54 protein-coding genes (1 of these 54 only partly in view) are annotated in these 55,730 nt (G+C 71.6%); 17 read left to right on the top strand and 37 right to left on the bottom strand.

What is annotated here, in order from left to right:
• Nucleotides 1-105: 105 nt before the first annotated feature.
• On the bottom strand, nucleotides 106-2,631 hold the full coding sequence (locus NMK44_RS07680; protein ID WP_254739734.1) for an ATP-dependent Clp protease ATP-binding subunit: 2,526 nt from the start codon (nucleotides 2,629-2,631) through the stop codon (nucleotides 106-108).
• 462 nt (nucleotides 2,632-3,093) lie between these two features.
• Between NMK44_RS07680 and NMK44_RS07685 the strand changes: the two genes are divergently transcribed.
• Complete coding sequence (locus NMK44_RS07685) at nucleotides 3,094-3,708, top strand: SCO3374 family protein (protein WP_254739736.1); 615 nt, start codon at nucleotides 3,094-3,096, stop codon at nucleotides 3,706-3,708.
• Between the two features lie 5 nt (nucleotides 3,709-3,713).
• On the opposite strand, the gene NMK44_RS07690 is transcribed toward NMK44_RS07685, so the two are convergent.
• From NMK44_RS07690 to NMK44_RS07735, 10 genes are all read right to left on the bottom strand, one after another.
• Nucleotides 3,714-4,049, bottom strand: a complete 336-nt coding sequence (locus tag NMK44_RS07690; RefSeq protein ID WP_254739738.1) for a histone-like nucleoid-structuring protein Lsr2 — start codon at nucleotides 4,047-4,049, stop codon at nucleotides 3,714-3,716.
• A 216-nt stretch (nucleotides 4,050-4,265) separates the two neighbouring features.
• Nucleotides 4,266-4,787, bottom strand: a complete 522-nt coding sequence (locus NMK44_RS07695) for an amino-acid N-acetyltransferase (protein WP_254739740.1) — start codon at nucleotides 4,785-4,787, stop codon at nucleotides 4,266-4,268.
• A 22-nt stretch (nucleotides 4,788-4,809) separates the two neighbouring features.
• Nucleotides 4,810-5,205, bottom strand: coding sequence for a BlaI/MecI/CopY family transcriptional regulator (locus NMK44_RS07700; RefSeq protein ID WP_176182186.1), 396 nt, complete (start codon nucleotides 5,203-5,205; stop codon nucleotides 4,810-4,812).
• Nucleotides 5,206-5,331: 126 nt separating this feature from the next.
• Entirely contained in the window at nucleotides 5,332-5,511 is a 180-nt protein-coding gene (locus tag NMK44_RS07705) for a hypothetical protein (RefSeq protein WP_254739742.1), read from the bottom strand.
• A 64-nt stretch (nucleotides 5,512-5,575) separates the two neighbouring features.
• The gene (locus tag NMK44_RS07710) at nucleotides 5,576-6,349 is read right to left on the bottom strand and encodes a hypothetical protein (protein ID WP_254739744.1); all 774 of its coding nucleotides are present in this window, start codon (nucleotides 6,347-6,349) and stop codon (nucleotides 5,576-5,578) included.
• A gap of 451 nt (nucleotides 6,350-6,800) precedes the next feature.
• Nucleotides 6,801-7,598 (bottom strand): type III pantothenate kinase, encoded by a 798-nt coding sequence (locus NMK44_RS07715; protein ID WP_254739746.1) that lies wholly within the window; start codon nucleotides 7,596-7,598, stop codon nucleotides 6,801-6,803.
• Nucleotides 7,599-7,601: 3 nt separating this feature from the next.
• A complete protein-coding gene (gene nadC / locus NMK44_RS07720; protein ID WP_374215248.1) occupies nucleotides 7,602-8,645 on the bottom strand; it encodes a carboxylating nicotinate-nucleotide diphosphorylase in 1,044 nt (347 codons plus the stop codon).
• Entirely contained in the window at nucleotides 8,642-10,438 is a 1,797-nt protein-coding gene (locus NMK44_RS07725; protein WP_254739748.1) for an L-aspartate oxidase, read from the bottom strand. The genes nadC and NMK44_RS07725 overlap by 4 nt, the downstream gene beginning before the upstream one ends.
• Nucleotides 10,439-10,574: 136 nt before the next feature.
• Entirely contained in the window at nucleotides 10,575-11,579 is a 1,005-nt protein-coding gene (gene panC / locus NMK44_RS07730) for a pantoate--beta-alanine ligase (RefSeq protein WP_254739750.1), read from the bottom strand.
• Nucleotides 11,576-12,517: a Rossmann-like and DUF2520 domain-containing protein gene (locus tag NMK44_RS07735; RefSeq protein ID WP_254739752.1), complete on the bottom strand. Its 942-nt coding sequence runs from the start codon at nucleotides 12,515-12,517 to the stop codon at nucleotides 11,576-11,578. The genes panC and NMK44_RS07735 overlap by 4 nt, the downstream gene beginning before the upstream one ends.
• Before the next feature lie 147 nt (nucleotides 12,518-12,664).
• Between NMK44_RS07735 and NMK44_RS07740 the strand changes: the two genes are divergently transcribed.
• A complete protein-coding gene (locus NMK44_RS07740; RefSeq protein ID WP_254739754.1) occupies nucleotides 12,665-13,873 on the top strand; it encodes a threonine aldolase family protein in 1,209 nt (402 codons plus the stop codon).
• Here the strand turns inward: NMK44_RS07740 and NMK44_RS07745 are convergent.
• Complete coding sequence (locus NMK44_RS07745) at nucleotides 13,781-14,065, bottom strand: hypothetical protein (RefSeq protein WP_254739756.1); 285 nt, start codon at nucleotides 14,063-14,065, stop codon at nucleotides 13,781-13,783. The genes NMK44_RS07740 and NMK44_RS07745 overlap by 93 nt on opposite strands.
• Nucleotides 14,066-14,163: 98 nt before the next feature.
• Here NMK44_RS07745 and NMK44_RS07750 point away from each other — a divergent pair, with 98 nt between their 5' ends.
• The gene (locus tag NMK44_RS07750) at nucleotides 14,164-15,246 is read left to right on the top strand and encodes a DUF5937 family protein (protein ID WP_254739758.1); all 1,083 of its coding nucleotides are present in this window, start codon (nucleotides 14,164-14,166) and stop codon (nucleotides 15,244-15,246) included.
• 189 nt (nucleotides 15,247-15,435) lie between these two features.
• Here NMK44_RS07750 and NMK44_RS07755 read toward each other — a convergent pair whose 3' ends face one another.
• The gene (locus NMK44_RS07755) at nucleotides 15,436-16,416 is read right to left on the bottom strand and encodes a quinone oxidoreductase family protein (protein ID WP_254739760.1); all 981 of its coding nucleotides are present in this window, start codon (nucleotides 16,414-16,416) and stop codon (nucleotides 15,436-15,438) included.
• Between the two features lie 125 nt (nucleotides 16,417-16,541).
• Here NMK44_RS07755 and NMK44_RS07760 point away from each other — a divergent pair, with 125 nt between their 5' ends.
• Nucleotides 16,542-16,925 (top strand): ArsR/SmtB family transcription factor, encoded by a 384-nt coding sequence (locus tag NMK44_RS07760; RefSeq protein WP_254739762.1) that lies wholly within the window; start codon nucleotides 16,542-16,544, stop codon nucleotides 16,923-16,925.
• A gap of 30 nt (nucleotides 16,926-16,955) precedes the next feature.
• Here the strand turns inward: NMK44_RS07760 and NMK44_RS07765 are convergent, their stop codons facing one another.
• Together NMK44_RS07765 and NMK44_RS07770 are read right to left on the bottom strand one after the other, a co-directional pair.
• Nucleotides 16,956-17,654, bottom strand: a complete 699-nt coding sequence (locus tag NMK44_RS07765; protein WP_254739764.1) for a response regulator transcription factor — start codon at nucleotides 17,652-17,654, stop codon at nucleotides 16,956-16,958.
• 78 nt (nucleotides 17,655-17,732) lie between these two features.
• A complete protein-coding gene (locus tag NMK44_RS07770; protein ID WP_254739766.1) occupies nucleotides 17,733-18,929 on the bottom strand; it encodes a sensor histidine kinase in 1,197 nt (398 codons plus the stop codon).
• A 133-nt stretch (nucleotides 18,930-19,062) separates the two neighbouring features.
• Between NMK44_RS07770 and NMK44_RS07775 the strand changes: the two genes are divergently transcribed.
• Together NMK44_RS07775 and NMK44_RS07780 are read left to right on the top strand one after the other, a co-directional pair.
• Entirely contained in the window at nucleotides 19,063-20,079 is a 1,017-nt protein-coding gene (locus NMK44_RS07775) for an SAM-dependent methyltransferase (protein WP_254740158.1), read from the top strand.
• Between the two features lie 79 nt (nucleotides 20,080-20,158).
• A complete protein-coding gene (locus NMK44_RS07780) occupies nucleotides 20,159-21,301 on the top strand; it encodes an NADH-quinone oxidoreductase subunit D (RefSeq protein WP_254739768.1) in 1,143 nt (380 codons plus the stop codon).
• A 98-nt stretch (nucleotides 21,302-21,399) separates the two neighbouring features.
• Here NMK44_RS07780 and NMK44_RS07785 read toward each other — a convergent pair whose 3' ends face one another.
• From NMK44_RS07785 to NMK44_RS07800, 4 genes are all read right to left on the bottom strand, one after another.
• Nucleotides 21,400-22,545 (bottom strand): hypothetical protein, encoded by a 1,146-nt coding sequence (locus tag NMK44_RS07785; RefSeq protein ID WP_254739769.1) that lies wholly within the window; start codon nucleotides 22,543-22,545, stop codon nucleotides 21,400-21,402.
• Between the two features lie 130 nt (nucleotides 22,546-22,675).
• On the bottom strand, nucleotides 22,676-23,635 hold the full coding sequence (locus NMK44_RS07790; protein ID WP_254739771.1) for an ABC transporter substrate-binding protein: 960 nt from the start codon (nucleotides 23,633-23,635) through the stop codon (nucleotides 22,676-22,678).
• An 86-nt stretch (nucleotides 23,636-23,721) separates the two neighbouring features.
• Complete coding sequence (locus tag NMK44_RS07795; protein WP_254739772.1) at nucleotides 23,722-24,462, bottom strand: ABC transporter permease; 741 nt, start codon at nucleotides 24,460-24,462, stop codon at nucleotides 23,722-23,724.
• The gene (locus NMK44_RS07800) at nucleotides 24,462-25,142 is read right to left on the bottom strand and encodes an ABC transporter permease (protein WP_254739774.1); all 681 of its coding nucleotides are present in this window, start codon (nucleotides 25,140-25,142) and stop codon (nucleotides 24,462-24,464) included. The genes NMK44_RS07795 and NMK44_RS07800 overlap by 1 nt, the downstream gene beginning before the upstream one ends.
• 139 nt (nucleotides 25,143-25,281) lie before the next feature.
• On the opposite strand from NMK44_RS07800, the gene NMK44_RS07805 reads away from it, so the two are divergent.
• A complete protein-coding gene (locus NMK44_RS07805) occupies nucleotides 25,282-26,439 on the top strand; it encodes an ABC transporter ATP-binding protein (RefSeq protein ID WP_254739776.1) in 1,158 nt (385 codons plus the stop codon).
• A gap of 24 nt (nucleotides 26,440-26,463) precedes the next feature.
• On the opposite strand, the gene NMK44_RS07810 is transcribed toward NMK44_RS07805, so the two are convergent.
• Complete coding sequence (locus NMK44_RS07810) at nucleotides 26,464-27,594, bottom strand: alpha/beta hydrolase (protein WP_254739779.1); 1,131 nt, start codon at nucleotides 27,592-27,594, stop codon at nucleotides 26,464-26,466.
• A 166-nt stretch (nucleotides 27,595-27,760) separates the two neighbouring features.
• Between NMK44_RS07810 and NMK44_RS07815 the strand changes: the two genes are divergently transcribed.
• The 6 genes from NMK44_RS07815 (at nucleotide 27,761) to NMK44_RS07840 (ending at nucleotide 32,783) form a co-directional block, all read left to right on the top strand.
• Nucleotides 27,761-29,593 carry a phosphatidylglycerol lysyltransferase domain-containing protein gene (locus NMK44_RS07815; protein WP_254739781.1) on the top strand — a complete coding sequence of 611 codons (1,833 nt, stop codon included), beginning with the start codon at nucleotides 27,761-27,763 and terminating at the stop codon, nucleotides 29,591-29,593.
• A gap of 103 nt (nucleotides 29,594-29,696) precedes the next feature.
• Nucleotides 29,697-30,575 carry a dihydropteroate synthase gene (folP, locus tag NMK44_RS07820; protein ID WP_254739783.1) on the top strand — a complete coding sequence of 293 codons (879 nt, stop codon included), beginning with the start codon at nucleotides 29,697-29,699 and terminating at the stop codon, nucleotides 30,573-30,575.
• Nucleotides 30,572-31,060, top strand: coding sequence for a nuclear transport factor 2 family protein (locus NMK44_RS07825; protein WP_254739785.1), 489 nt, complete (start codon nucleotides 30,572-30,574; stop codon nucleotides 31,058-31,060). The genes folP and NMK44_RS07825 overlap by 4 nt, the downstream gene beginning before the upstream one ends.
• Before the next feature lie 207 nt (nucleotides 31,061-31,267).
• The gene (gene folB, locus NMK44_RS07830; protein WP_254739787.1) at nucleotides 31,268-31,627 is read left to right on the top strand and encodes a dihydroneopterin aldolase; all 360 of its coding nucleotides are present in this window, start codon (nucleotides 31,268-31,270) and stop codon (nucleotides 31,625-31,627) included.
• Nucleotides 31,624-32,217 (top strand): 2-amino-4-hydroxy-6-hydroxymethyldihydropteridine diphosphokinase, encoded by a 594-nt coding sequence (gene folK, locus NMK44_RS07835; RefSeq protein WP_254739789.1) that lies wholly within the window; start codon nucleotides 31,624-31,626, stop codon nucleotides 32,215-32,217. Before folB ends, folK begins: the two co-directional genes overlap by 4 nt.
• A gap of 62 nt (nucleotides 32,218-32,279) precedes the next feature.
• Nucleotides 32,280-32,783: a DUF3180 domain-containing protein gene (locus NMK44_RS07840; RefSeq protein WP_254739791.1), complete on the top strand. Its 504-nt coding sequence runs from the start codon at nucleotides 32,280-32,282 to the stop codon at nucleotides 32,781-32,783.
• Nucleotides 32,784-32,819: 36 nt separating this feature from the next.
• Here NMK44_RS07840 and folE read toward each other — a convergent pair whose 3' ends face one another.
• From folE to dacB, 6 genes are all read right to left on the bottom strand, one after another.
• Nucleotides 32,820-33,425, bottom strand: a complete 606-nt coding sequence (folE, locus tag NMK44_RS07845) for a GTP cyclohydrolase I FolE (RefSeq protein ID WP_254739793.1) — start codon at nucleotides 33,423-33,425, stop codon at nucleotides 32,820-32,822.
• Nucleotides 33,426-33,547: 122 nt separating this feature from the next.
• On the bottom strand, nucleotides 33,548-35,587 hold the full coding sequence (gene ftsH, locus NMK44_RS07850; RefSeq protein ID WP_254739795.1) for an ATP-dependent zinc metalloprotease FtsH: 2,040 nt from the start codon (nucleotides 35,585-35,587) through the stop codon (nucleotides 33,548-33,550).
• A gap of 265 nt (nucleotides 35,588-35,852) precedes the next feature.
• Entirely contained in the window at nucleotides 35,853-36,392 is a 540-nt protein-coding gene (hpt, locus tag NMK44_RS07855; protein ID WP_254740160.1) for a hypoxanthine phosphoribosyltransferase, read from the bottom strand.
• A 58-nt stretch (nucleotides 36,393-36,450) separates the two neighbouring features.
• Nucleotides 36,451-37,530 carry a tRNA lysidine(34) synthetase TilS gene (gene tilS, locus NMK44_RS07860; RefSeq protein WP_254739797.1) on the bottom strand — a complete coding sequence of 360 codons (1,080 nt, stop codon included), beginning with the start codon at nucleotides 37,528-37,530 and terminating at the stop codon, nucleotides 36,451-36,453.
• 183 nt (nucleotides 37,531-37,713) lie between these two features.
• A complete protein-coding gene (locus NMK44_RS07865) occupies nucleotides 37,714-38,844 on the bottom strand; it encodes a zinc-dependent metalloprotease (protein WP_254739799.1) in 1,131 nt (376 codons plus the stop codon).
• A gap of 84 nt (nucleotides 38,845-38,928) precedes the next feature.
• Entirely contained in the window at nucleotides 38,929-40,455 is a 1,527-nt protein-coding gene (gene dacB / locus NMK44_RS07870) for a D-alanyl-D-alanine carboxypeptidase/D-alanyl-D-alanine endopeptidase (protein ID WP_254739801.1), read from the bottom strand.
• 86 nt (nucleotides 40,456-40,541) lie between these two features.
• Between dacB and NMK44_RS07875 the strand changes: the two genes are divergently transcribed.
• The gene (locus tag NMK44_RS07875; protein WP_254739803.1) at nucleotides 40,542-41,033 is read left to right on the top strand and encodes an inorganic diphosphatase; all 492 of its coding nucleotides are present in this window, start codon (nucleotides 40,542-40,544) and stop codon (nucleotides 41,031-41,033) included.
• Nucleotides 41,034-41,134: 101 nt separating this feature from the next.
• Here NMK44_RS07875 and NMK44_RS07880 read toward each other — a convergent pair whose 3' ends face one another.
• From NMK44_RS07880 to NMK44_RS07890, 3 genes are all read right to left on the bottom strand, one after another.
• Nucleotides 41,135-42,877: a threonine/serine exporter family protein gene (locus NMK44_RS07880; protein ID WP_302887953.1), complete on the bottom strand. Its 1,743-nt coding sequence runs from the start codon at nucleotides 42,875-42,877 to the stop codon at nucleotides 41,135-41,137.
• Between the two features lie 175 nt (nucleotides 42,878-43,052).
• Nucleotides 43,053-43,784, bottom strand: coding sequence for a DedA family protein (locus NMK44_RS07885; RefSeq protein WP_254739805.1), 732 nt, complete (start codon nucleotides 43,782-43,784; stop codon nucleotides 43,053-43,055).
• A gap of 191 nt (nucleotides 43,785-43,975) precedes the next feature.
• Nucleotides 43,976-44,746: a MerR family transcriptional regulator gene (locus NMK44_RS07890; protein ID WP_254739806.1), complete on the bottom strand. Its 771-nt coding sequence runs from the start codon at nucleotides 44,744-44,746 to the stop codon at nucleotides 43,976-43,978.
• Between the two features lie 142 nt (nucleotides 44,747-44,888).
• Here NMK44_RS07890 and leuE point away from each other — a divergent pair, with 142 nt between their 5' ends.
• Both leuE and gad read left to right on the top strand, forming a co-directional pair.
• Entirely contained in the window at nucleotides 44,889-45,572 is a 684-nt protein-coding gene (gene leuE / locus NMK44_RS07895) for a leucine efflux protein LeuE (protein WP_254739807.1), read from the top strand.
• A gap of 61 nt (nucleotides 45,573-45,633) precedes the next feature.
• The gene (gene gad, locus NMK44_RS07900) at nucleotides 45,634-47,055 is read left to right on the top strand and encodes a glutamate decarboxylase (RefSeq protein WP_254739808.1); all 1,422 of its coding nucleotides are present in this window, start codon (nucleotides 45,634-45,636) and stop codon (nucleotides 47,053-47,055) included.
• A gap of 321 nt (nucleotides 47,056-47,376) precedes the next feature.
• Here the strand turns inward: gad and NMK44_RS07905 are convergent, their stop codons facing one another.
• The 7 genes from NMK44_RS07905 to NMK44_RS07935 form a co-directional block, all read right to left on the bottom strand.
• Nucleotides 47,377-48,639, bottom strand: coding sequence for a hypothetical protein (locus tag NMK44_RS07905; protein WP_254739810.1), 1,263 nt, complete (start codon nucleotides 48,637-48,639; stop codon nucleotides 47,377-47,379).
• 76 nt (nucleotides 48,640-48,715) lie between these two features.
• On the bottom strand, nucleotides 48,716-49,543 hold the full coding sequence (locus tag NMK44_RS07910) for an ABC transporter permease (RefSeq protein ID WP_254739812.1): 828 nt from the start codon (nucleotides 49,541-49,543) through the stop codon (nucleotides 48,716-48,718).
• Entirely contained in the window at nucleotides 49,540-50,547 is a 1,008-nt protein-coding gene (locus tag NMK44_RS07915) for an ATP-binding cassette domain-containing protein (protein ID WP_254739814.1), read from the bottom strand. Before NMK44_RS07915 ends, NMK44_RS07910 begins: the two co-directional genes overlap by 4 nt.
• Nucleotides 50,548-50,684: 137 nt before the next feature.
• Nucleotides 50,685-51,308: a PadR family transcriptional regulator gene (locus tag NMK44_RS07920; RefSeq protein ID WP_254739816.1), complete on the bottom strand. Its 624-nt coding sequence runs from the start codon at nucleotides 51,306-51,308 to the stop codon at nucleotides 50,685-50,687.
• A 92-nt stretch (nucleotides 51,309-51,400) separates the two neighbouring features.
• On the bottom strand, nucleotides 51,401-51,952 hold the full coding sequence (locus NMK44_RS07925; protein WP_254739818.1) for a DinB family protein: 552 nt from the start codon (nucleotides 51,950-51,952) through the stop codon (nucleotides 51,401-51,403).
• A gap of 115 nt (nucleotides 51,953-52,067) precedes the next feature.
• Nucleotides 52,068-53,525, bottom strand: a complete 1,458-nt coding sequence (locus NMK44_RS07930) for an aldehyde dehydrogenase family protein (protein WP_254739820.1) — start codon at nucleotides 53,523-53,525, stop codon at nucleotides 52,068-52,070.
• An 89-nt stretch (nucleotides 53,526-53,614) separates the two neighbouring features.
• Complete coding sequence (locus NMK44_RS07935; protein WP_254739822.1) at nucleotides 53,615-54,478, bottom strand: Sco1979 family transcriptional regulator; 864 nt, start codon at nucleotides 54,476-54,478, stop codon at nucleotides 53,615-53,617.
• A 303-nt stretch (nucleotides 54,479-54,781) separates the two neighbouring features.
• Here NMK44_RS07935 and NMK44_RS07940 point away from each other — a divergent pair, with 303 nt between their 5' ends.
• Nucleotides 54,782-55,294: an ATP-binding protein gene (locus NMK44_RS07940; protein WP_254739824.1), complete on the top strand. Its 513-nt coding sequence runs from the start codon at nucleotides 54,782-54,784 to the stop codon at nucleotides 55,292-55,294.
• Between the two features lie 42 nt (nucleotides 55,295-55,336).
• Here the strand turns inward: NMK44_RS07940 and NMK44_RS07945 are convergent, their stop codons facing one another.
• On the bottom strand, nucleotides 55,337-55,730 hold the 3' end of the coding sequence (locus NMK44_RS07945) for a site-2 protease family protein (RefSeq protein WP_254739826.1). It continues 755 nt past the right edge of the window; the window shows 394 of its 1,149 coding nt (coding positions 756-1,149); its start codon lies off the right edge, out of view; its stop codon occupies nucleotides 55,337-55,339.

The following is a 55,730-nucleotide window of genomic DNA, read 5'->3' on the forward strand; positions in this document are numbered from 1 at the left end:
GGCCGGCGGCGGCCCCGTCCGGCACCTGGGGGTGCCCACCCCTCGGGGGGGGGGGCCACGGCCCCTTCACGGCCCTGGGTCAGGGCCATGAGACACCAGGAGGGCTTACGCCTCCTTGCTCAGGTTCGGGCCCGCACCACCGGTGGCGGACTCGACCGGCGGGGTGTCGGGCAGCGCCGACTTCTCCTCGCCGCGGAAGGTGAACTTCTTCTCCTCACCTTCACCCTCGGTGTCCACGACCACGATGTGGCCCGGACGCAGCTCGCCGAAGAGGATCTTCTCCGACAGCACGTCCTCGATCTCGCGCTGGATCGTCCGGCGCAGCGGCCGGGCGCCCAGCACCGGGTCGTAGCCCCGCTTGGCCAGCAGCTTCTTGGCGACGCCACTGAGCTCGATGCCCATGTCGCGGTCCTTGAGCCGCTCGTCCACCTTGGTGATCATGAGGTCGACGATCTGGATGATGTCTTCCTCGGTGAGCTGGTGGAAGACCACGGTGTCATCGACACGGTTCAGGAACTCGGGGCGGAAGTGCTGCTTCAGCTCCTCGTTGACCTTGTTCTTCATCCGCTCGTAGCCGGTCTTCACATCGCCCTGGGCGGCGAAGCCCAGGTTGAAGCCCTTGGAGATGTCCCGGGTGCCGAGGTTGGTGGTCATGATGATCACCGTGTTCTTGAAGTCCACGACCCGGCCCTGGGAGTCGGTCAGCCGACCGTCCTCCAGGATCTGCAGCAGCGAGTTGAAGATGTCCGGGTGGGCCTTCTCGACCTCGTCGAAGAGAACCACGGAGAACGGCTTGCGGCGCACCTTCTCGGTGAGCTGGCCGCCCTCCTCGTAGCCCACGTATCCGGGCGGCGAGCCGAAGAGCCGCGAGACGGTGTGCTTCTCGCTGAACTCCGACATGTCAAGCGAGATCATCGCGTCCTCGTCGCCGAAGAGGAACTCGGCGAGGGTCTTGCTGAGCTCGGTCTTACCGACACCGGACGGGCCCGCGAAGATGAACGAGCCGCCGGGGCGCTTGGGGTCCTTGAGCCCCGCCCGCGTACGCCGGATGGCCTGGGAGAGCGCCTTGATGGCGTCCTTCTGGCCGATGACGCGCTTGTGGAGCTCGTCCTCCATGCGCAGCAGCCGGGAGGACTCCTCCTCGGTGAGCTTGAAGACCGGGATGCCGGTGGCCGTGGCCAGGACCTCGGCGATCAGCTCCTCGTCGACCTCGGCGACGACGTCCATGTCGCCGGCCTTCCACTCCTTCTCCCGCTTCGCCTTGGCGGCCAGGAGCTGCTTCTCCTTGTCGCGCAGGCCCGCAGCCATCTCGAAGTCCTGCGAGTCGATCGCGGACTCCTTCTCCCGGCGCACATCGGCGATCTTCTCGTCGAATTCGCGCAGGTCCGGCGGTGCGGTCATCCGGCGGATCCGCATCCGGGAACCGGCCTCGTCGATCAGGTCGATCGCCTTGTCCGGCAGGAAGCGGTCCGAGATGTAGCGGTCGGCCAGGGTGGCGGCGGCGACCAGGGCCGAGTCCGTGATCGAGACGCGGTGGTGCGCCTCGTAGCGGTCCCGCAGACCCTTGAGGATCTCGATGGTGTGCGGCAGCGACGGCTCGGCGACCTGGATGGGCTGGAAGCGCCGCTCCAGGGCCGCGTCCTTCTCGAGGTACTTGCGGTACTCGTCGAGCGTGGTCGCGCCGATGGTCTGGAGCTCACCGCGGGCCAGCATCGGCTTGAGGATGCTGGCGGCGTCGATCGCGCCCTCGGCGGCACCCGCACCCACCAGGGTGTGGAGCTCGTCGATGAACAGGATGATGTCGCCGCGGGTGCGGATCTCCTTGAGCACCTTCTTCAGGCGCTCCTCGAAGTCACCGCGGTAGCGGGAGCCGGCGACCAGGGCGCCCAGGTCGAGGGTGTAGAGGTGCTTGTCCTTGAGGGTCTCGGGCACCTCGCCCTTGACGATGGCCTGGGCCAGGCCCTCGACGACCGCCGTCTTGCCGACGCCGGGCTCGCCGATGAGGACCGGGTTGTTCTTGGTGCGGCGCGAGAGCACCTGCATGACCCGCTCGATCTCCTTCTCGCGCCCGATGACCGGGTCGAGCTTGGATTCGCGGGCGGCCTGGGTCAGATTGCGGCCGAACTGGTCCAGGACGAGCGAGGTGGAGGGCGTGCCCTCCGCCGGGCCGCCGGCGGTGGCGGCCTCCTTGCCCTGGTAGCCGGAGAGCAGCTGGATGACCTGCTGCCGCACCCGGTTCAGATCGGCGCCCAGCTTCACGAGGACCTGGGCGGCGACGCCCTCGCCCTCGCGGATCAGGCCGAGCAGGATGTGCTCCGTGCCGATGTAGTTGTGGCCGAGCTGAAGGGCCTCGCGGAGCGACAGCTCCAGGACCTTCTTGGCACGGGGGGTGAAGGGGATGTGGCCGGACGGGGCCTGCTGGCCCTGACCGATGATCTCCTCCACCTGCTGGCGGACCGCCTCGAGCGAAATCCCGAGGCTCTCCAGGGCCTTAGCGGCGACACCCTCACCCTCGTGGATCAGGCCCAGGAGGATGTGTTCGGTGCCGATGTAGTTGTGGTTGAGCATCCGGGCTTCTTCCTGAGCCAGGACGACAACCCGCCGCGCGCGGTCGGTGAACCTCTCGAACATCGTTAATCGCTCCTCAGAGCGGTCAGAAAGATCGGGGACGATCCCCTCCCTGTCCTTCCGCATGCTAGTCCCGCAACCCGGGACAGCTCATTCCAACTGCCGACAACCGTCCGGATCACCCCCGCTCGCGCGGGGCGAACAGCCACTGGCCTCCTGCCCGAACAGCCGACAACTGCTCCAACCCGATGGTGCGAGACGATGTTCCCGCAGGCCAAGCGTCTACGCTCACCGCAGGTACGCCGATGGCGAACGCGGCTTCCACCTGACACGCGGACCGCCCCTCCCACTAGGGATGTCTTACCCGCAAGGACTCACACTCCATGCCGCGCGGGCCGGTTCCATCCGCTACGGGCGAACAACCTTGCGCCCCTTCACCGCCCCCGCACCCCCGTGATCGCGCACACAGCGCATTCAACCGCCTACGGCACGTAACCTTCACGGAGGGAGCCAGTTGCTCTGGGCATGATCTCCACCGCCAGGACCCCAGCGGTCCCGTCCGCCGCACCGGCATCCGACCGGACGGGCCGTCCGGCCGACCGGTCACGGTGGTACGAGCGCGAGCTGGGATGGCCGACGACCGGCAGCGATCCCGTCGAACTGCTCACGGGGGTGGCGTTCGACGTACTGGCACTGCCGGCCGTGGCCGGTTTCGCGATGCTGCGACGGGTACCGGACACCGGTCCGGTCGCGATCGAGGGCCCCTGGATGCGGCTGCTGGTGGCCGCGGGCAGCGCCGACGAGCTGCCGGGACTGCTCGACTGGCTGGAGTGGGGCGGGGTTCCCCTGGACCTGACCGCGCTCGGCGCGGGGGGCCGGATCACCGCTCCGTGCCCCACCTCTTCCTGGCCACCGCCCGCGGCGCCGGGAGAGTGGCGCCCGCAGGAGGCCGCCGTATGGCTGCGGCCTCCCGAGCCGGGGGGCGAGGTGGAGCCGACCCTGCCGAGGACAGGCTTCGGGGGCGATGGGGGCGCCCCCGATCTCGTGCGGCTCGTGGGTGCGGCGGCTACGGAGTGCCACCGTGCCCGGTTGCTGCGCGCCCGGCCGCTGCCCAGACAGCGGCGAGCCGGGGAAGGGTGAGGCGCTCAGCCGTTGGCCTTCTCATAAGCCTCGCGCACGGTCGCCGGAACACGGCCGCGGTCGTTGACCTCGTAGCCGTTCTCCTTCGCCCACGCGCGGATCTTCGCGGTGTCCTGGCTGCCACCGGACGCCGCACGCGCCTTGCCCCGGCCGCCCGAGGCCCGGCCACCGGTGCGACGGCCGCTCTTGGTGTAGGGCTCCAGGGCGTCCCGGAGCTTGTCGGCGTTCGTGGTGGTGAGGTCGATCTCGTAGCTCTTGCCGTCCAGCGCGAACGTCACGGTCTCGTCCGCCTCGCCGCCGTCGAGATCGTCGACAAGAAGGACCTGAACCTTCTGTGCCATGAGGTTCCTTTCAGGGAAAACGGGGGTCGGTGCGGCCTTGGCCGCTGATGTCACACCCCCAGGTAATTACACTACGGGGGAATAGCAAACCGCCTTTCCCGAAAAAACACAAACCCCCCCGGGAAGGTTCGACCCATCCCACTAGCGGGAAGCCTGTGGGAAGCCGATGTTCCGGAGCTATGTGATAGGGGAGCGATTCGGACATAGGGCCCGCGATCACAGTTGCAGAAGCATCCGGCTGTTGCCAAGGGTGTTCGGCTTCACCCGTTCGAGACCCAGGAACTCGGCGACGCCCTCGTCATAGGAACGGAGGAGCTCCGTGTAGACATCCCCGTCGACCGGTGTCTCGCCGATCTCCACGAAGCCGTGCTTGGTGAAGAAGTCGACTTCGAAGGTGAGGCAGAAAATGCGCCGGACCCCGAGCCAGCGCGCCGTCTGCAACAGCTTGTCGAGCACCAGGTGGCCTACACCACTGCCCTTGAGTGCGGGATGCACGGCGAGAGTGCGAACCTCCGCGAGGTCTTCCCACATGACGTGGAGTGCCCCGCAGCCAATGACCTCCGCGTCCTCGTCCCGCTCCGCGACCCAGAACTCCTGGATGTCCTCGTAAAGCATGACGGTCGCTTTGTCGAGCAGGATGCGATCGTCCACGTAGGAGTCGATGAGGCGGCGCACGGCCCGCACATCGCTGGTCCGGGCCCGGCGGACGGTGACTACTTTTGATAGTGCGGAGGACATGACCGGACGCTATCGCCCCGTGTCATCGCCCTGACTCACCGGGGCTCTCCCCCGGCTCCCCGAGTTGTGCCACGCGCATCGCATCGCGCAGTGCATCTCGCTGCTCTTCGGACATCATCCCGAAGAACGCGACGAGGGCCGCCGCCGGGTTGTCACTGGCCGACCACGCTTCGTTCATCAGTGCGGCCGAGTACGCGGCCCGCGTGGAGACGGCGGCATATCGATAGGCGCGGCCCTGAACCTCCCTGCGGAGCCAGCCCTTCTGATGGAGGTTGTCCATTACGGTCATGACCGTCGTGTAGGCGATCGAGCGTTCCCGCTGAAGGTCTTCCAGGACTTCCCGCACGGTGACCGGGCGGTTCCACTTCCACACCCGGGTCATGACCGCGTCTTCGAGCTCTCCCAATGGCCGAGGCACACCGAGAATAATAGTGGGAGATGTCCAGGATGTCGGGAGATGCGCGCAGCAAACGACGACGTCCCGGGACGCGGTGCGTCCCGGGACGTACGGGCTGTGCGGAGTGCGGTCGCGGACGAGGGCCGGTCAGGACGCCTCTGACCCCGTGACCCGGCGGTCCGCCTCGGCGCGGGCCAGCGCCGCGTCCACCGCGGCGTCCTCCTTGGCCTTGTTCGCGCCACCCTGGCTCTTCACTATCGTCACGATCAACGCGATGAAGGCCACGGCCATCACCACGGACGGGATCAGTGCGGCGAGGTAATCCACGGCTCCCGGCCTCCTTCTGCTCGAGGCCACCAGATTACGCGGCGCGGCAAGGACGGGGAGCGGATCAGGCCGAGCGCACGGCGGACGCGGGTCCGCCCGCCACCGCCGGGTCCGCGGTCAGCCGGGACTCCTGCTCGGACGGCGGTGCGGGGCGGCGGCGCTTGGGCGGGAAGACCTCCGCGGGCGTCGGCACCGGGCGGCCCGGCCGCGGGGTGCCGCGCCCCGGCTCCTCGCGTTTCGGCCCCTCGCGGTCGCCGCGGTCCGGCGCGGCGGGCTTCTTGCGCGGCTCGCGCTCGGGCTCGTCGGCGCCCTCCGCGGCGCCGCCCGGCAGGGCGCGCAGCCTCGCCGCCGACGGCCGGGGGCGAGGCCGCAGCACGGTCACCGAACGCTCCGCGAGCCGGGCCCGCACACCCCGTTCGGCGACCCGCTCACAGTGGCCCAGCAGCGCCCGGCGGCGTGCGGCCTCACCGCCTCCGGCGGCCGCCGCGCAGAGCGTGCGCAGTGCGGCCAGATCCTCCGGGAGCGGCTCGTAACCGGCCGCCAGGGCGCCCTGGAGCTGCTCCAGGTATCCGGCGGCGGCGCCGGGAAGGGCGGCGCGGTAGCGGGCGAGCTCGTCGAGCAGGAACGCTCGCAGCCGCCCGCCCTCGCGGACCGCTTCGTCCACGGCCTCGGCGAGGCGGAGACAGTCCTGGACCTCCTCAGCCCGGTCCGGGCCGAGGGGTCCGGGAGTGGGGGTGACGGAATGGGGTTGGAGGGCGATGGCGAGGGCGCGTCGGAGCACACGCAGCTCATCCGCGCTGAACGCCATTCCGCCGCGGGATCCGTATGGCGTGGGCATGGGGCGACTTTAAGTGCTAAGCGGACAAATTTCGCGAAGCATAGGAACGTGCGGCGCGTTGCGGTCGGGTGCCCTGCCCCGGGGTGGTCTGCGCCGCAGGTGGGAGGGGGTGTGGCGAAGGGGCGCGGAGCGGCGCCGGATCCGGCGCGGGACGGCGCCCGGGACCGGGGAACGGGTCCCTCATGGGCCGCGGGAGACCCGCCGGGGCGCACCCCGCCGGGCCGTTCCACGGGTTCCGCTTGTCAATACGGAATTCGAAGAGTTGTGTTTCCGCCGCCATCGCCCGGCAGATGGCCGAGAGGCATCGAAGCCCTCCGGGGAATTCGCCGGAGGGGGGCCGCTCCGGGCCGGAATTCGGAATGACTCCGAGTTCGCAGGTGGTGACGGTGACGGGCTATTCCACCGGTCGCCGCCCCCGGACCGGAGCCGGGGGGCGACGCCCGTTTACCGCTCAGCTCCGGGAGACGTTCCGCTCGTAGACCAGCCGGAGGCCGATCAGAGTCAGCCAGGGCTCGTGCTCGTCGATGACCGAGGAATCGCCGAGCACCATGGGGGCGAGCCCGCCGGTGGCGATGACGGTCACCTCCTCCGGGTCCTCCGCCAGCTCCCGCGCCATCCGCCGGACGATCCCGTCGACCTGGCCCGCGAAGCCGTAGAGGATGCCGGACTGCATCGCCTCGACCGTGTTCTTCCCGATCACGCTGCGCGGCCGGGCCAGCTCGATCTTGCGTAGCTGGGCGCCGCGCACCCCGAGTGCCTCGACCGAGATCTCGATACCGGGCGCGATCACGCCGCCCACGTACTCACCGCGCGAGCTGACCGCGTCGAAGGTGGTCGCGGTGCCGAAGTCGACCACCACGCACGGGCCTTCGTACAGCTCGACGGCGGCCAGCGCGTTGATGATCCGGTCGGCGCCGACCTCCTTGGGGTTGTCCATCAGGATCGGCACACCGGTTTTCACCCCCGGTTCGACCAGGACGGACGGCACATCGCCGTAGTAACGGCGGGTGACCTCGCGCAGTTCGTGCAGGACCGAGGGGACGGTGGAGCAGATCGAGATCCCCTCGATGCCGTCGCCCAGCTCCTCGCCGAGCAGCGGGTGCATCCCCATCAGCCCCTGGAGCAGCACGGCCAGTTCATCGGCGGTGCGGCGGGCGTCGGTGGAGATCCGCCAGTGCTCGACGATCTCGTCACCGTCGAACAGCCCCAGGACGGTGTGGGTGTTCCCCACGTCGATGGTCAGCAGCATGGGTCAGTTCACCTCGGCCTCGCGCAGGTCCAGGCCGATGTCCAGGATCGGGGACGAGTGGGTGAGCGCGCCGACCGCCAGATAGTCCACACCGGTCTCGGCGTAGTCACGGGCGTTGGCGAGCGTCAGCCGGCCCGAGGACTCCAGGGCGGCACGGCCCGCGACCAGCTCGACGGCCTGACGGGTCTGCTCCGGGGTGAAGTTGTCGAGCAGGATCAGATCCGCGCCCGCCTCCAGGACCGGCGGGATCTGGTCGAGGGTGTCCACCTCCACCTCGATCGGCAGCTCCGGGAACCGGGCGCGCACCGCGGTGAACGCCTCCGCCACCCCGCCCGCCGCGACCACGTGGTTGTCCTTGACCAACGCCGCGTCCGACAGCGACATCCGGTGGTTGACCCCGCCGCCGCAGCGCACCGCGTACTTCTCCAGCGCGCGCAGCCCCGGGGTGGTCTTGCGGGTGTCGCGCACCTTCGCCTTCGTGCCCTCCAGGGCGTCCGCCCAGGCGCGGGTCGCGGTGGCGACACCGGACAGCCGGCACAGCAGGTTGAGCGCGCTGCGCTCGGCGGTGAGCAGGTCCCGGGTGCGGGTGCGGACGCTCAGCAGCTTCTGCCCGGCCTCGACCCGGTCGCCGTCCTCGACGTGCCGCTCGACATCGAACGCGTCGATGCAGACGACCGAGAGGATCGCCTCGGCGATCCGCAGCCCCGCGACGGTGCCCGCCTCCCGGGCGGTGAAGTCACCGGTGGCATAGGCGTCCTCGGTGATGGTGGCGACCGTCGTGACGTCCACGCCGTGGTTGAGGTCCTCCTCGATCGCCATATGCGCGATGTCCTCGACCTGGACCGGGTCCAGCCCGGCCAGCGTCAGCAGCGCGGCGAGATCGGGGTCGAGGCCGCACTCGTAGGTGCCGTCGTCCTCGGCGGTGGCGGTGGCGGTGTCGCAGCCGCACGCGTCACCGCAGCCGCCGCCCGCCCCCTCGTCGGCGAGGCCGGCCGGGAGCAGCGGCAGGGCCACGGGCAGTCGGAGGTCGTCGGGGGTGCTGCTCACGGCTGGGACTCCGTCTCGGTTCGAGGGGTGGGTGGGGCGGTCGCGGGGCGGACGGTCGGGGGGAACGCGGCGGAGTCCGTGGTCCGGACGTCGAGGGAGCCACCGGGCCGCAGGGTGACCAGGAGGTGGCGGCGCCAGGCCGCGTCGTCCCGCTCGGGGCGGTCCTCACGCCAGTGGCAGCCGCGGGTCTCCTCCCGGCGCAGCGCGGCGGCGACCAGCACCCGGGCGACCAGCAGGAGGTTGGTGGCCTCCCAGGTCTCGACGGCGGGCTCGGCCGTCTTGCCGTCGCGCCGCAGCTCGTCCGCTGCCTCGTCGCGGACCCGGTCCAGCCGCTCGGCGGCGCGGGCCAGGCTCTCGGCGGAACGGAGCACCCCGGCTCCGGTGGTCATGATCCGCTGGATCGCGTACCGGGCCTCGGAGGCCAGCAGCGGCGAGGTGGTGTCCGCGGCGGGCAGCGCGGAGGTGTGCGGTCCGGACACCTCCGGTCCGGGCGGCGCGGCCAGTGCGGCGGTGATGTCCTCGGCGATGCGCTCGGCGAAGACCAGGCCCTCCAGCAGGGAGTTGGAGGCCAGCCGGTTGGCGCCGTGCACCCCGGTGCAGGCGACCTCACCGCAGGCGTACAGCCCGTCGACCGAGGTGCGCCCGCGCACATCGGTACGGACGCCGCCGCTCGCGTAGTGCGCGGCCGGGGCGACCGGGATGGGCTCGGTAACCGGGTCGATGCCATGCGCCCGGCAGGCGGCGAGGATGGTCGGGAAGCGCTGCTCCCACATCCGCGCGCCGAAGTGCCGGGCGTCCAGGTACATATGCTCGGTGCCCTGTTCGAGCATGCGCTGTGTGATGCCCTTGGCCACGATGTCGCGCGGGGCCAGCTCGGCCAGTTCATGCTGACCGATCATGAAGCGCACCCCGTCGGCGTCGACGATATGTGCGCCCTCACCGCGCACCGCCTCGGAGACCAGCGGCTGCTGGCCCTCGGCCTCCGGGCCCAGCCACAGCACCGTGGGGTGGAACTGCACGAACTCCAGGTCGGAGATCTCCGCCCCGGCCCGCAGCGCGAGCGCCACACCGTCGCCGGTGGACACCGCGGGGTTGGTGGTGGCGGAGAAGACCTGGCCCATACCGCCGGTCGCGAGGACGACCGCGGCCGCGCGCACCGCGCCCACCCCGTCCCGCTGGCCCTCGCCCATGACATGCAGGGTGACGCCCGAGGCGCGGCCGTGCGCGTCCTTCAGCAGATCCAGCACCAGGGCGTTCTCGACGGTGTCGATCCCGGCCGCACGCACCGCTTCGACCAGGGCGCGGGAGATCTCGGCGCCGGTGGCGTCACCGCCCGCGTGGGCGATCCGGCGGCGGTGGTGGCCGCCCTCACGGGCCAGCAGGATCTCGCCGGTGTCCTCGTCGGCGTCGAAGCGGGCGCCGCTGGCGATCAGACGGCGCACCGCGTCCGGACCCTCGGTGACCAGCGTCCGGACCGCCTGTTCGTCGCAGAGCCCGGCGCCCGCGACAAGGGTGTCGTCCAGATGCTGCTCGGGGGTGTCGCCCTCGCCGAACGCGGCGGCTATGCCGCCCTGGGCCCAGCGGGTGGAACCGTCGTCCAGCCGGGCCTTGGTGACCACGGTGACCTTCGCCCCGGCGGCGGCGCAGCGCAGCGCGACGGTCAGCCCCGCGACCCCGGAGCCGACCACGACCACATCGGCCTCGGTGGCCCAGCCGGGGGCGGGGGCGCGCAGCGCGCCGACGGACACCGGGGCGGGCGTCCCGGGGGTCCGTCCTATGGCGCCGGCCGTCATCGGGTGCTCCACGGGGCCGCGGGGGCTCCGCTCGGGCGGGCACCGAACGGGCGGGCACCGGGCGGAAGGGACGTCGGGCAGTTCATCAGGCTTGCCTCGCAGAGTCGCTTCGGTACGCATCCCCCGGGCCGCCGCCTCACCGGGAGGCTCCGAACCACAGGCGGATGTTGTCGATCAGACGGGTGGTGCCGACCTTGGCGGCGACGGCCAGGACCGCTTCGCCGCTGTGGTCGTCGGGGGCCTCGGAGAAGTCCACCGGGTCGATGAGCCCGACGTAGTCGAGCACGAGGGGCGGTTCGCGGCGGCTCGCCTCGTCGAGCACCGCGCGGGCCGCGGCCCGCACCGCGGCGGGCGAGGCGACCGTCGCCGGCCCGTCGGGCACGCCCTGGCGGGCGGCGGGGGTGCCGGCCGGCGCCCCGGCGTCCGCGCCGCGCCCCGCGGCCGACAGGCCCGCGTCCCGTCCGGCGAACAGCGCCCGGGACAGCGCCAGCGCGGTGCCCCGCTCGTCCCACGAGAGGTAGCGGTTGCGGCTGGAGAGGGCGAGGCCGTCGTCCTCCCGGACGGTCGGCACACCGACCACCTCGACCGGGAAGTTCAGATCGTCCACCATCCGCCGGATCAGCGCGAGCTGCTGGGCGTCCTTCTCGCCGAAGAACGCCACGTCCGGGCGGGTGAGGTGGAGCAGCTTGGCGACGACGGTCAGCATCCCGTCGAAGTGGCCGGGGCGGGAGGCGCCCTCGAACCGCTCGCCCAGGGGTCCGGCGGCCAGCCGGATCAGCGGCTCACCGCCCGGATACACGTCCTCCGGGCGCGGGGCGAAGACGATGTCGGCGCCCGCGGCGGCCGCGACCTCCAGATCGGCGTCGAGGGTGCGCGGATAGCGGTCCAGGTCCTCGCCCGCCCCGAACTGCAGCGGGTTCACGAAGACGGTGACGGTCACCAGACCCTTGGCGCCGACCCGGGCGCGGGCGGCACGGATCAGCGAGGCGTGTCCCTCGTGCAGCGCGCCCATGGTCATCACCACGGCGGCCCGCCCCGCCACGGCGAAGTGGGCGAACGCCACGTCGAAGTCGGCACGGCGGGTGTACAGCTCGACATCCGGCTCACCGGGTCCGGCCTTGGTCCACAGCTTCGGGCTCATGCTCCTGTCCCTCCCCGGCCGGGCCCCGGTGCGTCCGAGACGTCCGACAGAACGCCCAGCAGGTCCTCCGCCAGCTCCGGCTTCAGCAGTCCATGGGCGAGCGCGCGGTCCGCCGTCGTACGGGCCATCGCCAGATAACCGGCGACCGCCTGCGGGGCGTGCCGCCGCAGCTCGGCGACATGGGCCGCGACCGTGCCCGCGTCACCGCGCGCGACCGGGCCGGTGAGCGCGGCGTCACCGCTGCGCAGGGTGTTGTCCAGAGCGGCGCCGAGCAGCGGGCCGAGCATCCGGTCCGGGGCGCCGACCCCCGCCCCGCGCAGCAGCTCCATGGCCTGGGCGACCAGCGTGGTGAGGTGGTTGGCCCCGATGGCCAGCGCCGCGTGGTAGAGCGGGCGGGCCTCCTCCTCGATCCACTCGGGCTCACCGCCCATCTCGATCACCAGCGCCTCGGCCGCGAGCCGCAGCTCCTCGGGCGCGGTGACGCCGAAGGAGCAGCCCGCGAGGCGCTGGACGTCCACCGAGGTGCCGGTGAAGGTCATCACCGGGTGCAGCGCGAGCGGCAGCGCACCGGCCCGCAGCGCGGGGTCCAGCACCCCGACGCCGTACCGCCCCGAGGTGTGCACCAGGAGCTGGCCGGGGCGCACCGCGCCGGTCTCGGCCAGCCCGGCGACCAGCTCGGGCAGGGCGTCGTCGGGGACGGTGAGCAGCACCAGCTCGGCCCGCGCCAGCACCTCGGCGGGCGGGACGACGGGGACTGAGGGAAGCAGCTCGGCGGCCCGGCGCACGGAGGCGTCGGAGACCCCGGAGGCGGCCACGGGGCGGTGCCCGGCCAGGCGCAGCGAGGCGGCGAGGGCCGGACCGACACGGCCCGCGCCGACGACCCCTACGGTGAGCCTCGCGGGGCGGTCCTGCGGCTCGGGAAGTGGATGTGCGTTCACGCGACAGCGGCCTTCCGTTCCAGTCCTCAGGGGGTACCGGACGTTTCCCCGCCATGCTACGCGAGTGCCCCGGGGAGGCCCGGCCCCGTCCCCAGCCCTGTGGAAAACGTATGGTCCGGCCCGCTCGGCGTACGCCATCATCGGCCCATGGCGGACAGCGGCGGTACGGACGGTCTGATCAGCGCGGAGCACGAACGGGACGAAGAGGCCGCGAGAGCCGCGCGGGACCGCAGGCTCGCGGCCTGGCGCGGCTCCGAGCGGACCCTCGCCCGCGGGGCGGCGCAGGGCCGGATCGGGGAGCGGCTGGCCCGGCTGGCGGCCGCGCCCCCGGCCGGATACGACCCGGACGCCGGGGTGGACCTGTACGGCGACGGCGTCGTGGAGGAGCTGGAGCGGCGGGTCGCCGGACTGCTCGGCACCGAGTCCGCGGCGTTTTTCCCCACCGGCACCATGGCCCAGCAGATCGCGCTGCGCTGCTGGGCGGGGCGCACCGGCAACCCCCTGGTGGCGCTGCATCCGCTGGCCCATCTGGAGATGCACGAACGAGACGCCTACCGGACGGTGAGCGGACTGCGCTCGGTCCGTACTACGGACCGGCCGCGGCTGCCCACCGCGGAGGAGATCCGCGACCTCGACGAGCCCTTCGGCACCCTCGCCCTCGAACTGCCGCTGCGCGACGCGGGCTTCGTACTGCCCCGGTGGGACGAGCTGGTGGCGGTGGTGGAGGCCGCCCGGGAGCGGGACGCGGTGGTCCACTTCGACGGGGCCCGGCTGTGGGAGTCCACCGTCCACTTCGGCCGCTCCCTGCCGGAGATCGCGGCCCTGGCGGACTCGGTGTACGTGTCCTTCTACAAGTCGCTGGAGGGGCTCTCGGGGGCCGCGCTGGCCGGGCCGGAGAGCCTGGTCGCGGAGGCGAAGGCATGGCGGCACCGGTACGGCGGCACGCTGTTCCAGCAGTGGCCCGCCGCGCTCAGCGCCCTGGCCGGGCTGGACCGCGAACTGCCCCGGCTGCCCTCGTACGTGGCACATGCGCGGATCGTGGCGGGGGCGCTGCGGGAGGCGTTCGCGGCGGCCAGTGTGGGGTGGTCGCGGGTCCACCCCGAGGTGCCGCACACCCACCAGTTCCAGGTGTGGCTGCCGTATCCGGCGCGGACGCTGGACGAGGCGGGGGTACGGCTGGCCGAGGAGACCCGGACCACGCTGTTCCACCGCTGGCACGAGTCGGGGCCGCCCGGACTCGCCGTGACGGAGGTGACGGTGGCCTCACCCGCACTGGACTGGACGGCCGACGACGTCATGGCCGCGGCCGCCACCTTCCTGGACCGGGTCCGGGAGATCGCCGCGGCGGACGGCTGAGCCACGGCGGCGCAGCAGCCCGGCCAGCCGTTCCCGGAGGCCCGCCGACGGCCGCGCCGCGGGGCGGGCCGCGCGGTACTCGCGCAGCTCCCGCAGGGTGCGCCAGTCCTCACGGCCCGGTGCGGGCGGGGCCGGTTCGCCGCGCCGGGCGGCCCGGTAGAGATCGAGTGCGTACTGCTGGGTGATGGTCATGACCCGAGACTCCGCCCGGCCGGGGCGCCCGGTCACGCCGATTGACCATCGCCGTCAATCGTGGCCGTGACCGGCCGGAACTCCCGCACCATGGGGCCATGGCCAACGTCATCGACATCGCCGGACTGCCGCCCGAGCGCATCGTCTTCAGCCCGTCCCCGCTCGCCGAGCTGGGCGCCGCGCTCCATGTGCTCTCCGAACCCGGCCACCACCCGGGGCTGCACGGCTGGGCCACCGCGACGGCGTCGGGGCTGAAGCCGGATCTCGCGGACCGGCTCCACGAAGCGGATTTCCTGTGGCGTTCGGCCCGTTGCGACCTGCTGCTCCCGGCCCGCCCCGGGGCCACGCTCACCGAGGAACTGGACGCGCTGGACCGGGTCGACGACGAGACGTTCATGACGGCGGCCTTCGAGATCAGCTGCTCCGCGTCGTACACCCGGTGCAGGACCTCCCCGCTGGCCGATGCGGACGCGCGGGCCCGGGTCCGGGAGATGGCGGCGGCCCGCGGCCCCCGTCAGGCGGCGTTCACGGACCGCATGCTGAACGACCCGGACGGGCTGCGGGTGTGGCTGCGGCGGCTGCTGGAGGACTGCGAGCAGGCGTTCTTCGCCGACACCTGGCAGCGGACGCGGTTCCAACTGGCCGCCGACGCCCGCCACAAGGCGGAGCTGCTCCAGCGCAAGGGGCTCGCGGAAGCGCTGACCGCGGCGTCCCCCGCGCTGTCGCTGTCCGAGGGCGGCGACCGCATCCTGGTGGACAAACTGGCCGCGGGGCGGGCGACGGCCTCGGGCCACGGCCTCACCCTGATCCCGACCGCCTTCGGCTGGCCGCATCTGCTCGTGGTGCACGCGCCCGGCTGGCGGCCGGTGATCCAGTACCCGGTCGCCGTGCCCGAACTCCCGGCGCCCGCCGCCCTGGAGCTCGTCCAGCACCGTCTGGAGGCCCTGTCCCACCCGATGCGGATGCGGCTGTGCCGCACCCTGGCCCGCGGCCCGCACACCACGGGTGAGCTGTCCGAGGCGTACGGCATCACGCCCCCGGAGGTCTCGCGCCACATCACGGTCCTCAAGAAGGCGGGCCTGCTGACCACCCGCCGCCGCGGTCGCTACGTCCTCCACCAGCTCGACCTGACGGCGGTGGCCCGCCTGGGCACGGATTTCCTGGAGACGGTCCTCCGCTGAGGCCCACCGGTGAACCCGGCGGGAACCCCCGCACCCCGGGCGGCGCACCGGCCCCAGGCAACCCGGCAGCCCGGACTCACGGCGTCCGCGTACCCGCCGTGACGACGCGAGGCGCCGGGCGAGGGGTTTGCCCGACGCACCCGGCCGGTGCCCAGCCCGGCGGCGCCCCGGCAGCTTGCCGGTTCGGGGTCAGTCGCCCGCCACGCGGAGGAGGAGCTTGCCGGTGGTGGTGCGGGTTTCGATCAGGCGGTGGGCCTCGGCCGCTTCGGCGAGGGGGAACTCGGCCGTGACGGGGAGTTCCACCGCGCCCTCGGCGACCGGCCGGAAGGCCCGTTCGGCCAGCGGGCGCAGGGCCCGCGGGTTCTCCGCGGCGAGGTTGATGATGGAGAAGCCGGAGACCGTACGGGCGCCCGAGTACAGCTCGCCCGGACCGGCCTGCCAGGGCTCCTCGCCGCTCGCGTTGCCGAACGAGACGAGACGCCCGAAGACGGCGAGCGAGTCCAGGGTGCGGCGGAGGGTCTCGCCGCCGACCGGGTCGAGCGCGAGGTCCACCCCGCGCCCGCCGGTGGCCGCGCGGAGCTCCTCGGGGAAGCCGTCGCCGATGAACACCTCGTCGTAGCCGTACTTCAGCGCCTCCTCGGCCTTCTCCGGGCGGGAGACCACGCCGTAGATCCTCCCGGCCCCGGCCAGCCGGGCCATCTGTCCGGCCACCGTGCCGACGCCGCCCGCCGCGCCCTGGACGAGCACGGTCTCGCCCTCGCGGAACCGCCCCACCTCGTGCAGCAGGGCCTGGACGGTGGGCAGCACGGTCGGGAGGGTGGCCGCGGTGCGCAGCGAGACGCCGTCGGGCACGGGGAAGACGGTCTCCGCGGGCACGGCCACGACCTCGGCGTACGCCCCCGCCGTCATGAACGCGGTGACCTCCTGGCCGACCCGCAGCCCGGTGACGCCCTCCCCCAGCGCGCGGATCCGGCCGGACGCCTCAAGCCCCGGGGTGAACGGGAAGCCGGAGACGCGGTAGCCGACGGAACGGGCCTTGAGATCCGCGAAGTTGACGCCCGCGTAGGCGACGTCGAGGGTCACCTCGCCGGGCGCGGGCACGGGCTCCGCCACCTCGGTCAGACGCAGGACCTCGGGCCCGCCCAGCTCCTCCAGAACCACCGCACGCATGCCGGACTCCTCCGCCTAGACTGTTCAATCAATAGCGAACAGCCAGGAGTGTACGCATCTCATCGAACACTCGGCAAGGGCAGCTTGCAGCAGACTGCAGAACGGCACTACGGCGGAGGAGAGCGATGAGCCAGCGGAGCCACCGGGCCGCGCCCGAGCACACCCACCCCGACGACGTCCCCGTACAGACGGCCCTGGCGGCGCTCGCCGATCCGGTGCGGATCCAGCTCGTCCGCGAACTGGCCGGGGCGGCCGACTGGGAGCGCACCTGCGGCACCTTCGACGTCCCCGTGGGCAAGGCGGCGCTCAGCCACCACTTCTCCGTGCTGCGCGCCGCCGGGCTGATCGAGCAGCGTGACGCGGGCCCCAAGCGGGTCAACCGGCTGCGGCGGCCGGAGTTCGACGAGCGCTTCCCCGGCCTGCTGGACCTGGTGCTGCGCGACGCGGGGGACGCCGGGGACGCGGAGGACGCCGGGGACAGCGGGGACGACCGGCGGCCGGGGGCCTGAGCCCACCGGGCCGCCGCGCCCTCGGGCGCGTCAGGCGCGCGGACCGCCCGCCCGGATCAGCCCCGATTCGTACGCCATCACCACCACCTGCACCCGGTCGCGCAGCTCCAGCTTGGTCAGGATCCGGCCGACGTGCGTCTTCACGGTGGCCTCGGACAGCACCAGCCGCGCCGCGATCTCCCCGTTCGACAGCCCCTGCGCGACCAGCATCATCACCTCGCGCTCCCGCTCGGTCAGCCGCCCCAGCTCCGGCCGCGCCGCACCGCCCGCCCCGGCGATACCGCCCCCGGTCCCCGCGCCCGGCAGCATCGGCGCGAAGCGGTCCAGCAGCCGCCGGGTGGTGCTGGGCGCCACGACGGCGTCACCGCTGTGCACCGCGCGGATCGCCGCGAGCAGTTCGCCCGGCGGCACATCCTTGAGCATGAAGCCCCCGGCCCCCGCCTTGAGCGCCGAGAACGCGTACTCGTCGAGGTCGAAGGTGGTCAGGATGAGCACCTTCGGGGCGTCCGCGCGCTCACATATCCGCCGGGTCGCCTCCACCCCGTCCAGCTTCGGCATCCGGACGTCCATCAGGACGACATCCACCTCGGTGGAGCGCAGTGCCTCCAGGGCCTCCACCCCGTCGCCCGCCTCGGCCACGACCTCCATGTCGGGCTGGGCCGCGAGCACCATCCGGAAGCCGGTGCGCAGCAGCACTTGGTCATCGACGAGCATGACGCGGATCGACATCCGGTCGGTCCCTTCCCTCGGGCCTGTGACGCGGCACCGGAAGTGGTCCCGCACGGGCGAATCTATGCCGATGTGTGGTCAGCCGTTCGGCTTCAGCGGCAGCAGGGCGCTGACCCGGAAGCCGCCGCCCGGCCGCGGCCCCGCGTCGAGCGTGCCGCCCACCATGCCGACCCGCTCCCGCATCCCGATCAGCCCGTGTCCCCGGCCGTCGGCCCCGCCGTCCTCGTACATCTCGCGGCGCGAACCCCGTCCGTCGTCCTCGACCAGCAGTCCGAGCCCGTCGTCGAAGTAGGTGATGCGCACGCTCGCGCCGACGTCCGGACCGCCGTGCTTACGGGTGTTGGTCAACGCTTCCTGCACGATGCGGTACGCGGTCAGCTCCACCCCGCTGGGCAGCTGGCGCGGGCTGCCGACGACCTTGAAGTCCACCGGGAGCCCGGCCCGGCGCACCTGCTCCACCAGATCGTCGATCTGCTCGACGTCCGGCTGCGGCACATAGTCGCTCTCCTCGCCCGGCTCCCCGGTGCGCAGCACCCCCAGCAGCCGCCGCATCTCGGCGAGCGCCTGGCGCCCGGTGCCCGAGATCGTCTCCAGCGCCTGCCGGGCCTGCTCGGGCGAGGCGTCCATGACGTACGCGGCGCCGTCCGCCTGGACCACCATCACCGACACGTTGTGCGCGACGACATCGTGCAGCTCCCGGGCGATCCGGGCCCGCTCGGCGGCCACCGCCACCTTCGCCTGCGCCTCCCGCTCCTTCTCCAGCCGGGCCGCGCGCTCCTCGAGCTGGGCCCAGTAGGCACGGCGGGTGCGCATGGAGTCGCCGAGCACCCAGGCGAGGACGAACGGAATGGTGACGAAGGTCGTCGAGATGAATGCCTGCCAGCCGCTCTCGTTCTCGTTGGGCCACCGCAGGCTCGCCAGGGCCGTCGCGCTGAACGCCCCGGCGAGGGCGAAGCGGGAGTAGCCGCGCGAGGCGTTGGCCGCCGCGTTGTAGACGATCAGGAGCAGGGCGAGATCGGCCGGGTTCGGTTCGAGGTCCAGCACGAGCTGGACGACCCCGCAGGCGGTGGCCAGCACCAGCATCTTCTCGGGGGCGCGGCGGCGCAGCGCCACCGTGGTGCACAGGGCCAGGATCACCGGTAGCGCGGCGATCCTGGAGCCGGTCCCCAGGGACACCTCCGCGTACCAGAGCATGCCGACGCCGAAGAGGAGGACGGCCCAGAAGGTGTCCACCCCAGTCGGGTGACGGCGGAGAAAATCGTAGAGGCGCTGCACGTCACCCAGCGTAGGCACGCTGGATACCCTGATGGGTCAGTCCGACGGGCGATCCGTGCCGCCGCCTCCTACTCCGCAAGGTGGACACCGCTTCCGTTCCGGGTCCGTCTAGCGTTGCGGTGTGGCGAACGACATGCGGGAATGGCACGGCTGGCGCACCGCGGCCGAACAGGCGCTTTACGGTCCGGAAGGCTTCTTCCGGCGTGCGGAGGGACCGGCCGGGCACTTCCGTACCTCCGTGCACGCCTCGCCCCTGTACGCGACGGCCGTCGCGGAGCTGCTGGGCCGGGTGGACGAGGCCCTGGGGCGGCCGGAGGAGCTCACGCTGGTGGATCTGGGCGCGGGCCGCGGTGAGCTGCTGACCGCCGTCCTCGCCCTGGCGCCCGGGATGCCGCACGGACGGGCGGCGCGGCTGCGGCTGTGCGCGGTGGAGCGCGCGGCACGGCCCGCCGGGCTCGACGGCCGGATCGAGTGGCACGACACCCCGCCGGACGGGGTGACGGGGCTGCTCTTCGCCAATGAGTGGCTGGACAACGTGCCGGTGGACATCGCCGAGACCGACGCGGCCGGGGTGGTGCGCCGGGTCGAGGTCAGCACGGTGGACGGCACCGAACGGCTCGGCCCCCCGGTGACCGGCGCCGACGCCGGCTGGCTGGCCCGCTGGTGGCCCCTGGACGGCGCGGAACCGGGCAGCCGCGCCGAGCTCGGCCCGCCGCGCGACGCGGCGTGGGCCGGGGCGGTGGCCTCCCTGCGGGCGGGGCTCGCCGTCGCCGTCGACTACGCCCACGAGCGCGCGGCCCGTCCGCCCTTCGGCACGCTCACCGGCTTCCGCGAGGGCCGTGAGGTGCGGCCCGTCCCCGACGGCTCGTGCGACCTCACCACACATGTGGCGCTGGACGCGTGCGCCGCCGCCACGGGCGGGGAGCCGCCCCCGCGGCTGCTGTCGCAGCGGGAGGCGCTGCACGCCCTGGGCGTCGACGGCGGCCGCCCCCCGCTCGCCCTGGCGTCCACGGACCCGGCGGCGTACGTGCGGGCGCTGAGCGCGGCGGGCGAGGCGGCCGAGCTGACCGATCCGGCCGGTCTCGGCGGCTTCGGCTGGCTGCTCCAGCCGGTGGGCCCTGCCTGCGCGGGCCCCGGCGGCCCGCTGTGACCCGGAGCCCGGCACGGGCGGGGCGGACCAGGGGCGGAGCCCCGGCGGGCCGTCCGGGGCGAGCTGACAGACTGGTGGCATGACGGAGACGACAGTCGGCATCGGCGGCGCCGCGGAGAGCACCGACATGGTGCTCAACATCGGCCCGCAGCACCCCTCCACCCATGGCGTGCTGCGGCTGCGACTCGTCCTGGACGGGGAGCGGATCCAGCACGCCGAGCCGGTGATCGGCTATATGCACCGCGGCGCGGAGAAGCTCTTCGAGGCGCGTGACTACCGCCAGATCATCATGCTCGCCAACCGTCACGACTGGCTCTCCGCCTTCTCCAACGAGCTGGGCGTCGTCCTCGCCGTGGAGCGGATGCTCGGCATGGAGGTCCCCGAGCGCGCGGTGTGGACCCGCACCCTGCTCGCCGAGCTGAACCGGGTCCTCAACCATCTGATGTTCCTCGGCTCCTATCCGCTGGAGCTGGGCGGGATCACCCCGATCTTCCACGCGTTCCGGGAGCGCGAGGACCTCCAGCACGTCATGGAGGAGGTCTCCGGCGGCCGGATGCACTACATGTTCAACCGGGTCGGCGGCCTCAAGGAGGACCTCCCGGCGGGCTGGCTCGGCCGGGCCCGCCAGGCCGTCGCCGAGGTGCGTTCGCGGATGGACGTCTACGACCGGCTGGTGCTCGGGAACGAGATCTTCCGGGGCCGTACCCGCGGGGTCGGCACCCTGACCCGGGAGACGGTCCACGCCTACGGGGTCAGCGGACCGATCGCGCGCGGTTCGGGCGTCGACTTCGATCTGCGGCGCGACGAGCCGTACCTGGCCTACGGGGAGCTCCAGGACACCCTCAGGGTCGTGGTGCGCGAGGAGGGCGACTGCCTCGCCCGCTTCGAATGCCTGCTGGACCAGACCCACAACGCGCTCGAACTGGCCGATGTCTGTCTGGACCGGCTGGCCGAGCTGCCGCCGGGGCCGATCAACCAGCGGCTGCCCAAGGTCCTCAAGGCACCCGAGGGCCACACCTACGCCTGGACCGAGAACCCGCTCGGCATCAACGGCTACTACCTCGTCTCCAAGGGCGAGAAGACGCCGTACCGGCTCAAGCTGCGCTCGGCCTCGTTCAACAACATCCAGGCCCTGACGGAGCTTCTGCCGAACACGCTGGTGGCCGACATGGTGGCGATCCTGGGCTCGATGTTCTTCGTCGTCGGCGACATCGACAAGTGACCGGCCGGTAGCGGGCCGGCGGGAGCCGGGAGAAGCGGCGCGGCCGCCGCGCGGGGCGGCCGCCACTCCTCAGGGATCACGACGGATCACGGGACGGCTCACGAGATCGCGCTGCGCAGCTCCGCGATCTCGATCTGCTCGGTCTCGTCGTGCGCGGTCAGATCGATGACCTCGCCCGCGGCGTCCTTCTCCGACTCGGCCATCGTCTCCGCGCCGATCACATCGGCGAGGTCCTCCTCGGCCGCCGCGTCGGCGGCGGCCTCGGCTGACCCGGAACCGGAGTCCTCGGACCGCTGCTTCTTCGGGTGCTTCTTCTGGGTGCCGAAGTAGTCGAAGCCGGATTCGGTACGGGCCGCGGCCCGGCGGGCGGCGGCGTAGGGCACCACTGCCGAGGCGACCGTACGGGCGTGGCTGCGCGGCTCCGGCGGGCCGTCGCGCTCGTCGGCCGCCGGGGACTTCCCCGGCGCGGCGGCACCGTCCTGGTCGCGGTCCCCGCCGCGGTCGTCCCGGCCGTCCCCGGCCGCCCCGGGCTCCGTGACCTCGGCGACGGCCCGGCGCTCGCGGTCCTCCCGCTGCCGCCGCGCGTTGGGCAGGAGCCTGCTCAGTGCCTCATCGGCCGCGGCGTACGCCTCGGCGGTGGGTGCGGAGGCGGCGGGCAGCCCATCGGCCGCGGCCGTCCCCGCGTCGGCGGACTCGGCGGACTCGGCCTCGGGCTCGGCGGACTCGGCCTCGGGCTCCTGCGCCCCGGACCGGGCGGACGGTCCCGCCTCCAGCCCGCGCGGCGGGGTCGCGGCCTCCAGGGCGAGCCGGCGACGGCCCTCCAGGGCGCTGGCGCGCTCGGTCTCGGCCGTGGCGTACCGGCGCAGCAGTTCGGCGTGCTCATTGCGCAGCCGGGCCAGTTCGGCCCGCTTGGACCGCAACTTGGCGTTGAGCGCGGCGCGGAGCTCGGCCGACTTCTCGGCCTCGGCCTCGAGGTCCGCGATCCGCTCCTCGTACCTCAGCTCCTGGCGTGCGGTCTCGCTCGCGGCCTCCGCGACCCGGCGGCCGGCCGCGCGGTCCCAGCGGCGCATCAGCACCGCCCCGACGACCGCCGCGGCCGCCGCGGTCGCGACGAGCCCACGGATGACGACCGTATCGCCGACCAGCCAGGCACCGCCGGCGCAGGTTATTGACGCACCGGCGACCGACAGCGGAGTGAGGAGCCTGTGCAACGGTGGGGATTGGCGGTGGCGTCCACGTGGCATGGCCCGAAACTTACCTTGCGGAGGGGTCGCTTGGGTGCCCGCCGGGCCAGATCCGTTGTCAATCCGTTGACAAAAAGGGCCGGGCCGCCGGACGTGCCCGTTATCGGGCAGCGGCGCCCCGGCGGTGGCCCTACTTCACCAGCCCCTTGTCTTCGAGGTACGTCTCGGCGACCTCGGCCGGCTTGAGCCGCTCGGCGTCGACCTTCTTGTTGAGTTGAGTGAGATCGGCCGTGGTCAGTACACCGCTCAACTTGTTGAGCGCGTCGGCGATCTTCTTCGAACCCGCGGACTTCGCATTCACCACCGGCAGCACGTTGTCGGCGTTCTGAAGTTTCTTGTCGTCCTTCAGCAGGACCAGACCGAACTGGTCGAGGGTGGCGTCCGTGGTGGTGGTCAGCAGCATCTGGTCCTTGCCGTCCTTGACCGCCTGCTTGGCCTGGACGCTGCCGATGTCCAGCGGGTCGATCCCGGTGACATCGATACCGTAGGTCTTCTCCAGACCCGGCTGGCAGAACGGCCGCTTGGGGCATTCGTCACCTGCCGCCAACTGCACCTTCTGCTTGGACTTCCCCAGGTCGGAGAGGGTCTTGAGCTTGTGCTCCTTCGCGAAGTCCGCGGTGACCGCGAACGCGTTCTGGTCCACTGCCTTGCCGGGCTCGAGCACCTTCAGCCCGCGCGCCTCGGCCAGCTTCGTCAGCGCCGCGACGGTGTCGTCCACGTCCGAGGAGGCCACCGGCTTCGCATTCGGGCCGTTCTTCTTCTGGTTGAGGAATTCGGCGAGCGTCGCCGCGTACTCCGGCACCACGTCCATCTGGCCCTTCTCCAGGGCCGGTTCGTAGAGCTCTCTGGTGTCGACCGTCTTGATGGAGGTGGAATACCCCGCATCCTCCAGAAGACCCGCGTACAACTCGGCGAGGATCTTCGATTCGGCGAACGAGGCGGTGCCGATCACCAGGGAGCCCTTGCCCGGTTTCCCGGAGCTGTCACCGCCCCCGGACTTCTCCAGGCTGTCGCCGCCACAGGCGCTCAGACCGGCTGCCAGCGCGATGACACCCGCCGCGGCTCCCGCCACCCGATAGATCTTGCTCATGGGTTCCCCATCCATAGATTTCCGGACGTTCTCCGTCGTGGGACGCCATTGACCCACCACAGCTGCTATGGCACTCGGCCGGGCCGTCAGCGCGTCTTGAGCACCGGTGACTTCGGAGCCTGGTCGGCGGGCGGGCGGTAGGACGACGGAGACCGCCGCCCGGTCCTGCGCCGCATCGGGTCGAACGCCAGCCCCAGCAGTACGAACGCCCCCTCGACCAGCAGCGCGAGCCCCGCGACCAGCACCGCCCCGGCCACCACCTGCGGTGTGTCGGTGAGCCGGAAACCGGCCGTGATGATCCGGCCGAGACCGCCGCCGCCCGGCAGCGCCGCCAGCGTGGCGGTGGCCACGACCTGCACCGCCGCGGTCCGTACCCCCGTCATGATCAGCGGGAATGCGAGCGGCAGCTCGACCCTCCGGATGAGCTGGCCGCCGGTCATCCCCATCCCCCGGGCGGCCTGGACGATCTCCCGGTCCGCCTCGCTCACCCCCACATAGGCGTTGGTGAGCACCGGCGGGATGGCGAACAGCACCAGCGCGATGATCGTGGGCCATTGGCCGTGCGAGCCCAGCGGGCTGAGCAGGAGCAGCACCAGCACCGCGAAGGTGGGTACGGCCCGGCCCGCGTTGGAGATGTTGACGGCGATCGCCCCGCCCTTGCCGAGGTGCCCGAGCAGCACCGCGACCGGCAGCGCGACGGCACAGGCGATCGCCAGACAGACGAACGTCAGGTACAGGTGCTGGCTCAGCCGGTGCCACACCCCGTCGGTGCCCGACCAGTGCGATCCGGTGGCCAGCCAGGTCCACGCCTCGCCCACGACGCCCATCAGGCGGCCCTCCTCCTCTTGCGCGCCCAGGGCGTCAGCAGCCGCTGGACGCCGAGCAGGGCCACGTCCGCCACGACCGCCAGCGCCACGCAGAGCACCGAGGCGGTGAGCACCTGTGCCTTGAAGAAGCTGCGCATCCCCTCGTAGATGAGGTTGCCGAGGCCGCCGTAGCCGATGATCGCGCCGACCGTGGTCAGCGAGACCGTGGAGACGGTGGTGATCCTCAGCCCCGCCATCACCGCGGGCAGTGCGAGCGGCAGTTCCACGCCGAACAGCAGCCGCAGCGGCCCGTACCCCATCCCGCGGGCCGCCTCACGGGCCTCCTCGGGCACCGAGGCGAGCCCGGCCATGATGTTGCGCACCAGGATGGTCAGCGAGTAGAGCACCAGCCCGGTGATCACCACCGCGGCGGACACTCCGAACACGGGCAGCAGCAGCGAGAACATCGCCAGCGACGGCACCGTGTAGAGGATCGTGGTCATGCCCAGCACCGGCCCCGCCACCACCCGCCAGCGGCGGGCCAGGAGCGCGAGCGGAAAGGCGACCAGCAGTCCGATCGCGACCGACGCGAGGGTGATCCAGACGTGCTGGAGCGTCGCGTCCGTCAGCTCCTGGCTGCGTGTGCGCACATACTCGCCGCATATCCACTCGTTGCTGATCAGACAGTTCCGGTCCGCCATACGCTCACCTCCCCCGTCGGGCCGCAGCCACCTGGTCGTCACAATTCCTGGTGACCCTAACCCCGGGAGATGACAATCTCGTCCGATCGCCACACAACAGCAACAATGTCTGCCACGAATGCGGCAACAATGGGGAGCCATGATCCGTTTCGAGCATGTCACCAAACGCTACGCCGACGGCACGACGGCCGTGGACGACCTGTCCTTCGAGGTCGCGGAGGGCGAGCTGGTCACGCTCGTCGGACCCTCGGGCTGCGGCAAGACCACCACCATGAAAATGGTCAACCGGCTGATCGAACCGACCTCGGGCCGGATCCTGGTGGAGGGCGGGGACATCGCCAAGGCGGATCCGGTCCAGCTCCGTCGCCGTATCGGCTATGTCATTCAGCAGATCGGTCTGTTTCCGCATAAGACCGTACTGGAGAACACCGCAACCGTTCCCCATCTGCTGGGCTGGCAGCGCAAGAAGGGCCGTGACCGCGCCGCCGAACTGCTCGACCTCGTCGGGCTCGACCCCTCGGTCTACGGCGACCGCTACCCGGACCAGCTCTCCGGCGGCCAGCGGCAGCGGGTCGGGGTGGCCCGGGCGCTCGCCGCGGATCCGCCGGTGCTGCTCATGGACGAACCGTTCGGCGCGGTCGACCCGGTCGTCCGCGAACACCTCCAGACCGAGTTCCTGCGGCTCCAGTCACAGGTGCGCAAGACCGTGCTGTTCGTGACCCATGACATCGAGGAGGCGGTCCGGCTCGGCGACCGGATCGCGGTCTACGGCTCGGGCCGGATCGAGCAGTTCGACACCCCGGCCTCGGTGCTGGGCGCGCCCGCCACCCCGTACGTCGCCGACTTCGTCGGGGCGGACCGCGGGCTGAAGCGGCTCTCGGTCACCCCCATCGAACCCGGCGACCTGGAACAGCCCCCGGTGGTCCACCTCGACGACCCGCTGCCCAAGGCCGCCGCCCGGATGGCCGCGGACCTGGCGCGCTGGGCCGTGGTGCTGGACGACGCCGACCGGCTGCACGGCTGGATCCGGGCGGACGCGGTCGAGGGCACCGAGGGCACCGTCCGGGACCACGCCCGCCGTATGGAGGCGTGGCTCCCGGTGGGAGCGCCGCTGAAGCAGGCGTTCAGCCAGATGCTCCAGCACGACGCGGGCTGGGTCGCCGTCCTGGACGGCGACCGCTTCCTCGGTGTCCTCACCCCGGCCCGGCTCCATGAGGCGCTGCGCCGCTCGATCGACGCCGACGCGGGCGGGATCGCCCGGGGTGACGTGGACCTCGAGACGGTGGCCGACGCCTGAACGCGATCGCCGGGCGCGCCCGGCTCAGCGGGCGCTGAGCCGGCCGCCCATCCACTCCAGGGCGGCCGGGACCTCGCGCCGCCAGGTGTTGAAGTTGTGGCCGCCGGTGTCCAGGATCATCGACGAGATCCGGATCGGCTCCCCGTTCCGGTTCAGCGCCTTCGCCTTGTTCACGAACCGCATCGTCTCCCGGTAGTTCTTCTCACCGCGCTCACTGCTGGAGACCAGCAGCGACACCGGCGGCGCGGGCTTGTGGTCCAGCCGCCACAGCAGGTCGTTCTCGCGCTCCAGCCGTGCGCTGCCGCCGAACAGATCGCCCGTGGTGGCGTCGATCGGCGCCTTGTAGAGCGGTGAGAGTCCCGCCGCGACCGAGAACGCCCCGGGGTGACGCATCGCCATCTTCAACGCGCAGTAGCCCCCGGTGGAATTGCCGATGACCCCCCAGTTACGGGCCTTGCGGCCCACCCGGTAGTGCTCGGACACCGCCTTCCGCAGGTCCTTGGTGAAGAACGTCTCGGTCTGCGGACCGTCGGGAACGTCCACGCACTCGGTGTCCCGGGGCGGTGCCACGGTCGGCCGCATCATCACCAGGACGGTCGGCTGCATCCGCCCGTCCTCGGCCAACCGATGGGCGGTCTGCGGGTACTTCAGACCTTTGATCAGCGCCTCGGTGGTCCCCGGGTAACCGGTCAGCACCAGGGCCGCGGGGAACTTCCGCCCGGCGTACCGCGGTTGGAAGTACTCCGGCGGCAGATAGACGTACGCCCGGCTGGCGATCCGTGAGACCGGCCCCTGGATGTTCACCTTCTCGATACGTCCGGCGACCTTCGGCGACGAACTCCCGTCCACCGGCACCTGTCGGGTCTCGGTGACCCGTACCCGGTTGCCGGAGGCATCGTGGTTCACCACCACACCCGGTTCGTCCTCCTTGCCGAACAGATCCGCCCAGGAACCGTAGAAGCCGAAGGACTGGTTGGCGAACAGTCCGAACGCCGCGAACACCGTGAGCTGCGTCGCCAGCAGCATGCCGACCCGGCCGAGCACGGCGGTCACCCCGCGCCCGGCAAGTCGCGGCCACAGCCATATCGTGGCCGCGAACAGCAGCACCGCGGCCACCACAGCCGTGACCACGATGTTGTCGCTGGTGAGACCCATCACTATCTTCCTGCAGGGCGGCGGGCTCCCCCGCGCCGCCGGGGGCGCCTCCCAGCGGTGGCTGGGGGCGGAACCCCGCCGCCTCCAACTGCATCTAGAAAGATGCAAATCGTGCAGATGCTGCGTCAGAGAACCAAATCACCTGACCGAAGCGACGGGAATGCAAATGTCTGACAGTCAAGATGCCGAAACGTCCGGAGGGGTTGCGTGCCGGATACGGCGGGTGCTCCGCGGACCGAGGCCCGAGGCGGTCCCGACCGTCGTCGGGACCGCGTGCGGGCTGATCGGGCTGCTGGACATCGTCTTCCCGCGACTGCGCTACACCCGGATGCACGCCCTCGCCGAGGTGCTGCCGGGGGCGGTCAGTTCCCTGGCCGCCGCCGCGTCCATGGTGGTCGGCCTGCTTCTGCTGATGCTGGCGCACGGGCTGAAACGGCGTAAGCGGCGGGCCTGGGTCGCGGCCGTGGCGCTGCTGCCCATCGGGGCCACCGCCCAGCTTCTCTACCGTCACTCCATCTGCGGCACCGTCCTCTCGCTCGCCCTGATGGGCGTACTCCTGCGCCACCGCAAGGAGTTCGCGGCGCTCCCCGATCCGCGCAGCCGCTGGCGGGCGCTGACCAACTTCGTGCTCATGGGCGGGGTCAGCGTCGGTCTCGGACTGCTCATCGTCCGGTCGCACCCGGACACGGTCGTGGGCGAGCCGTCCCTCGGGGAGCAGCTCGCGCATGTGCTGTGGGGGCTGTTCGGTTTCGAGGGGCCGATCGACTACCAGCAGGGCGCCGACTACACCGTCGGCTACTCCCTCGGCGCGCTCGGTCTGCTGACCGTCGCCACCACCGCCTATCTGGCCTTCCGCCCCGAGCACCCGACCGCCCGGCTGACCGACGAGGACGAGGAGCGGCTGCGGTCCCTGCTCGCCACCCACGGCGGCCGTGACTCCCTCGGCCACTTCGCGCTCCGCCGCGACAAGGGCGTGGTCTTCTCCCCCAGCGGCAAAGCCGCCGTCTGCTACCGCGTCGTCTCCGGTGTGATGCTGGCCAGCGGTGATCCGGTCGGCGACGTCGAGGCGTGGCCCGGCGCCATCGCCCGCTTCATGGAGGAGGCCCGCGCGCACTCCTGGACCCCGGCCGTCATGGGGTGCAGCGAGACCGGTGGCGAGGTGTGGACCCGGGAGACCGGCCTGGACGCCCTGGAGCTCGGTGACGAGGCCATCGTCGATGTGGCCGATTTCACCCTCTCCGGCCGCGCCATGCGCAATGTCCGACAGATGGTCAAGCGCATCGAACGGGCCGGCTACGAGACCCGGGTGCGCCGCGCCCGCGATCTGGAGCCGGAGGAGCTGGAGGCCATCCGCCGCGCCGCCGCGGACTGGCGCGGCACCGACACCGAACGCGGTTTCTCCATGGCCCTGGGCCGGATCGGCGACCCGGCCGACGGCGACGCGGTCATCGCCACCGCCCACAAGGCCGCCGAGGAGGGCACCGAGGACGGTCCGTACGGGGACCTCAAGGCCGTGCTGCACTTCGTGCCCTGGGGCCCGGACGGTATGTCGCTGGAGCTCATGCGCCGGGACCGCGCCGCCGACCCGGGAATGAACGAACTGCTGATCGTCGCCTCCCTCCAGGCCGCCCCGCGGCTGGGCGTCCAGCGCGTCTCGCTGAACTTCGCGATGTTCCGCTCGGCGCTCGCGCGCGGCGAGAAGCTGGGCGCGGGTCCGGTGCTGCGCGGCTGGCGCGGACTGCTGGTGTTCCTCTCCCGCTGGTTCCAGATCGAGTCGCTGTACAAGTTCAACGCCAAGTTCCAGCCGCGCTGGGAGCCGCGCTTCGTGGTCTTCCGCAACACCCGCGACCTGCCCCGCATCGGGTTCGCCGCGATGCAGGCCGAGGGGTTCGTCTCACTGGCACTCCCCCGGCTGCTGCGCCGCGCCCGGGGCCCCGAGCCCCGGCCTTGCCTCCATGGGCACGGTGCCCGCAGCCGGGAACTGGAGCGGGTGGCCTGAACTCATCCCTGGCTCCCCGGGCGGGGATTTCGCCCGGGGAATCCCTGGATGCCCGGTTCGCCGCGTCCCCCGTCCGCCCTCCACGGCCGTCTAGCCTGGGGTCATGACGACGTTGCGTGGGCGGGGCCGGGTGGCCGGACTGCCGGAATGGGACCGGTGCGCGGTCATGGGCGTGGTGAACGTCACGCCCGACTCCTTCTCCGACGGCGGCCAGTGGTTCGACACCGAGCTGGCCGTCAAACGGGGCCATGAGCTCATCACCGCCGGGGCCGACCTGGTGGACGTCGGAGGCGAGTCGACCCGGCCGGGCGCCGCCCGCGTCGACGAGGCCGAGGAGCTGCGCCGGGTGATCCCGGTCGTCCGGGAGCTGGCCGCGGCCGGCGCCCTGGTCAGCGTGGACACCATGCGGGCCACGGTGGCCGAGCGGGCCGTGGAGGCCGGGGCCCGGCTGGTCAACGATGTGAGCGCCGGGGGCGCCGATCCGGCCATGATCCCCACGGTGGCCGCCGCCGGGGTGCCCTTCGTGGTGATGCACTGGCGCGGCCAGTCGATCGACATGAACAACCGCGCGGTCTACCGGGACGTCGTCGGCGAGGTCCTCGCCGAGCTGCGCACCGGTCTGGAGCGCGCGGTCGCGGGCGGTATCGACCCGGAACGGATCGTGATCGACCCGGGCCTCGGCTTCGCCAAGGAGGCCGAGCACGACCTGACGCTGGTGGCACAACTGTCCGCACTGCGTGCGCTGGGCCGTCCGCTGCTGGTGGCCGCCTCCCGGAAGCGGTTCCTGGGACGGGTGCTGGCGTCCGGCGACGGCACCCCGCCACCGGCCCGGGAGCGCGACGCCGCCACCGCCGCGGTCACCGCGATCGCGGCCCGCGAGGGCGCCTGGGCGGTCCGGGTCCACGAGGTACGGGCGAGCGCGGACGCGGTCCGGGTGGCCCGGGCCATCGAGGCGGCCGGGGACACGGCGGGAGCGCCGTGACCTCCCTCACCGACGGCGAGCGGGTGGCCCGGGCGAACACCGCGCTGTACGAGGCCATGGAACAGGGCGACCACGCGGCGCTGGAGCGGCTGTGGCTGGACGCGGCGGACACCGAGGTGTCCTGTGTGCACCCCGGCTGGCCGGTGCTGCGCGGCCGGGGCGAGGTGCTGCGCTCCTATGCGCTGATCATGGCGAACACCGAGTACATCCAGTTCTTCCTGACCGATGTCGAGGTGTCGGTGCTGGCCGACACCGCGCTGGTGACCTGCACCGAGAACATCCTGAGCGGCGCCCCGGCGGAGGAGGAGGGCGAGCTGGGCCCGCTGGTGGGACAGCTCGTGGTGGCGACGAACGTGTTCCGCCGGACGGATGACGGCTGGAAGGTCTGGTCGCACCACGGCTCCCCGGTGCTCGCGGAGAGTGACGAGAACGGCCCGGAAGGCCCGGAGGGACCGGACGACGGCGGACGGCTGATGCCGGACTGACGGAGCCCGTTCAGCCCCCGCGAGGTGCGGGTAGGGGTCAGGGACGCGGGGGCGCGGAGCGTGCGCGCCGTGACCCCGTGGGCGAGTGCCGACGGCGCCCGCAGGTAGATTCGAGAGAGGTACCCCGGCAGACGGCCGGGGACGGGTGGTGCGTTCCGGGCACGTCGGGACGTGCCCGCGTACCGACGACCGGCGGGAGTGATTCGGGTGGATCGTGTCGCGCTGCGCGGCCTGAGGGCCCGCGGGCACCACGGGGTGTTCCCCCATGAGCGCGAGGAGGGCCAGACGTTTGTCGTGGACCTGGTGCTCGGCCTGGACACCCGGCCCGCCGCGACCGCCGACGACCTGAGCAGGACCGTCCACTACGGGGAGATCGCGGAAGAGGTCGTGGACGTGGTGCGGGGTGAGCCGGTCGATCTGATCGAGACGCTCGCCGAGCGGATCGCGGACCGCTGCCTCAAGCACGACGTGGTGCAGGAGGTCGAGGTGGTGGTGCACAAGCCGCAGGCCCCGATCACCGTGCCCTTCGACGACGTGACCATCACCATCACCCGGAGCCGAGTATGAGCAGCAGCGACCCGACCGTGCAGCCCGTTCCCACCTCCGTGGTGGAGCGGGTGGACGCCGCCGACGTGACGTTGAGCAACCCCAAACGGGCGGTGATCTCCCTCGGCAGCAATCTGGGCAACCGTCTGGAGACCCTCCAGGGCGCCATCGACGCGCTGGAGGACACCCCCGGGCTGCGGGTCAAGGCCGTGTCGCCGGTGTACGAGACGGACCCCTGGGGCGTGGACCCCGGCACCCAGTCGACGTACTTCAACGCCGTGGTGCTGGTGAAGACGACGCTGCCGCCTTCCTCGCTGCTGGAGCGCGGCCACGCCATCGAAGAGGCGTTCGAGCGGGTGCGGGACGAGCGCTGGGGCCCGCGCACCCTGGACGTGGACATCGTGTCCTACCAGGACGTGGTCTCCGACGACCCGACGCTCACCCTCCCCCATCCGCGGGCCCACCAGCGCGCCTTCGTGCTGGTCCCGTGGAACGACGTGGACCCGCAGGCCGAGTTCCCCGGCCGGGGCGCGGTCTCCGGGCTGCTGACCGAGGTGGGCCAGGACGGAGTACAGGTCCGTGAGGACCTGGAACTGCGCCTGCCCGAATAGACGTTGATCTCCCGGTAGGTTCGGGAGATGTTGGCACGTACGAGTTGAGGGGCGACCGCGCGGTGGAGCAACTTCGGATCCGGGTGCTGGTCGGGCTGTTCGCCGTGGCCGGAGTGGTGTCGTGGGCGGGCGCCCGGCTGTGGGACACGCTGGGGACGCTGCCCAGCGTTCCGGTGGCCGCACCGATCGTGCTGGCCCTGATCGCGGTCGTGCTGGCCGCCACGGCGCTGTCCCTGCGCGCCCGGCTGCGCGCCCAGCGTGAGCGCCGCCCCGGCGCCAAGGGCGTGGAGCCCCTGGTGGCCGCCCGCGCGGTGATCTTCGGCCAGGCCAGCGCCCTGGTCGCGGCCCTGATCGCGGGCATGTACGGCGGTGTGGGCGCCTTCCTGGCCATGGACCAGCTCGATGTCCCGGCCCGCCGGGACCAGGCCATCTACGCCGGTTTCTCGGTCCTCGCGGGGGCGGCCGTGGTCGCCGCCGCCTTCTTCCTGGAGCGCGTCTGCAAGCTCCCCGAGGACGACGACGAGCAGAACGGCAACGGCGGCCCCAGCGCCGCCGCCCGCGCCTGAGCGGCCGGCGCGACTCCTCCCGCGCAGCGGACCCGGCTAGCGGGCCATGATCAGGCTCATCGCCTCGGCCCGGGTGGCGGCGTCACGCAGCTGACCGCGGACGGCCGAGGTGAGGGTCTTGGCCCCGGGCTTGCGCACCCCGCGCATGGTCATGCACATGTGCTCGCACTCCACCACGACGATCACGCCGCGCGGCTCCAGTATCCGCATCAGGGAGTCGGCTATCTGCGTGGTCAGCCGCTCCTGGACCTGGGGACGGCGGGCGAAGACGTCCACCAGCCGGGCCAGCTTGGACAGCCCGGTGATCTTGCCGTCATGGGACGGGATGTAGCCGACGTGGGCGACGCCCACGAAGGGGACCAGGTGGTGCTCACAGGACGACATCACCTCGATGTCCTTCACCAGCACCATCTCGTCATGGCCCAGGTCGAACGTGGTGGTGAGGACGTCCTCCGGCTGCTGGCGCAGCCCCGCGAAGATCTCCTTGTAGGCACGGGCCACCCGCCCCGGGGTCTCCCGGAGCCCTTCCCGGTCCGGGTCCTCGCCGACGGCGATGAGAAGCTCACGGACCGCGTTCTCGGCGCGCTTCTCGTCGAACTCGCCGATGCGGCCCTCGCCGTCCAGCGTCACCGGGTCGGTCATGGATTGCCTCGTTCCTCACACACACATACAAATGCGGAATGCCGCGTCAACAGGCTAGAACCTGGCTGACGCGGCATTCATTCCGGGGCCGTCCAGGGGCTCCGGGCCCCTGGACGCCGCGGTCAGTTCTCCGGACCGGAGCCCGATTCCTCGGTCCGCTCCGGGGTCTCCTCCGGGGCGGTGGCCTTCGCGAGGGAGGCCGTCGGGGACTGGGCGCCGTTGGCCGGGGCCAGCTCCTTGGGGGAGAGCACCGGCGGACGGGTGGAGGGGGTGCGCCGCGATGAACCGGTCCACGCCGGACGGGCCGGACGCTTGACGATCGGGGCGAAGATCTCGGCGATCTCCTCCTTGTTCAGCGTCTCCTTCTCCAGCAGCGCCAGGACGAGATTGTCCAGGACGTCGCGGTTCTCGACGAGGATCTCCCACGCTTCGTTGTGCGCGGCCTCGATGAGCTTCTTGACCTCCTCGTCCACCAGCGCGGCGACCTCTTCCGAGTAGTCGCGCTGGTGAGCCATCTCACGGCCCAGGAACGGCTCGGAGTTGTCGGAGCCGAACTTGATCGCGCCGAGCCGCTCGGTCATGCCGTACTGGGTGACCATCGCACGGGCCGTGGCGGTCGCCTTCTCGATGTCGTTGGAGGCGCCGGTGGTCGGGTCGTGGAAGACCAGTTCCTCGGCCGCCCGGCCGCCCATCATGTAGGCGAGCTGGTCCAGCATCTCGTTGCGCGTGGTCGAGTACTTGTCCTCGTCCGGCAGGACCATGGTGTAACCCAGGGCCCGGCCGCGGGAGAGGATCGTGACCTTGTGCACCGGGTCGCTGTTCGGAGAGGCCGCCGCGACCAGGGCGTGACCGCCCTCGTGGTACGCGGTGATCTTCTTCTCCTTGTCGCTCATGATCCGGGTCCGCTTCTGCGGTCCGGCCACGACACGGTCGATCGCCTCGTCCAGGAAGTGGTTGTCGATCAGCTTCTTGTCGCTGCGGGCCGTCAGCAGGGCGGCCTCGTTCAGCACGTTCGACAGATCGGCACCGGTGAAGCCGGGGGTACGGCGGGCGACGGCCGACAGGTCGACGTCCGGTGTGACCGGCTTGCCCTTCTGGTGGACCTTGAGGATCTCCAGACGGCCCTGCATATCCGGACGGTCGACGGCGATCTGCCGGTCGAAGCGGCCCGGGCGCAGCAGCGCCGGGTCGAGGATGTCCGGCCGGTTGGTGGCGGCGATCAGGATGACGCCGCCCTTCACATCGAAGCCGTCCATCTCGACGAGCAGCTGGTTCAGCGTCTGCTCACGCTCATCGTGACCGCCGCCCATACCGGCGCCGCGGTGGCGGCCGACGGCGTCGATCTCGTCGACGAAGACGATCGCCGGGGCGTTGGTCTTGGCCTGCTCGAACAGGTCACGGACCCGGGAGGCACCCACACCCACGAACATCTCGACGAAGTCGGAACCGGAGATCGAGTAGAACGGAACGCCCGCCTCGCCCGCGACGGCACGCGCGAGCAGCGTCTTACCCGTACCGGGCGGGCCGTAGAGCAGCACACCCTTGGGGATCTTGGCGCCCACGGCCTGGAACTTCGCCGGCTCCTGGAGGAACTCCTTGATCTCCTGGAGCTCCTCGACCGCCTCGTCGGACCCCGCCACATCGGAGAAGGTCGTCTTCGGGGTGTCCTTGGTGATCAGCTTGGCCTTCGACTTCCCGAAGTTCATCACCCGGGAGCCGCCGCCCTGCATCTGATTCATCAGGAACAGGAAGACCACGACGATCAGCACGAACGGGAGCAGCGAGAGCAGGATCCCGACGAACGGGTTCTGCTTCGACGTCGAGACGTTGTACCCGTCCGGGATCCCGTTGTCCTTCTGGGCATTCGCCTGAAGGGTCCGGGCGAGGTCGACGCCCTGGTCACCGATGTAGGTGGCCTGGAGCTTGTCGCTGCCGGAGATCTTCGCGACGTTGTCCTTGAGCTTGATCTTGATCTTGTGCTCGTCGCCGGTCGTCAGTTCGGCGGACTGGACCTGGTTCCGGTTGATCGCCTTGACGACCTGGCTGGTGTCCACCGACTTGTAGCCGCCGGACGAGCCGACGACCTGCATCAACACGACCACGGCGAGGACGGCCAGCACGATCCACATGACCGGCCCACGGAAGTAGCGCTTCACGTCCATCCATACGGGGCGAAATCGCCCCGTCCCTCCTGCCACAGTGAGGCACGGCAGCCCTGGAGGGGCGCCTGTGCGTGCGGTGTATTGCGGTGTATTTGTGGTGTATGAGCTGTCTGATCCTCAGTCTCGAAAAAGACTGACCTTCGGACGGTACCCCAGCATTGTCACCCGACGCCGCCGTGGACTGTTAACAAAACCGCCTTCCCCTGCTCCAACGGCGGGAAACCGCGACAGGTTCCCGCCGGGCGCGCCGCGGCGGCGGGGCGGCTCAGCCGCCGTAGACGTGCGGCGCCAGCGTGCCGACGAAGGGGAGGTTGCGGTACTTCTCCGCGTAGTCCAGTCCGTAGCCCACGACGAACTCGTTCGGAATGTCGAAGCCGACCCACTTCACGTCGATGGCGACCTTGGCCGCCTCCGGCTTGCGCAGCAGGGTGCATACGTTCAGTGAGGCGGGCTCGCGCGAGCCGAGGTTCGACAGCAGCCAGGACAGCGTCAGACCGGAGTCGATGATGTCCTCGACGATCAGGACGTGCCGTCCCTTGATGTCGGTGTCCAGGTCCTTGAGGATCCGCACCACACCCGAGGACTGGGTGCCCGCGCCGTAGGACGACACGGCCATCCAGTCCATGGTGACGGGAGAGGACAAGGCACGCGCCAGGTCCGCCATCACCATCACGGCGCCCTTGAGGACACCGATGATGAGCAGGTCCTTGCCCGCGTACTCCGCATCGATCTCGGCGGCCAGCCCGGCCAGCTTCGCCTTGATCTCTTCCTCGGTGATGAGGACCGACTTCAGGTCGGTGCCCATGTCCTTGTCGTCCACCCGCGCCACTCTCGTTCGACAGTCCGGCAATTCGGCGGGCGGATCAGCCCTGCCGGATGACCAGTCTGCCACCCTCCCGGCGGACCTCTACCCGCCCGGGGAGGTTGATGGCCCGCTGACCCCGCCAGCCGGTGATCAGCCGGTCGACCTCTTCGATGTGGCGGGCGAAGAGCGAACCGGCCGGAGCACCCGCGGCGATGGCCGCGCGGCGCAGCACCCGGCGGCGGACGGCGGTGGGCAGCCCGTGCAGTCCGGCCGTGTCCAGCTCGACGGTCCCGCCCCCCTCGGCGGGCACCTCGGCGGTGGTCACCACATCGGCCTCGGCACGGGCGGCCCAGGCGTCCAGGGCGTCGGCGTCGTCACGGGAGAGCTGGGCGGTGCGGGCGAGCGCTTCGACGACGCCCTTGCCGAGGGCCTTCTCCAGGACGGGCAGTGCCTCGTGGCGGACCCGGGAGCGGGTGTAGGTGGGGTCCACGTTGTGCGGGTCGTCCCAGACCTGCAGCGACTGGGCCAGACAGGCCTTGCGGACGGTGTGCCGGTCGAGCTGGAGGAAGGGGCGGCGGTAGCGGCCGCCGGCGCCGGAGACGCGGGCCATACCGGACAGGGAGCGGATACCGGAGCCGCGGGCGAGGCCGAGCAGCACCGTCTCGGCCTGGTCGTCGCGGGTGTGGCCGAGCAGGACGGCGGCGGCACCGTGGCGCTCCGCGGCGGCGTCGAGGGCGGCGTAGCGGGCGTCGCGGGCGGCGGCCTCGGGGCCGCCGTCCCGGCCGACGACGACCGGGATGGACTCGACCGGTACGAGGCCGAGCTCACGCATCCGCTCGGCGACCTCGGCCGCGCGGACGTCGGAACCGGGCTGGAGGCCGTGGTCGACGGTGATGCCGCCGGCGCGCAGGCCCAGCCGGGGGGCCTCGAAGGCCAGTGCGGAGGCGAGCGCCATGGAGTCGGCGCCGCCGGAGCAGGCGGCGAGCACCAGCGGCCCGTCACCGGGCGCCCGCCGGGTGCGCGGGGCGGTGGCGGGGCGGGAGGAGGGCGGAGTGGGGGCCGAGGAGGCGACGAGGACGTCGTGCAGGACGCGGCGCACCGCCAGGCGTATCGCGGCGACCGCTGGATGGGGACCCATGTCCGTTTCCCATCTGTATGCGAGGGGGTGCCTCGGGGGGCGTATACGAGATGTCGTCACGCAGAGTATGTCGATGGTGACAGAAGCGAGCTGTTCCCCGAGCATCGCACGCCTACCCGTGGCCCACGGTCCCTCGGACGAGTGATTAAGGGGGGCATTCCGCCGCCGCCGAGTGTGCCGGTTCTACGACTCCGCCCTACGGTGCACCCGCGCGACCCACTCCGCCGGTTTGTTGATCTCCGACTTGGTGGGGAGGGTGTTCGGGGACGTCCAGACCCGGTTGAAGCCCTCCATGCCGACCTCGTTCACCACGGCCCGTACGAACCGCTCACCGTCACGGTACTGCCGCAGCTTGGCGTCCAGCCCCAGCAGTTTGCGCAGTGCCTGGTCCAGCCGTCCGGCGCCGCTGGCCCGCCGCTTCTGGAACTTCTCGCGGATCTCCGCCACGGAGGGCACGACCTCCGGGCCCACCCCGTCCATCACGTAGTCGGCGTGGCCCTCCAGCAGGGACATCACCGCCGTCAGCCGGGCCAGGATCTCCCGCTGGGCGGGCGTCTGGACCAGCTCGATGATGCTGGCCGCGCCCCGGTCCCCGGCCTCCTCCCGGTCCTTCCCGCCGCCGAGCGACTGCACGGCCTCGCGCAGCCGCTCCAGCAAGGTGGCCGGATCCACGTCGGTCTCGCCCAGGAACGCCTGGATCTCGGACTCGATGTGGTCGCGCAGCCACGGCACGGCGGTGAACTGGGTGCGGTGGGTCTCCTCGTGCAGCGCCACCCACAGCCGGAAGTCATGCGGGTGGACGTCCAGCTCGCGCTCCACGTGGACGATGTTGGGGGCCACCAGCAGCAGCCGTCCGCCGCCCGCGGTCCCGGGCAGCTCACCGCCGCCGGGCGCGAAGGTCTCGTACTGGCCGAGCACCCGGGAGGCGAGGAAGGACAGCAGCATCCCCAGCTCCACACCGGTCACCTTGCCGCCGACCGTGCCCAGCACCGCGCCGCCGGGCATACCGCCGCGCCGGTCCTGCATCTTGCCGAGCAGCGGCTTGAGGATCTGGCGGAAGCCCGCGACATTGGCCTTGATCCAGCCCGCGCGGTCCACCACCAGCACCGGGGTGTCGGAGTCCGGACCTCCTGGCACGGCCATCCGGGTGAACGCCCGTACGTGCTCCTCGGACGACTTGGCGTGCCGCCGCAGCTCCGCGACGACCGCGCGCGCCTCGTCCCGGCTCACCTCCGGCCCCGGGCGGACCAGCCGGGTCGCGGTCGCGACCGCGAGGTTCCAGTCGACCATCTCCACACCACCGATGCTCGTCATGGCTTCACGGTACGTGGCCCCGGTCGCATCCGGGAGGAGACGGCGGCCCGCACACGCGGTCGCCGGGGTCCGCCGTCACCTCGGTCAGCGGCAGCCGCAGTTGGCCAGGGCCGAGGCCATCCGGTCCAGGGCGTGCTGGGCGCCGTCGGGGTCGGTGGTGCCGTTGGTGATGAAGGTGAAGACCAGCAGCCGTCCATCCGCGTCGACCACCGTGCCCGCCAGGGTGTTGATCCCGGTGAGGGTGCCGGTCTTGGCGCGGACCACCCCGCGGCCCACCGAGTCCTCGGCGTAGCGGGTGCGCAGGGTGCCGTTGAATCCGGCCACCGGCAGTCCGGTGAGGACCGACCGCAGTTCGGGGTGGTCGCGGTCGGCGGAGCGCACCAGCGTCTGGGCGAGCAGGGCGGCGGAGACCCGGTCGGCGCGGTCGAGACCGCTGCCGTCGGCGATGTGGACACCGCCCACCGGCAGGTCCAGCTTCCGCAGCCGGGCGGTCACCGCCTCGGCACCGCCCTCGAAGCTGGCGGGCCGTCCGGCGGCGATGGCGGTCTGCCGGGCCAGCGCCTCGCCGAGGTCGTTGTCGCTGTTGGTCAGCATCCGCTCGACGAGCGCGGACAGCGGCTGGGAGCGTACGGCGGCCAGCGCCTCGGGGGTCTTCCCGGCCTCCTGGGACCGCGGTTCGCCCTTCACCTCGATACCGCGGTCGCGCAGCAGCGACGCGAAGGTGCCGGCCGCGTCGGCGGCCGGGTCCTCGGCACGCGGGGCGGGACCGTGGTCGCTGTCGTCCTGCCGTCCCTCGTCGGCCATGAGCGGGGTCACCGGCGAGATGTTCTCGTTGACGCCGATCGGGTGCAGATCAGGACCGGAGTAGAGCGAGGTGTCGTAGCCGAGCCGGACCGTCCGGGCGTCGCGCTTCTTCAGCGCGCGGGCGGTGTCGTCGGCCAGCTTCCGCAGCGAGGCGGGCTGGTCGGCTCCCTTCACCGACCGGGCGGTGAGCGTCGGGTCGCCGCCGCCGACGAGCACGATGCCGTCCTTCCCGGCCCTGACGACGGTGGTCTTGATCCGGTAGTCGGGGCCGAGCACGGAGAGCGCGGCGGCGCCGGTGGCCACCTTGATGATGGAGGCGGGCACCGCGGCGCTGTCCGCCTTCGCCCCGTACACCTGGCGTCCGGTGGCCACGTCCACGACGGACACCGAGCGCCGGTCGCCCAGGGCCGGGTCGTCCAGCAGCGGTTCGAGCGTGTCCGCCAGCCCGCCGCCGGTGGGCGGCGGCACCGCGTCCTCACCGGTGTCCGGTGACGGTTCGGCGGTGGGCGCACCGAGGGCGGCCAGCACCGGGGACGCGCTGGGCGCGGGCCTGTCCCCGCCGTGACGGTCGCCACCCGTCGCCGGTCCCCCGGCGGCGCGGGCCCGTTCGGCCGTACGCTGACCGGAGTCCCACGGCCCGGCCACCAGCACCGAGCCGATCGCGACCGCGAGGCCCACCGTCGCGGAGACAGCCGTCACCCGTACGGTGCTCCGCTGTTCGCATGTGGCCCGCCGCCACTGGTTCCGCACTCGGCTCCGCCCGCGGCTCAGCCACTCCCTGACCTGCCACGATCTGGCTTCAGGCACGACCGACCAGCCCCTTTCGCCACCACACACCTGCGTGGGGGACACTTAATCACCAGACGTATGTGTTGATCATGGAGGAGCCACCCGTGGAGTTCGACGTCACCATCGAGATCCCGAAGGGTTCGCGGAACAAGTACGAGGTGGACCACGAGACGGGACGTATCCGTCTCGACCGTCGGCTCTTCACTTCGACCAGCTACCCCGCGGACTACGGCTTCGTCGAGAACACCCTCGGCGAGGACGGTGACCCGCTGGACGCCCTGGTCATTCTCGACGAGCCGACGTTCCCCGGCTGCCTGATCAAGTGCCGTGCCATCGGCATGTTCAGGATGACCGACGAGGCGGGCGGCGACGACAAGCTGCTCTGTGTCCCGGCCTCGGACCCGCGGGTGGAGCACCTGCGTGACATTCACCACGTGTCCGAGTTCGACCGCCTGGAGATCCAGCACTTCTTCGAGGTCTACAAGGACCTGGAGCCCGGCAAGTCGGTCGAGGGGGCCGACTGGGTGGGCCGCGCCGAGGCCGAGGCCGAGGTCGAGGCGTCCATCAAGCGCCTGGAGGCGTCCGGCGGCCACTGAGCCACCACAGACAGCGGACGGGCCGGAGTGATCCGGCCCGTCCGCTGTTTTTCCGCTCCGTCCCCCGGGATTCCGGGGATTCCCGGGGTCGGCCCGGGGGGTCAGAAGCCGCGGGTGCGCTTGGCCGCACGGCGGTCGGCCGGCTCGATCCCGGCGCCCGGCATCCTGAGGAAGAGCCGTGCGGACTCGTTCCCCAGATTCACCCCGATGGCGATCGCCAGGGCCAGTGCGGCCGCTTGGGTGAGATGGGAGACCCCGCGGTCCAGATTGCCCTGTGCCAGGGCCAGCAGTCCGAAGTAGGTCGCGCTACCGGGCAGCAGCGGACCGATCGCCGCCGTGACGTAGGGCAACGCGGAGGCGAAGCGGTAGCGGGACAGGAGCTGACCGAAGAGGCCGACCAGTCCGGCGGCCACCGTGGTGGCGGCCACTTCCGGGACGTCCGCGGTGTCGGCGAGGGCCGCGTAGACCACCCAGGCCACCCCGCCGTTGAGCGTGGCGAACAGCACGGTGTGACGTTCCTGCTGGAGCAGGATCGAGAACGTCAGGGCGAGCAGCATCGCCGCCAGTATCTGGATGTACGGCCGCTCCACATGGCGCAGCGCCGCCTCCGGGTTGAGCTTGGCGTCCAGTTGCAGACCGCCGTACAGCACCGTGAGCACCCCGCACACGATGCCCACGATGAGGTAGCCGACTTCCAGGAGCCGGGCCGCGGCGGTGATGTAATAGCCGGTCAGCCCGTCCTGGACACCCGCGACCAGGGCCCGTCCCGGGATCAGCGCGAAGAGTCCACCGGTGATCACCGCGGACGCCTGGAGCCCGGAGCCCACCAGGCTGAGCGCGACGCCCATCGCGGCCGGCGGCATCGCCGCGGCCACGAACTGGTAGAACTCCGGCAGCCCGCGCCCGGAGGCCAGCCACGCCAGCCGGTCGCCGAGCATCGCGCCGACGGCCGCGGCGAAGAACACCGGCCATTCACCGCCGACGAGCATGCTCGCCGCTCCGGCCAGTCCGCCGCCGGCCACGGTGAGCGCCCAGCCGGGGTAGGGGTGGCGGTTACGGCGTATCTCGGCCAGCCGCCGGTACGCCTCCTCCAGGGTGATGTCCTCGTGGGTGGTGATGTCGTCGACCAGCCGGAAGACCGCGGAGAGCCGGGTGTAGTCGGTGCCCCGGCGGCGCACGGTGCGGCTGGCGGTGACCGGGTCGTCCACCAGCGACGCCTGGTAGCTGACCGACAGCAGGGTGAAGGTCACCGTCGGCTCGCAGCGGTCCAGCCCGTAGGCATGGGCCACGCCGAACATGGCCGCCTCCACGTCCTCGGCCCCCTCGCCGCCCGCGAGCAGCAGCTCGCCGATACGGAGGGTGAGGTCGAGCACACGGGGCACCGCCGGGCCGGTGTCGTCCTCCGACCGTTCGACGCGCTCGGGGAGCGGGCGCTCGCCGAGCGGCATCCGCAGCATGGTGCGCATGCGGTCCTGCCAGGGCGCGTCCTTGGTCAGCCGGACGACGGGCATCCCGCCGGGCGGGGTGAAGGCCGCGAAGCCGCCGGTGGTCGAGTTCCCCCCGGGATGGGCCTTCATCCCGCCGGGCGGGGCGAAGGCGGAGCCCTCGGGCTCGGCGGCGGGCTCGGCCGCGAACCCCTCGGGGACGGCGAACTCCGATGTCGGGTGCTCGTCCTCGGGGGCCGGGGGCAGTGGTAGGCCCAGAGGCGGGGTGAAAGCGCTGTGCGCCTCGTCGGACTGCGGCTTGCCGTTCCCCGCCGCGTCCGTCTCCGCGGTCCCGCCGCGCTGTCCCTGCTGTCGTTCCGACCCCACGTCTCCTCGCTCCTCGCCAGCCTCCCCGTGCATTTCCGGGCGGTCCCGCGCCGATACGACAGGGGCCACCGCTGCCCATTGTGCGGGGCGGTGGCCGGCTATCGGGAGTGGGGGCGGCGCTGGGGCCGATGTGAAGCGGGGGGAAGAGAAGCAAAAAGGGGTGAACGGGGTGTGACCGGCGCGGACGGGGACCCTGGGGCCCCGGGGGTCAGCGCTTGGCGTGCCGTCCGCGCGGGGCCTGCGGAGGCGCTCCGGCGCCCGGCCGCCCCCCGGACGCGTCGGACGCGCCCTGCTCCGCCCCTCCGGCGGCTGCGGCCTTCTTGGCCTTGCCGCGGGCCCGCAGGAACTCGATGGCGATCGGGATCACCGACAGCAGCACGATGCCGATCAGGATCAGCTCGATATGGGCATGGACGAATTCCACCTTGCCGAGCGCCGCACCGAGCAGGGTGACGCCGGTGCCCCACAGCACACCGCCGATGACGTTGAAGATGATGAAGGAGCGGTAGTTCATCCGGCTCACGCCCGCGATGATCGGCGTGAAGGTACGGACGATGGGCACGAAGCGGGCCAGCACCAGCGACTTCGGCCCGTACTTCTCGAAGAACTCGTGGGCCTTCTCCACGTTCTCCTGTTTGAAGAGCTTGGAGTCGGGACGGCGGAACAGCGCCGGGCCCACCTTCCGGCCGAAGAGATATCCGGCCTGGTCACCCAGGATCGCGGCGAGCGAGATGGCCGTGCACACCAGCCACAGATCGTGCTTGATCACATCGGTGGTGACCAGCAGTCCGGTGGTGAACAGCAGGGAGTCGCCCGGCAGGAAGAAGCCGATGAGCAGGCCGGACTCCGCGAAGACGATGACGAGGACGCCGAGCAGACCGAAGGTCTCGATCAGATAGTCCGGGTCCAGCCACTGGGGGCCGAGCGCGAGAGTGGTCACGGGTGACAGGCTCCTGGGTCGAGGGGTGCAGGCTCGTGCGAGGCCCGGCCGCAGGTCGGGGCGGACTGGATGCGGGGTTCTTCGCAGTGTGCCGCCCAAAGCTATCAACGCCGGGTGCCCGCCCTTGGTTCCCACCGGTCCGGGAGGCGCGCCCGCGGGCCCGGGGAAGCCCCGGGCCCGCACCGTACGGCTCAGCCGGGAGTGTGTCCCGCGCGCTCGGCATTGGCCAGGATCGCGGCCCGGAGGTAGGCGGCCAGCCCCGGCTTGATGGCGTCATAGGTGGCGGTGAAGCGCTCGTCCGCCACGTAGATCTCGGCCAGACAGATGTGCATCCCGTAGTCGCAGTCGTAGGACCAGCGGACGATCTGCTGGCGGTGTTCCTCGGCGAGGTCCATCGCGGCCTCCGACTCCGGCGGGGTCCCGGCCTCCAGGAGGGCGGCGAGGGCGTTGTTGAGCCGTTCCCCCTCCGCCTTGATCCGCAGCAGGTCGTCCTTGCTGTAGGTCGCGTACCGGCGCATCGACTCCCGGTACGCATCGGTGTGGCCCCAGCGCTCCTGGGCCTCCTGTGCGTACTGCTCGGGGTCGTTGTCGCCGAAGACCTCGAACCTCTCCTCCGGGGTCAGGTTGATGCCCATCTTCCGTGCCTCCATGGCGTGTTCGACGGCGGCGGCCATCTGCCGCAGCCTCTCGATCCGTTCGGTCAGCAACTGGTGCTGATGCCGCAGGAGTGCCTGCGGGTCCGCGTCCGGGTCGTCGAGCAGCACCGCCACCTCCTCGAGCGGAAAGCCGAGCTCCCGGTAGAACAGGATCTGCTGGAGCCGGTCGAGGTCGGCCTCGTCGTACCGCCGGTGCCCGGCCGGGCTGCGGGCGCCGGGGCGCAGCAGTTTGATCTCGTCGTAGTGGTGCAGGGTGCGCACCGTGACGCCCGCGAAGGCCGCGACCTGTCCCACGGAATAACTCATGTCCGCTTCCGCTCTCCTGGTGTCGGTACCGGTCGTGCTCCCGGTACGGGCTCCACGCTGCGCCCTCACCTCACGTGAGGTGCAAGTCCGTATCGCGAAACCCGGATGAGGAGGGATTCCGGAGCCTGGCATCCTGCTGATTGTGCTCGGGATAACGGATCTATCGACCTATCTGGCGGGCCTGGCGCTGATCATCCTGCTGCCGGGGCCGAATTCGCTCTATGTGGTGTCCGTCGCGGCCCGCCGCGGCCCCCGCGTCGCCTATCAGGCGGCGGCGGGCGTCGTGTGCGGGGACGCGGTGCTGATGGCGCTGTCGGCGGGGGGCGTGGCCTCGCTGCTGCACGCCAGCCCGCTGGTGTTCACCGTGGTGAAGTTCGCCGGCGCGGGCTATCTGACCTGGCTCGCGGTGGGCATGCTGCGCGGGGCGCGGGCACTGTGGCGGCGCGGTCCGGGGGCCGTCCGGGCCGTTGACGCCGATGCCGGCGAAGCCGGTGGCGCGAGCGGCGCGACGGGGACCAAAGCGGAGCGGCCGTACCGCAGGGCCCTGGTCATCAGCCTGCTGAACCCCAAGGCGATCCTCTTCTTCATCTCCTTCTTCGTGCAGTTCGTGGACCCGGAGTACGCCCATCCGGCGCTGTCGTTCGTGGCGCTGGGCGCCTGGGCGCAGCTCTTCAGCATCACCTATCTGTCGGTGCTGATCTTCGGCGGTACATATCTCGCGGCCACCTTCCGGCGGCGCAGGCGGCTGACCGCCGGTCTGTCGGCGGGCGCGGGCGCGGCGTTCCTGGGCTTCGCGGCGAAGCTGTCGCTGAGCAGCGCGGGGTAGCGGTACGGGACAGCGGCGCGGGACCGAGCCTTACGCCCGATATGCCCGTATTTTCGGGAAGATGGCACTTCATCGAGGCTCCAGCGTCAGACACGGCAAGGAAGAGCGGCCCGGCTTCTCCGTCAATCCGTTCTACGGCGAGGCGGACCCGGTCAGCGGTATGGCCGCCGAACCCCCGCGCCACCGTCTCCCGGACGGGCCGATGGCGCCCTCCGCCGCGTATCAGTTCGTCCATGACGAGCTGATGCTCGACGGCAACGCCCGGCTGAACCTCGCCACCTTCGTCACCACGTGGATGGAGCCGCAGGCGGGCAAGCTGATGGCCGACTGCCGCGACAAGAACATGATCGACAAGGATGAGTACCCGCGCACCGCCGAACTGGAACGGCGCTGTGTGGCGATGCTCGCCCACCTGTGGCACGCGCCCGACCCGGAGTCCGCCATGGGCTGCTCCACCACCGGCTCCAGCGAGGCGTGCATGCTCGCCGGGCTGGCCCTCAAACGGCGCTGGGCGAAGCGGAATCCGGTGCGCTACCCGGCCACCGCCAAGCCCAACCTGGTCATGGGCGGCAATGTCCAGGTGTGCTGGGACAAGTTCTGCAACTTCTGGGAGGTCGAGGCCCGTCAGGTGCCCATGGAGGGCGACCGGTTCCACCTCGACCCCCAGGCCGCCGCCGACCTCTGCGACGAGAACACCATCGGTGTGGTCGCCGTGCTCGGCTCCACCTTCGACGGGTCCTACGAGCCGGTGGCCGAGGTGTGCGGGGCGCTGGACGACCTCCAGGAGCGCACCGGACTGGACGTACCGGTCCATGTGGACGCGGCCTCCGGCGGAATGGTGGCGCCGTTCCTCGACGCGGAGGTGGTGTGGGACTTCCGGCTGCCGCGGGTCTCCTCCATCAACACCTCGGGCCACAAGTACGGCCTGGTCTACCCGGGGGTGGGCTGGGCGCTGTGGCGCACCCCCGAGGACCTGCCCGAGGAACTGGTCTTCCGGGTCAACTACCTCGGCGGCGACATGCCCACCTTCGCGCTGAACTTCTCCCGGCCCGGGGCCCAGGTGGCCGCCCAGTACTACACCTTCCTGCGGCTGGGCCGGGAAGGCTTCCGCGCGGTCCAGCAGAACTCCCGCGACGTGGCCTGCTCGCTGGCCGACCGGATCGAGGCGCTCGGTGACTTCACCCTGCTGACCCGCGGCGACCAGCTTCCGGTCTTCGCCTTCACCACGGCGGACGGGGTGCGGAACTTCGATGTGTTCGACGTCTCGCGGCGGCTGCGGGAGTGCGGCTGGCTGGTGCCCGCGTACACCTTCCCGCCGAACCGCGAGGACCTGTCGGTGCTGCGGGTGGTGTGCCGCAACGGCTTCTCGATGGACCTGTCGGACCTGTTCATGGCCGATATGAGCAGTGTGATGCCGGAGCTGCGGGCCCAGGCGAAACCGCAGGAGCGGCCGGAGTCGGAGGCCACCGCCTTCCACCACTAGGTGCATTGGCCCGGAGTGCGGGTGGGGGGTGGTGTGCCCGGGGCCTACGTGCGCGACCGGTCGCCCGATCCCGACAACGCGGCGGGCCGCGTGCCGGGCGATGCGAGCCCGGCGGGGCGGTGCCAGCCCGGCGGGGCGGTGCGGACAACCGCCCAGGCGCTCCGCGGGACGTGCCACGCGGTGCCATCATGCGTCCGCGTCCACGGCCGCGTCGTGGCTCGTCTCGCCCACGCGGCGGAGCCGCACACCGGCACAGCCCGCGCCCCTTCGGGGGCGCACCTCGCACCGCATACCGGACTTCGGCGAGGCCGCCCGGTCGGGTCAGCCCGGCTGGGTCGCGGTGCCGAGCAGCAGTCCGGCCCTGCGGCGCACCGCCTCCAGGGCGCCGGGTCTGCGGCCGGGCACCCGGCCGCGCAGCTCGATCAGCCGCGGGGCGAGGGCACCGGCCCGCGCCGGGTCCGGGACGAACTGCCACTGGTGGTGTGCCCGGTCCACGGCCCCCTCGACCTCGGGGTCCCCGGCCGGTTCCCCGTTGCCCAGCCGGGCGTCCGCCACCGCGAGCCACAACTCACAGGCGCGGGCCGGGTCCCCGGCCAGCCGGGCGAGGTCGGCGCGCACCTCCAGCCAGTGGATCGCCTCCGGGGAACGGGGTCCGGCGGCGCGCAGGGCCTCCTGCTCCCAGGCCGCCGCCATCGAGGCGGCCTCGCTGTGCCGTCCGGCGTGGGCGGCCTCGAAGATGGCGGCGTGCGGATCCGGCACCACGACGGCCCCCGGAGCAGATGGCGCCCGACTCGGTGCGGGTACGGCGTCCTGGGGTGCGGGACAGCGCAACGGAACGCCCGGCACCGCTCCCCCCGGGCGCGGAGACGTTTCCCCTGAACCGTCCAGCAGCAGGACGGACCCGCCGCCGAGACCCGCCTCGGCCACGGCCCGTTCATGCAGCCGGGCGTACGGCGGCACGGCGTCCGGCGCACCACCGGCCGTACCGCCCGCCGCGCCGCGCAGCACGTCGGCCAGCGCCCGGCTGTAGAGCGGCGCCGCGAGCTGCCGCTTGGGCGGGGCCGGGGCCACCGCGCCGTACAGCGTCAGCCCGGCGGAGAGCCCGCCGGGGCCGCCCGCGGATCCGGACAGCCCCGGCCAGGCCGTCTCATCGGCCACCAGATCGGCCAGCACCGTGGTGCTGCCGGACGGCCGCCGGGCGAGCTCCGAGGCCAGCCAGTGCCACGGCAGTGCCGTGTACCGGGCCGTCCGCGGGGTGGTGCGCGCCAGTGCCAGATGCGGTAAACGCTGCTTGGCGTCCACGGTGAGCTGGCCCGCGAGATAGATCAGCACCGGGCCCTGATGGGCGGCCGCGGTCCGCAGGTGGGTGAGGACGGTCTGCGGGTCGGCGGGGTCGACGAGTTGGACCACGCTGGCGCCGCCGGGCGTGCCCAGCAGCGCGGCCGGAGGCACCGCCGCGAGCTGTGGCAGCGCGGCGGCCGCGTCCATCAGCCGCTGCTTCCCGGCCGGTCCGGCCGCGATCAGCAGGGCGTAACCCGGCCCCCCGGCCCGCTCCGCCCCCGTGCCCACGCTGTCGTTCCCCATACCTGCACCGTATCCGCAACCGCCCACCACCGGTGACGATGTGACGGAGGTGGTACCCGGGCCGGGGCCACCGCCCTCAGTGGCTGAGCCTGCGGAAACGTCCCACGGCGAGCGGGAAGAAGACCGCCAGCAGGAACAGCGGCCAGCAGACGGCGAGCAGTCGGGCGTGCTCGGCGGCCCAGGAGCCACCGCCCCCGGCGCCCGGGATCCCGAACAGATCGCGGACCGCCGCCGCCGTGGCCGACATCGGGTTCCACTCCGCGACCGTCCCCAGCCACGCGGGCATGTTCTCGGGCGCGGAGAACGCGTTGGAGAGGAAGCCGACCGGCCAGACCAGGATCTGCACGGCCTGGACCAGTTCCGGACGTCCGGCCACCATGCCCAGGTGGATGCCGATCCACAGCATCGCGAACCGCAGCCAGAGCAGCAGCCCCACCGCGTACAGCGCGTCGCCGAGCCCGTCGTGCCAGCGCCAGCCCATCGCCAGGGCGACCCCGATGAGCACGCACAGGCTCAGCGCGGACTGGAGCATGTCCAGGACGCTGCGCCCGACCAGCACCGCGGACGGGGCCATGGGCATGGAGCGGAAACGGTCGATGACGCCCTTGTTGAGGTCCGTGGTGACCGCGAGCATCGTCCCCTCCAGGCCGAAGGCCATGGTGAGGGCGAGCATCCCGGGCACCAGGTACTCCTTGTAGTCGCCGCCCCCGGGGACGGTCATCCCGCCGCCCAGGAAGTACGCGAACATCAGCAGCATCATCACCGGAAAGACCAGGTTGACGACCACCTGGACGGGCCGGCGCGCCCAGTGGGCCAGTCCGCGGCGGGTCATGGTCCAGGAGTCGGCGAGGGCCCAGTACAGGGTGTTCGCGGGCCTCGCGGTGGTGTCCGTCGCGGCGCTCATACGCCCGCCCCTTCCTTGGTGGTGTGGTCCGTGCCGCCGTCCGCGGCGCCCTCGGCCGCGCTCTTCCCGGTGAGGTGGAGGAAGACCTCGTCCAGGGTGGGGCGGCGCAGCACGATGTCCTCCGCCTCGATCCCGGCCGCCGCGAGCGCCCGTACGGTCCCGGTGAGCGCGGCGACCCGGTCGTCCACCGGTGCGCCGATCCGCCGCCGGTCGGTGTCGGTCTCGATGGCGTCCGAGCCGGTGGCCCGGCCCACGAGCGGGACGGCGGCGTCGAGTTGGCGCCCGTCGCGCAGGACGACCTCGATCCGGTCCCCGCCGATCCGTGCCTTGAGCTGGTCCGCGGTGCCCTCGGCGATGGACCGGCCGTGGTCCACCACGCAGATGCGGTCGGCGAGTTGGTCGGCCTCCTCCAGGTACTGGGTGGTGAGCAGCACCGTGGTGCCGCCGCCGACCAGGGAACGGACCGCGTTCCACACCTCGGTGCGGCCGCGCGGATCGAGGCCGGTGGTCGGCTCGTCCAGGAAGAGGACCCGGGGCCGCATGATGAGGCTCGCGGCCAGGTCCAGCCGGCGCCGCATACCGCCGCTGTACTGCCCGACGGCCTTCTGGCCGGTGTCGGTGAGGCCGAACCGCTCCAGCAGCTCCTCCGCGCGGGCCCGCGCCGGGCGGGCCCCCAGGTGGTACAGCCGGCCGAACATCTCCAGGTTCTGCCGTCCGCTCAACTCCTCGTCGACCGCGGCGTGCTGGCCGAGCAGCCCGATCCGGTAGCGGACCTGGTCGGGATCGCGCCGTACGTCGTATCCGGCGACCTCGGCCCGGCCGCCGTCGGGCCGCAGCAGGGTGGCCAGGATCCGCACACAGGTGGTCTTTCCCGCCCCGTTGGGACCGAGCACGGCGTGCACGGTGCCCGCGGGAACGGTCAGGTCGAGTCCGGCGAGAGCCGGTTTTCCGCCGTAGGTCTTCCGCAGTCCTTCGACCACGATCGCGGGATCGCTGTCGGCCAAGGTCTTCCCCTCTCACACATCTGATCACGGTAATCAAATTTGACTACGTGCCCCGGGAGGGTAATCCCCGACCCGGGACTAGTCAAACTTGATTAATCGATGAATCCCACAGACCCGTCATCGGGTCGGTCGTCGGTCTAGTGGCTCTCGTCGTGGTCCGGCGGGGAGGCGTCCACCAGTACGTCGACCGAACGCTCCCCCTCACCCGCCATCACATACGCCCCGCCCTCAAGGCGCTCGATCAGCCCGCGGGTCCACTCGGCCCCGCTGTCCGCGGAGTGCAGCCAGAACTTCATGATCTCGCCGATATGGCCCCACTCCTCGGGCGTGCCCTTGGCGGGCATCCAGTGCCGGGTCACCTCTTCCCGCCACCCCTCGAGCGCGGCCACCCGCTGTTTGAGCAGACCGATGGCCTCGGCCCGGGTGAGGTCCACGATGAACCCCACCCCGGCCGTCAGTTCGTCCAGCTTCTGACCGTGCTCCAGCAGGGACTTCCGCAGCAGCCGGAAGTACTCCTCCTCCCCCGCCGCGGTCAGTTCGTACTCGGTGCGCGGGGGGCCGCCCGCCGTGCTCGGCGCGATGTCATGGGCCCGCATCAGCCCTTGTTTCGCCATCTGTTTGAGCGCGTGGTAGATCGATCCGGGCTTGGCGTTGGACCACTCGTGCGCGCCCCAGAACTCCAGGTCGTTGCGGACCTGATAGCCGTGCGCCCGCCCGTGCTGGCGCACCGCTCCCAGCACCAGCAGCCGGATCGCTGACATCGCCCGATCTCTCCATCCTGCCGTCGTCCCCGCGGCCCTCTCGCTGCCGTCAAGGCTAGACGCGACGGGCCGGGCGGGGCGGACCGGGCGGATCAGGAGGTGGCGGAAGGGTCACCGGTCTCGTCGATGAGGACGAAGGCGGTCTTGCCGTCGAGGGTCTCCCGGATGATGTCCGCATGACCGGCGTGCCGGGCGATCTCCTGGATCAGGGTCAGCAGCAGGAAGCGCATCGACCGCTCGCTGCCCTCGGGGAACCACGGGGCCCGGGGCAGCGGAAAGGTGCCGTTCAGGTCCGGCAGCGAGCGGATGAACTTCTCGGTGCGCACTGCCACGTCGTCCCAAAAGGCGAGCAGCCCCTCGACGCTCTCACCCTCCTCCAGCACAAAGCTGAGGTGCCAGTTCTCGTGGTTGCGCACGATGCTGTGCGGTACGCCCCTGGCGTCCTCGACCCAGCCCTGCTCGACCTCCGCCACATGCTTGAGCAGCCCCGCCAGCGACAGCTCGCTCGCGGCGGGCGTGCTGTTCGCCTGCTCGGCGGTCAGCCCGTGCAGGGCCCGGCGGACGGCGCCGCGCTGCGCCTCCAGGAAGCCCAGCAGGGCGCCGGCCTCGTCACCATGGGCTTCCTGGCTCACCAGAGTGGGCATGGGGTCCGCCTTCCGTCGGTTCCACCGGCCGGGATGTTCCGGTCGGTTGATGTCTTCGACAGTAGAAGGCGATGCGGTCAGCTTCTGTCCTCATCGAAGACCCGAGTCCAGGGCGTCAGAACGGGAACTGGCTCCGGCCGTGCTGGATGGAGATCCACTTGGTGGTGGTGAAGTCCTCGATCATCGACTCACCGTTGAGCCGGCCGAGACCCGAGTGCTTCTCCCCGCCGAACGGCACGATCGGCTCGTCGTGCACCGTGCTGTCGTTCACATGGAACATCCCGGTGTGGATGCGCTGGGCGAACCGCACCCCGCGCTCGATGTCGCCCGTGTGCACCGCACCGCTGAGCCCGTAGTCCGTGTCGTTGGCGATCCGGACGGCCTCCTCGTCGCCGTCGAACGGGATCAGCAGCACCACCGGGCCGAAGATCTCCTGGCGCAGGACGGCCGAGCCCTCCGGCACTCCGGTGAGCACGCTCGGCTCCATCAGCGTGCCCTGGGTGCGCCCCCGCAGCAGCGCGGTGGCGCCCTCGGCTATGGACTGGTCGACCAGGGAGCCGATGCTCTCGGCCTGGCCCTCGTTGATCAGCGGCCCGATATGGGTGGCCGGATCGCCCGGGTCGCCCACCTTCAGGGAGCTCACCTTGGCCACGAATCGCTCGGTGAACTCCCGCTCCACCGCGCGGTCCACCAGCACCCGGTTGGCCGCCATACAGACCTGCCCCTGGTGGACGAAGCGGCTGAACACCGCCGCGTCCACCGCGTAGTCGAGGTCCGCGTCGTCCAGGACGACCAGCGCGCTGTTGCCGCCCAGCTCCAGGATGGACCGCTTGAAGTGGGAGGCGGCGACGGTGGCCACATGGCGGCCCACCCGGTCCGATCCGGTGAAGGAGATGACCTTGGGCACCGGATGCTCGATCAGCGCGTCACCGATCTCCGCGATGTCCGTGACCACCACGTTGAGCAGTCCGGCGGGCAGGCCCGCCTCCTCGAAGAGCCTGGCCACCAGACCGCCGCCGCAGATCGGGGTGTTCTGGTGCGGTTTGAGGACCACGGCGTTGCCCAGGGCCAGCGCCGGGGCCACCGACTTCAGCGAGAGCAGGAAGGGGAAGTTGAACGGGCTGATGACCCCCACCACCCCGACCGGCAGCCGGTAGAGGCGGTTCTCCTTGCCGTCGGCCGGGGACGGGAGGATCCGCCCCTCGGGGCGCAGTGCAAGCTGGACGGCCTCCCGCAGGAACTCCTTGGCCAGGTGGAGTTCGAAGCCCGCCTTCACATGGGTGCCGCCGCACTCCGCGATGATCGTCTCGGTGAGCTCCTTCTCGCGGTCCTCGATGATCCGCAGCGCCCGCTCGAAGACCTGCCGCCGGGCATAGGGGTTGGTGCCGCCCCACTCCGGCTGCGCCCGCTCGGCCGCCCGGTAGGCGAGGTCGACCTCCTCGACGGTGGCCACCGTGATGGAGGCCAGCTTCTCCCCGCTGTAGGGGTTGAAGTCGACGATGTCCCAGGACCCGTTGCCGCCGCGCCACTCACCGTCGATGTACTGAAAGGCCAACTCGGAGAAGTAGGACATGCCATCCCTATCCGGAGGACGCGGCGGCGTACACCGACACCCTCACACGCGTGGGGGGTTTCCTGATGACATGTCATCCTACTGATGCGTCAGACTTCGTGAAGGAGGTCTCCGAGCAGTTCCCGGCTCTCGTGCGGGGACAGACTGTCCTCACCCAGCCGCCCCAACACCCGCTCGTACTGTGCCACTTCATCGCGCTTGTCCAGGTAGAGCGCGCTGGTGAGCTGTTCCAGATAGACCACGTCGGGCAGGTCCGACTCCGGGAACCGCAGCAGGGTGAACGCCCCGCTCTCCGCCGCGTGTCCGCCGAAGGAGAACGGCATCACCTGGAGGGTCACATTGGGCTGTTCGGAGACGGCGATCAGATGGCGCAACTGGGCGCGCATCACCTCTCGGCCGCCGTACGGACGGCGCAGCGCGGCCTCGTCCAGCACCGCATGGAAGGCCGGGGCCCGCTCGGAGACCAGCAGTTTCTGCCGCTCCAGCCGCAGCGCCACCCGGCGGTCCACCTCGGCGGCGGGCGCCTGGGGCTGGCCGCGGGTCACCACCGCGTGCGCATAGCCCTCGGTCTGCAGCAGTCCGTGGATGAACTGGAGTTCATAACAGGCGATATGGGATGCCGCACCCTCCAGACCGACATAGGTCTGGAACCAGCCGGGCAGCACATCGCCGTAACTGTGCCACCACCCGGTGAGGTTGGCCTCGCGGGCGAGACCGAGCAGCGCCGCGCGCTCCGCCTCGTCCGTGACGCCGTAGAGCGTCAGCAGATCCTCGATGTCGCGCGCCTTGAAGCTCACCCGGCCCAACTCCATGCGACTGATCTTGGATTCGGAGGCACGGATCGAGTAGCCCGCCGCCTCCCGTGTGATGCCACGGGACTCGCGCAGCCGCCTGAGCTGAGAGCCCAGGAGGATACGGCGCACCACCGATCCACTCGACTCGCTTGCGGTCATCTGCGTGACCCTCCCTGTACGGAACTCACCCTTCCGAGGCGACCCCGCGGCCCCTGGAGCTGAAGTCTGCCACTTCCCAGGTTCCACGCTGTACACATGCCGTCACTCAGCAGGGCCATGTACGCATCATTCCGCAGGAAGAAAGCCATGTAAATGCGGTCACTACCCCGCAAACAAGCTCCGTGCACGTGCATCTGCCCTTGCATCTGCTCGACGCATTCGGAACCATAGGCTTAGCGCACGTGCAAGCTCGTACGAGATCTGGCCAGGGATCGTCACGGCCACGGATGCAGGAGTGCTCGCATGGGGAGCGAAGGTTCGACCCTGCTGGAGCCCTTGTGGCGAGGGCTCCCTCCGATCGACCCCTCCTCCGTCTCCGGATCCGTCTCCTACGCCCTGCCCTCCCGCTTCGAAGCGGTCCGCGGCGCCCGGAAGTTCACCGGCACCACCCTGCGGCAGTGGGATCTGCCCGAGCTCTTCGACGAGGTGGCGCTGGTCGTCTCCGAGCTGGTGACCAACGCCCTGCGGCACGGCCTGCCCAGCGGGGTGCCCAGCGCTCTCACCGGGGGCCGGGGCGACGGTGACGGCGATCCGCAGGTCCGGCTCCATCTGATGCACTGCCCCTCCCGGCTGGTGTGCGCGGTGCGCGACCTCAGCGAGGACGGACCGGTGGCGGGTGAGGCGGACTGGGCGGAGGAATCCGGCCGCGGGCTCCATCTGGTGGAGTGCTTCGCCGACGGCTGGGGCTGGCATCCGCTCGCGGGGACGCTGCGGGGGAAGGTCGTCTGGGCCCTGTTCCAGCTACCGCGCCACTGACGCCCCTGGCCGAGAGTCCCGCCGGGGACCGTGCCCGGGGCGTCAGTGGTGGGCGGACTCCGGAGGCGCCGTGGTGATGCCCAGGGCATGCAACTGGAAGTACCGGGTGACATCGTGCATCGTCACGATGCCCTCCAGATGACCGTGGTCCACCACCAGCACCGGCAGCCCGCCACCCGGCCGCGCCCGCTCCAGCACCTCGGTCAGCAGCTCGTCCGACGTGGCCACCGTGCACCGTGACACCGGTACGGCCACGTCCCGCACCCGGCGGGTCTCCCGCTCCCCGGCGGGCACGTTCGCCAGGGCGCGCAGTTGCACCAGCCCGCTGGGCCGGCCGTCGAAATCGAGCAGGGGCAGTACGGAATGGCGGGAGCTCGCCGCCACCTCGTCGATGAACCGCGCCACGGTCAGCCAGTCGGCGCCGGTGGCCACCGGT

Origin of the sequence: Streptomyces cucumeris, assembly GCF_024295805.1 — a bacterium.
Lineage (GTDB): Bacteria > Actinomycetota > Actinomycetes > Streptomycetales > Streptomycetaceae > Streptomyces > Streptomyces cucumeris.

Bases quoted from the DNA above. Each gene is read 5' to 3' on its own strand.
- folK (WP_254739789.1), top strand. From the start codon at position 31,624: ATGAGCAGCAGCGACCCGACCGTGCAGCCCGTTCCCACCTCCGTGGTG.
- NMK44_RS07790 (WP_254739771.1), bottom strand. From the start codon at position 23,635: ATGAGCAAGATCTATCGGGTGGCGGGAGCCGCGGCGGGTGTCATCGCG.
- NMK44_RS07925 (WP_254739818.1), bottom strand. From the start codon at position 51,952: ATGCCCACTCTGGTGAGCCAGGAAGCCCATGGTGACGAGGCCGGCGCC.
- NMK44_RS07765 (WP_254739764.1), bottom strand. From the start codon at position 17,654: ATGTCGATCCGCGTCATGCTCGTCGATGACCAAGTGCTGCTGCGCACC.
- NMK44_RS07785 (WP_254739769.1), bottom strand. From the start codon at position 22,545: ATGCCACGTGGACGCCACCGCCAATCCCCACCGTTGCACAGGCTCCTC.
- NMK44_RS07940 (WP_254739824.1), top strand. From the start codon at position 54,782: ATGGGGAGCGAAGGTTCGACCCTGCTGGAGCCCTTGTGGCGAGGGCTC.
- NMK44_RS07695 (WP_254739740.1), bottom strand. From the start codon at position 4,787: ATGTCCTCCGCACTATCAAAAGTAGTCACCGTCCGCCGGGCCCGGACC.
- NMK44_RS07920 (WP_254739816.1), bottom strand. From the start codon at position 51,308: ATGTCAGCGATCCGGCTGCTGGTGCTGGGAGCGGTGCGCCAGCACGGG.
- NMK44_RS07930 (WP_254739820.1), bottom strand. From the start codon at position 53,525: ATGTCCTACTTCTCCGAGTTGGCCTTTCAGTACATCGACGGTGAGTGG.
- NMK44_RS07710 (WP_254739744.1), bottom strand. From the start codon at position 6,349: ATGCCCACGCCATACGGATCCCGCGGCGGAATGGCGTTCAGCGCGGAT.
- NMK44_RS07815 (WP_254739781.1), top strand. From the start codon at position 27,761: ATGTCTGACAGTCAAGATGCCGAAACGTCCGGAGGGGTTGCGTGCCGG.
- panC (WP_254739750.1), bottom strand. From the start codon at position 11,579: ATGAGCCCGAAGCTGTGGACCAAGGCCGGACCCGGTGAGCCGGATGTC.
- NMK44_RS07800 (WP_254739774.1), bottom strand. From the start codon at position 25,142: ATGGCGGACCGGAACTGTCTGATCAGCAACGAGTGGATATGCGGCGAG.
- NMK44_RS07905 (WP_254739810.1), bottom strand. From the start codon at position 48,639: ATGGGGAACGACAGCGTGGGCACGGGGGCGGAGCGGGCCGGGGGGCCG.
- gad (WP_254739808.1), top strand. From the start codon at position 45,634: ATGGCACTTCATCGAGGCTCCAGCGTCAGACACGGCAAGGAAGAGCGG.
- tilS (WP_254739797.1), bottom strand. From the start codon at position 37,530: ATGGGTCCCCATCCAGCGGTCGCCGCGATACGCCTGGCGGTGCGCCGC.
- NMK44_RS07680 (WP_254739734.1), bottom strand. From the start codon at position 2,631: ATGTTCGAGAGGTTCACCGACCGCGCGCGGCGGGTTGTCGTCCTGGCT.
- NMK44_RS07750 (WP_254739758.1), top strand. From the start codon at position 14,164: ATGGCCAACGTCATCGACATCGCCGGACTGCCGCCCGAGCGCATCGTC.
- NMK44_RS07780 (WP_254739768.1), top strand. From the start codon at position 20,159: ATGACGGAGACGACAGTCGGCATCGGCGGCGCCGCGGAGAGCACCGAC.
- NMK44_RS07755 (WP_254739760.1), bottom strand. From the start codon at position 16,416: ATGCGTGCGGTGGTTCTGGAGGAGCTGGGCGGGCCCGAGGTCCTGCGT.
- NMK44_RS07795 (WP_254739772.1), bottom strand. From the start codon at position 24,462: ATGGGCGTCGTGGGCGAGGCGTGGACCTGGCTGGCCACCGGATCGCAC.
- NMK44_RS07725 (WP_254739748.1), bottom strand. From the start codon at position 10,438: ATGACGGCCGGCGCCATAGGACGGACCCCCGGGACGCCCGCCCCGGTG.
- hpt (WP_254740160.1), bottom strand. From the start codon at position 36,392: ATGGGCACCGACCTGAAGTCGGTCCTCATCACCGAGGAAGAGATCAAG.
- folP (WP_254739783.1), top strand. From the start codon at position 29,697: ATGACGACGTTGCGTGGGCGGGGCCGGGTGGCCGGACTGCCGGAATGG.
- NMK44_RS07890 (WP_254739806.1), bottom strand. From the start codon at position 44,746: ATGAGTTATTCCGTGGGACAGGTCGCGGCCTTCGCGGGCGTCACGGTG.
- NMK44_RS07690 (WP_254739738.1), bottom strand. From the start codon at position 4,049: ATGGCACAGAAGGTTCAGGTCCTTCTTGTCGACGATCTCGACGGCGGC.
- NMK44_RS07745 (WP_254739756.1), bottom strand. From the start codon at position 14,065: ATGACCATCACCCAGCAGTACGCACTCGATCTCTACCGGGCCGCCCGG.
- folE (WP_254739793.1), bottom strand. From the start codon at position 33,425: ATGACCGACCCGGTGACGCTGGACGGCGAGGGCCGCATCGGCGAGTTC.
- NMK44_RS07910 (WP_254739812.1), bottom strand. From the start codon at position 49,543: ATGAGCGCCGCGACGGACACCACCGCGAGGCCCGCGAACACCCTGTAC.
- NMK44_RS07760 (WP_254739762.1), top strand. From the start codon at position 16,542: ATGAGCCAGCGGAGCCACCGGGCCGCGCCCGAGCACACCCACCCCGAC.
- ftsH (WP_254739795.1), bottom strand. From the start codon at position 35,587: ATGGACGTGAAGCGCTACTTCCGTGGGCCGGTCATGTGGATCGTGCTG.
- NMK44_RS07805 (WP_254739776.1), top strand. From the start codon at position 25,282: ATGATCCGTTTCGAGCATGTCACCAAACGCTACGCCGACGGCACGACG.
- NMK44_RS07810 (WP_254739779.1), bottom strand. From the start codon at position 27,594: ATGGGTCTCACCAGCGACAACATCGTGGTCACGGCTGTGGTGGCCGCG.
- NMK44_RS07740 (WP_254739754.1), top strand. From the start codon at position 12,665: ATGGCGGACAGCGGCGGTACGGACGGTCTGATCAGCGCGGAGCACGAA.
- NMK44_RS07775 (WP_254740158.1), top strand. From the start codon at position 19,063: ATGCGGGAATGGCACGGCTGGCGCACCGCGGCCGAACAGGCGCTTTAC.
- NMK44_RS07935 (WP_254739822.1), bottom strand. From the start codon at position 54,478: ATGACCGCAAGCGAGTCGAGTGGATCGGTGGTGCGCCGTATCCTCCTG.
- NMK44_RS07685 (WP_254739736.1), top strand. From the start codon at position 3,094: ATGATCTCCACCGCCAGGACCCCAGCGGTCCCGTCCGCCGCACCGGCA.
- NMK44_RS07865 (WP_254739799.1), bottom strand. From the start codon at position 38,844: ATGACGAGCATCGGTGGTGTGGAGATGGTCGACTGGAACCTCGCGGTC.
- NMK44_RS07715 (WP_254739746.1), bottom strand. From the start codon at position 7,598: ATGCTGCTGACCATCGACGTGGGGAACACCCACACCGTCCTGGGGCTG.
- NMK44_RS07880 (WP_302887953.1), bottom strand. From the start codon at position 42,877: ATGCACGGGGAGGCTGGCGAGGAGCGAGGAGACGTGGGGTCGGAACGA.